Source organism: Nocardia sp. NPDC004573, from assembly GCF_053602135.1.
In genome coordinates, this window is sequence record NZ_JBSGDA010000010.1 from 57,672 (window position 1) to 112,425 (window position 54,754).

A 54,754-nucleotide genomic window follows, 5' to 3' on the forward strand; every position below is an offset into this window, starting at 1 on the left:
CTCGCTGAACGATCGCGACGGTGTCGCCACCCTGGCCACCGACGAGAACCGGGAGGTGCGGATCGCGGTCGCGCAGGGCCTGGCCGCCATCGGCGACGGCGGGTCCGAGGTGATCCGTCGCCTCGGCGACGACCAGGACCCGCTGGTCCGCGCCGCAGCGCTGACCGCGTTCGCCCAGCTCGGCGCCGAGCCCGCGGACGTCGCCGCGCTGGGTGCCGCCCTGCGCCACTCGGCCTGGCAGATCCGGCAGGGAGCGGCGCGCGGACTCGCAGGCGCGGACCCGGACCTCGCGGTGCCGATTCTGGCTGCGGCGCTACACGACCCGCATCTCGACGTCCGCAAGGCGGCGGTGCTGTCGCTGTCGGTGTGGCCGGACCTGCCCGCCGCGCACGACGCGCTGCGCGCCGCCATCGACGACACCGACGCCGACGTGCGCGCGTATGCCCGGCGGGCGCTGGCCACCCAGCCCGCGGCGTAGGGCGATGTGGTTGCCGCAGCTCGAATCGCTGATTAGATTAGCGGCTCGACCGTTGCCGACGCGCTAACCAGGGTATAGCCGGGTGGTGACGGGGCGGCCGACGACGAGTGTCGCCGTTGTCCATCAGCAGCGACGGGAGTGTGGCGTTGACCGTGCCGAACTGGCTGGATCTCGCCGTGCTCGCCGCCCTCGCGGTCGCCGCCGAACCCGCCGGCCCCGGCACCGACGCTATCGCACTAGGTTCTAGCTGGTCGAGTCGATGACCCACTGCCGGTAGCCGGGGTGCGCGTCGAGCACCGGCACCGCGAGCACCTGCGGCGTGGTGTCGGGGTGATCGGTGTTGGCCCGCTCGATGATCGCGGGCACGAGGTCGGCTCGGGTGTGCAGGATGACGAGCGTCTGCTGATCGTCGTGGATCGCACCGTCCCAGCGGTAGATGGAACGGACGCCGGGGATCAGGTTGCCGCACGCCGCCAGCCGGTTGTCCACCAGTCGGCGGGTGAACTCAGCCAGCCAGTCGGCGTCGTCGGCGGAGATACTTACGTCTACGAGATCGTGGTCGGCCATGTCAGCCAGTCTCGCCCAGTCTGGTGGCCGATGTCACCCATGACCGCCTCCAAATGGTCGCGGTCCCGGTCGATCGCGGCCCAGCCTCGAACTGCTGGACCCTGATAACTGAGTCCGACCCAGCCGCCCATCATGGACGTGCCGTGCGGGTGCAGCGCCATATACATGACACCCTTCGAGCGGACCGCGCCGTCGGTGGCGCGATACCAACCCATCAGCACGTCGGAATCCCACAGCCGCATTTCCCCGACCCAGGCGTAAGAACCTTCCTCAACCGACCGCGCTCGGTCGCCGAGTAATTCGAAGAACGCACCCTCCTGCTTCACATGAAGCTCGTGGATGTCGACACGCGGTATGCCGTCCTTCACGGTCTGCCACGCAGCGAACCAATCGCCGGACAAGTCCAGCACCGAGGATCTTCGACCGGACAGCTCAGTGAGCGAGATTTGACAGGCTTCGGAAATCTGAACGGCGTCCTCCAGGGTCAGCTTCGCCGACCCGTCTTCCAACCGCGAAATGATGCGCTGCGTCAGTCCGACTCGTGCGGCGAACTTCTCTTGCGACAACTCCCCGCGTAGCCGCCTCAGTACCTCCGGCGTCCCGCTCACGACCTCGTCCTTTCCCTCAAACTTGCCCAAATTGTAGGCACCCGTCGTATGCTCAGACAATCTCGTCTAGTTCAGACAGATCGGTCTAAGCCCAGGGGGTGCTTTGCAGCACACGAACCAACTACCACAGCGAACGCCACTCGTCGGGCCGCTTGTTCCTTGGAATGAGCTGCCCGTCGAAGTGTTGGCGGACTATCTCGCCGCTCTCCGCGCATGGGTGGCAACCCCAGAAACGTCCCGGAGCCGGGGTGCTCACTCCTCCGGCTCCGGCGACCCCCAACCCGTAATTTGGTGGCAGGAAGAGGACGCCCAACGGGGGATCAGCGTCCAAGACGTCGTGGACCGTGTGCAGGCCGAGTGGAGGGCGAGCCAGCAGGGTCTGTCCGGATGGCCTCACCGCAGCTCCACAGGGACAGCTGAGCGTCGAAGAAGCCCACCTGACCATGCAGCAGCATCGAGGCTGCCGCGCCGCCGAGTGCCCCCGCAAGGATGCGGCACGCCAAACGCTGATCCAGGCCGGACGCATGAAGCCGGACACGTCAAGGGAGTACTGAGCGTCGTCGTCGCTCAGGAGAAAAGGGGAAACCTGATGAAGAACAAGGTGTTTCGTTTCGCGACCATCCTCGGCGCTGCGGGTGCTGTCGCTCTCACGGGTGCCGGTCCAGCGGCTGCCGCACCGACACCGGTCGCGGCCAAGTCGTGTGACTTCACGACATTCTTCCGCAAGCCGACCGTGTTGCATCCGATCATCTACACCGACGTGAAGGTCTCTTGCGCTGCGCCTCCGGAGTCGCACACGCTGGAGGTGAGCCTGGAGCACTACCAGACCGGGCAGTGGGTTCGCTGGGCGATCCAAGTGGACTCGAAGATCCCTTCCCGCGAAGGACATGAGGTCCGCGTCAGCGCGGAGTGCGCGACCGGTGAGTGGCGGCACACTGTGCACGTCTATGGCAAGCTGCAAGGACGTCCGTTCGACTACACCGAAGTCGGCGACACCAAGAAGGTCTCGTCCGACGAATGCCCGAGAGGATGAGCCAGATGCCGACGTTCAACGGCAGGTACGCGGAGTACGAAGATCCCGGCCTCTGGCACCGGATGAAATTCTGGGGACCGGTCCGCATCCAGAACGCGCTGTGGCGCTTGAAGCATCGGCTCCGCCGCAAGAACCCGTAAACGCAAAATAGCCCCCTCCCGCGATGAGCGGATCCCGTCGTGCGGTCCACCGTGATCGATCTGTTGCGCGCGCTGCGGGCGGGCGAGGCCGCGCAGTATCGCGCCGCGCTCGCGGATGGGGACCATCGCGTCCGCATCGAGGCGGTTCGCGCGCTCGTCTCGCTGAACGATCGCGACGGTGTCGCCACCCTGGCCACCGACGAGAACCGGGAGGTGCGGATCGCGGTCGCGCAGGGCCTGGCCGCCATCGGCGACGGCGGGTCCGAGGTGATCCGTCGCCTCGGCGACGACCAGGACCCGCTGGTCCGCGCCGCAGCGCTGACCGCGTTCGCCCAGCTCGGCGCCGAGCCCGCGGACGTCGCCGCGCTGGGTGCCGCCCTGCGCCACTCGGCCTGGCAGATCCGGCAGGGAGCGGCGCGCGGACTCGCAGGCGCGGACCCGGACCTCGCGGTGCCGATTCTGGCTGCGGCGCTACACGACCCGCATCTCGACGTCCGCAAGGCGGCGGTGCTGTCGCTGTCGGTGTGGCCGGACCTGCCCGCCGCGCACGACGCGCTGCGCGCCGCCATCGACGACACCGACGCCGACGTGCGCGCGTATGCCCGGCGGGCGCTGGCCACCCAGCCCGCGGCGTAGGGCGATGTGGTTGCCGCAGCTCGAATCGCTGATTAGATTAGCGGCTCGACCGTTGCCGACGCGCTAACCAGGGTATAGCCGGGTGGTGACGGGGCGGCCGACGACGAGTGTCGCCGTTGTCCATCAGCAGCGACGGGAGTGTGGCGTTGACCGTGCCGAACTGGCTGGATCTCGCCGTGCTCGCCGCCCTCGCGGTCGCCGCGGTGCTGGGCTGGCGCCGCGGCGCGATCGTGGGACTGCCCGGGCTCGCGGGTGGCTTGGCGGGGGCGATCCTCGGCGCGGCGCTCTCGGCCGCGGCGCTCGGCCGGTTCGCCCCGGGCGTCGTGCGGCTTCTGCTCGCGGTGACGGTGATCGCCGGCATGGTCGCGTTCGGCGCGATCGCCGGGCACCGGGCCGGACGCGCCGCGCGCGCCGCGGTTTCCGGCCCGGTCACGCAACGCGCCGACGCCCTCTGCGGGTGTCTCGTCCACGCGCTCGCGGTCCCGCTGGTGGTGTGGCTGTTCGCCGCACCGCTGGAATCGGCCGCCTTGGTGCGTGATTCGACGACCGTGCGAACCGTCGACGGCGTCGCGCCGTTCTGGCTGTCCGGCCTGTCCGAGGTGCTCACCGGGCCGATCGTGGACGCGGGCATCGGCCGGCCGCTCGCACCGCCCGATCCGGGCATCGTCGAGGGTCCGATGCCCGCCGCACTGCGGCCGAGCGTCCTTCGGGTCCAAGACCTCGCGCCGACCTGCGGCGTGCGCCAGTCCGGTTCCGGATTCGTGATCGCACCGGAGCGCGTGCTGACCAACGCGCACGTCGTCGCCGGATCGAGCAAAGTCTCCGTCGACACCGCGACCGAGCCGCTCGCCGCGACCGTCGTGCAGTTCGATCCGACCATGGACATCGCGGTGCTCGCCGTCCCCGGTCTCGCCGCGCCCGCCCTCACCGTCGCTCCCGAACCCGCCGGTCCCGGCACCGACGCCATCGCGCTCGGCTATCCCAGGGGCGGGTCCTACACCGCGTCCGCCACCCGGGTGCGCAGCCGCGCCGCGCGCCAGGTGCGCGACATCTACCGCACCGGTCTGGGCGAACGCGAGATCTACACCTTGGACGGCGCTATCCAGCACGGCAATTCGGGCGGCCCGCTGGTCGACCGCGACGGCCGCGTGCTGGCCATCGTGTTCGGTGTCGACGAGAACAACAGCAACGTCGGGTTCGCCACGAGCCTGCCCGAGGTTCTCGACCGGCTCGACCACGCGTGGCGTTCGGACCGGCCGGTCGACACCGGCCCGTGCGCCGCCTGACCGGCATCAGGAGGCGTCGGCGACGATCACCACACCGCTCGAGGCGTCCAACAGCGGAATCGTCCGCTCCGCGGCGTCGTCGACGTGCACGCGCGGGTGCGTGGGCAGTTCGGTCTCGTAATAGGTCCCCGGGCCGTAGAACTGGCCGTACTTCACCACTACCCCGTCGAAGGCCAGCACGGCCGTTTCGTGCTCCTGGATCGCCGCGCCGCGCCCCGCGGGCGGTTCCCACGCGATGCTCTGCGCGAGGAAACGTTTCGCTCCGGCCGCCCGCGCGGCCGCGATCAGGTTGCCGGTGCCCTCGGTGCGGATACGCGCGTTCGCCTCGGCCCGCTCCGGCAGCAGCGCGGCGTCGTCCGGCAGATCGGTGAGCTGGTGCATCACCATGTCGGCGCCGAACCGCACCACGGCGGCGGTCAGCGCGTCGGCCTCGTAGACATCACACACCACCGGCTCGGCGCCTGCCGCCCGCACCTGGTCGGCCTTGGCCGCCGAGCGGGTCATCCCCGCGACCTGGTGCCCCGCCTCGACGAGCAGCGGAAGCAAGCGGACTCCGATCACGCCGGTCGCACCGGCCAGGAAGATGCGCATGGTGTCGATTGTCCAGCGCCCGCGGCGCCGGGTGTTCGCGGCCCCTTATCGCTCGCGTTCGCGCGAACGCGGCGTAGGCGACGAAGTTCGGTCGCAGCGCACCCAGGCGGTGGCCGCGTCGCCGTTCACCGTGCATTCGATGCCGCGCGCGGCCAGGAGGCGCAGGACGGCGGTGTTGTCCGTCGTCGTACTCACGAAGAGTTTCGTGTAGCCCTCGGCGGCCGCCCGATCGATCAATTCGGCGAAAACCGCGGTGCCGATGCCCTCTCCCCGGCGGGAGCGGCCGATCCAGACTCCCGCCTCGGCAGCGTCCGGCGCGTCGGGAAGCGGACACAGTCGTGCCGCGCCGACCACCTCGCCGCCCACTCGGATGCCGTAGGTCGACTCGATCGGCGGACTGGCCAGCGCGCGGTGGCGGTGGAACGCCCGGAAGCGCGCTTGCTGGTCGGTATCCCAGCCGCCCGGCCCCTCGACCGGCATCACCTCGCCCGGCTCGGCATCCGCCACCGCCGCATGGAGCAGATCGGTGAGACATCGCTCGTCGAGCGGTTGCAGGGTGACATGGGCGGGCACAGCGCCGATCCTGTCACCCGGACCGTTCCCGGCGCGACCGTATTTCCTCCTGTTCAGACCGGAGTGATGGGCAATCGCAACGCGCCCGGTGCGGCGAGGGGGACCGCCGGGTTCTTCGGTTCGATCGGCGCGAGCCTGCGGTAGGCCGTTCCGAGGGGCGGTCGCGGGTCGTCCTCGCCCTTGTTCGGCCACAACGCCATGGCGCAGCGCGGCGACGCTGCCGCCGAAGCCGGAACCGATGACGAGCACGTCGTAGTGGCTGTCCATGCGCTCGACCGCCGGAGACTTCTGCGGTTACTCGCGAGCGAACCGGTCAGGAATCGAGAAGCGCTCCTCATCGCCCCGCACTTAGCGTCACTGTCATGAACCTCACCACTGATCGAACCGCTATCGAATCCGTCGTCCTGGAGACGCCCGACCCCGCCGCCGCCGAGGCCTTCTACGCCGCCGCGTTCGACCTCGGCGACCGGGTGCGCGTCCGCGCGACCGACGCGCCGACGACCGGATTCCGTGGCTACATCCTGTCGCTGGTGGTGTCGCAGCCGAGCACCGTCGACAGCCTCGTCGGCAGTGCGCTCGACGCGGGCGCGACGACGCTGAAGCCCGCCAAGAAGAGCTTCTGGGGCTACGGCGGGGTCGTCCAGGCTCCGGACGGGGCGATCTGGAAGGTCGCGACGTCGTCGAAGAAGGACACCGGCCCGGCGACCCGGGAGGTCGACGAATTCGTGGTGCTGCTCGGGGTCGACAGCGTCAAGGCGACCAAGCAGTTCTACGTCGATCGCGGCATGGCCGTGGCGAAGAGCTTCGGCAGCAAGTACGTCGAGTTCGCCACCCCGCCTGCGTCGGTCAAGCTGGCGCTCTACGGGCGCCGTGCCGCCGCCAAGGACGCCGGCGTCGCCCCGGAAGGCACCGGGGCGCATCGGATCGCCTTCGACGGCACCCTCGGCCCCTTCACCGACCCGGACGGATTCGCCTGGGAGACCGCGGTCTGAGCCGGTCGGGCCGACCAGGACAGCACCGTTGCGAGTCGGCCATCGCACCGGCTCGCTCGACGTCGCGGGGAGGCGGTTGACAGGGAGCCACGGCCATCCATATTCTCTTCTTGTACGAAGAGACATCTTCTTTGCAGATACATCTTACGAGAAGATAATGTGGAAGGGGTTTCCCATGACGGCCATCGCCGAGACCGAACCGACCATGCCGCGCCGGAAGCGACGCCGCACCGCGGCGCGAGCGCTCGGGGTCGCCACATTGACGCTGGGCGTGGTCGCCGGCAGCGGATATCTGTGGCTGGATCGGACCTCCGGCGTCCGCGACGCAGGCGTCACCGAGTGCACGCAGGTCACCCCCGACGGCGGCAATGCCGACGACCTGCGCGCAGTGTGCGGAACCATCGCGGCGATGACCGCGGCGTGGGACCGCAACGACGCCGACGCCTTCGGCGCGACCTTCACCGAGAACGCCACCTACACCACGTTTCTCGGCACCCACTACGCGGGCCGCCGGGACGTGACCGAGGCGCACCGCGCCTTGTTCGCGGGATTCCTGAAGGGCACCGAACTCGCCGACTCCTTCCTCGGCGTGCGCTTCTTCGGCGACGACGTCGCCATAGTCACCAGCCGGGGCGACCGCTACGAGGACGACCGCCCAGCGGAGCTGTCCAAGACGCAGACCTACACGCTGGTCCGGGAAGCCGACGACCAGTGGCGGATCGCCAGTTTCCACAACACCGAGCGGCAGCCGGTCATGGAACGCGTCTCGTTTCTGTTCGCCCCGGCGACGAAGCCGGAAGCCGAACGGTGAAGGCTCTGGTGACCGGCGCCAGTGCGGGAATCGGGCGGGCCATGGCGACAACTCTCGCCGCGCACGGCTGTTCGGTGACCGCCGTGGCGCGCGGCGCCGAAGGGCTCGAGACCCTGATCGCCGAACTCGGTGACGGTCACGACTATCTCACCGCCGATCTGGGCACCGAAGACGGACTGCGGGCGGTGACGGAGCGGCTCCGCACGGGCGGATACACGCTGCTGGTCAACAATGCCGGAACCGCCGAGCACGGCGACTTCGCCGCGCTCCCGATCGAATCATCGCTGGCCACTCTGGATCTCAACTGCCGGGCGGTGCTCGTTCTGGCTCGTGCCTTCCTCGGCGCGGCCACGCCCGGGTGCGTGCTGGTGAACGTGTCCTCGACGCTCGGGCACACACCGAAACCCGGCCTCGCCGTCTACAGCGCGACGAAAGCCTTCGTCACGGCATTGTCCGAAACCCTCTGGCACGAACAACGATCACGCGGTGTCCGGGTGCTGGCCCTGTGTCCCGGCGTCACCGCCACCGCCTCGCAGACCGCCACCGACGTGCCGCCCTGGCTGATCCAGACGCCCGAGCAGGTGGCGGCACGCACGCGGAAAGCGTTGGCCGGCGACACCGGCGCCGTCGTACTCACCAGCCCGCTCGACCGGGCACTCATCGCCGCCTTGCGGCTGCTGCCGCGCCGGGCCGCCCTGGCCCTGCTCGCCGACCGAAGGAGATCGCAATGACCACCACCGACACCGCCGCCATCCGCGCCCTCCTCGAGCGCAGCAGGCAGGCCTGGAATGCCGGCGACGGCGCCGCCTACGGCGCCTGCTTCACCGCGGACGCCACCGACGTCACCTATGTCGGCACCGTCTACCGCGGCGGTGCGGAGATCGGCCGCGCGCACCAGGCCTTGTTCGACAGCTTCTTGAAGGGCACGCGGTTGACCGTCGACATCCTCGACATCCGTTACTACGGCATGGATACCGCGGTCGTCGTGACGCGCGGGGAATCATCGAAGCGAGCGCCGAAGAAACTGGGCAAACTCGCCACTTACACCGTGGTCCGTGACACCGACGGGCAGTGGCGCATCGCGGCCGTGCAGAAGACCCAGCGCAAACCGCTCATGGAAGCGGTGTCGTTCCGGTCCCAGCCCGCCACCCGCCCCGCCGCGCACTGATGGCCGCCATCGCGGTCCTCGGCGCCACCGGACGCACCGGGCGCATACTGGTCGACCGGGCACTGGCCCGAGGGCATCGCGTCACCGCGATCGTCCGCCGGGCCCCCACCGCGGCCTCCGCGCGGGGGGCGACAATCATCACGGCCGACCCCTGCGCTCCGGGCGCGCTGACCGGACTCCTGGACGACCACGATGCGGTGATCTCCGCACTCGGCGCGACCGGACGCGGCCCCACGACGGTCTACTCCACCGCCGCGGTCGTCGCCGCGCTGCGGCCGGACGCGCTGCTTCTCGTGATCTCCTCGGCGGCGCTGGACATCCCGGCGGACGCGGGCGCGAGCACCAAGCTCCTCGCCGCCGCGTTGCGCACGGTCCTGCGGGACACCTACGCCGATATGGCCCGCATGGAACACTCTCTCGCGCAGAGCGATCTGCGCTGGACAGTCGTCCGACCCACCCGATTGACCGATGCACCCACAGGCGGCAGTCCGCGCGTGTCGCTGGGTGCGCGCCGGAAGGTCGGCCCGCGCACCGCACGGGCGGACTTGGCCGACCACCTCCTCGACGCCGTCGACGACCCGCACACCTATCGGTCCGTAGTCGCCGTCTCGTCCTGATCACCGCGCCACCACGCGTGGCGACGTCACAACCCGCCGTGGTCTGCCCCAACTCGCGAGCCCCGCACGCGTCTCGGCAATAAGGTGGAGCGCGGAATCGGCGATTCGGTTCCGCTGCGGCCAGGGGGTGCGATGCGATCGATGACGGTGCCTGCCGACGACGGGATCTCGCTGCATGTCGGTGTCACCGGACGCGGACCCGATGTCGTGGTCCTGTCCGGCGGGCCGGGCAGCGTCCATTACCTCGAGGACGTCCGGCTGGCGCCGCGCGGGACGCGCGCGTGGTATCCGGAGCCCAGAGGTGTCGGACGCTCCGAGGGCGGACCACACGACCTCGCCCAGGCCGTCGCCGATATCGAAGCGGTGCGGCGAGCCGCTGGGATCGACCGTTGGGTGGCGCTCGGCCACTCCTGGGGCTCGGACCTGGCGGTGCGCTACGCGCTGGACCATCCCGGCCGGGTCGGATCCGTGGTCGGCGTGGCCGGGCACGGACTGCACAAGGACCGAACCTGGTCCCAGGCCTACCAGTCCGCACGGCATCTGGAAGCCGACTTCGAGGTCGTGTGGGAACCGGACGTGCACGTCGCCCTGAGCGCGTCGTTCGTGCAGTGGATACACGAACCGGACCTTCTGCGGCGGTTGGCCGACTCCGATGTGGCGATGACCTTCGTGGCCCCGCGATACGACATCCGCCCGTCGCGGCCACTGCGTCAGCTCGCCGCACTGGTCCCACGCGGAAGATTCGAGGAACTCCCCGGCGTCGCCCACAATCTGTGGGCGACCGATCCGCGAGGGTGGGCCGACCTCGCCACGAGACTGTGCGTGACACCGAGCCCGCCCGCGGCGGAGCTGCCCAGGCCGTAGCCCGGCAACGCTGCAATCGCGTGACCGGTGCGTCCGCATGCGGATCGATGCCCGCGTAGCGCTGGTAACCGTTCGCCGGACAGGAACCGGTCGGCGACACGCCGTAGTGCCGGTCGGTTCCGGAGGCGCGTCGCGAGCAGTTGTTCGGGCTACCATCTGGCAAGGTCGCTCACCAACGTTTCCAGCCGGCATCCCGGGAGGTCAGCATCGATCACCCCGGTACCGGGAGCTGCCCGCACCACCGGCACACCGGGTCCGGGCTTCCCATGCCTGACTGCGACAACGCTGGGACCTGCCACGGCGCAACTAGGATGTCTCTCCGATCCCGGGTGCGACGGACCCAGGGTGCAGAGTGCGAATCGCTCTCGTCGACAAGCGAATCGGAATTCCCCGGTGACCGAACACGGTAGGAGGTACGCGGGTGGGCGCGGCAGCGCGATCCGGAAAGAGGCGAATCATCGAGAAGGCAGGCGCTGCCGTGGTGGCGATTGTGCTCATGTCGTCGATCGGCGCGACCGTGGCCACCGCCGCGCCGATCCACGCACCGATATCGCGGGCCAGAGCAGGCGGATACACCGATCTCTTCGTGCCGTCCAGCATGGGACCGATCAAAGTGCAGGTGCAGTGGGCGGCGCGCGGCGGGAGCGCGGCGCTCTACGTGCTCGACGGCCTGCGCGCACCGGCCGATCACAGTCAGTGGACGACCGATACCGACGCTCTGCGCCAATTCGCGGACGACAACGTCACCCTGGTGTTCCCGGTCGGCGGGCATTCGAGCTTCTACACCGACTGGTACCGGCCGAGTAGTACGAACGGTCAAGAGACGACGTACAAATGGGAGACCTTCCTCACGCGGGAACTGCCGGCCTATCTGCAGCGCTACGGCGTATCGCGCACCAACAACGCCATCGTCGGACCCTCCATGGGAGGTAATGCCGCCCTGACACTGGCCGCCCATCACCGCGACCAGTTCAAGTTCGCCGGCTCCTTCTCCGGATTCCTGCACCCGACCTTCCCGCTCTGGAACGAGGCGATGCGCGCCGCCATGTGGGACGAGGGCAACTTCAATGTCGACGACATGTGGGGACCGGCCGGCGACCCCGCCTGGAGCCGCAACGACGCCACCGAACAAGCGGAACTGCTGCGCGGACTGCCGATGTACGTCTCGACCGGCAACGGCCTGCCCGGCCCGCTCGATCTGCCGTTCGGCCTCGGCAACACGGTGAACGCGATGAGCCTCGAGACGATGACGATCGCGTCCGCGCAGATGTTCCGTGATCGGCTCGCGGCACTGGATATCACCGCCCGCGTCGACGTCCTCGACGGAACGCACACCTGGCCCTACTGGCAGCAAGCGCTCGCGACGGCGCGTCCGATGATCCTCGACGCGCTCGGCGCACACTGATCCGTCCCGGCAGCGTTGCGCCTTCTCGGCGAAAGCGTCTGTGCCCGGCGAGGGCATGCGGGCTCGGACGAAGGCCGTGGCACCCGCACGCCGCGATCGGCAGTGCCTCGTTTCCGCGTCGGCAGACGCGGGTAGCTCCGACAGGTGGCCGGCCGATGATCCAGGCCGGCGACACGTTCCGAGCAGTGAGGAGACGGTCGGGTGTCAGGGTTGTGGGCTGCGGGCGGGTGGGGATTGCTGGCCGGATCCGCCTTGCTGATGGGGGCTTCGGTGGGGTTCTTCGCCCGGGTCCCGGCCAGGATCGTGGCCGCCGTGATGGGCTTCGGCAGCGGAGTGCTGCTCTCGGCGGTGTCGTTCGAGTTGATCGCCGACGCGCACGAACGCGCCGGATTGCCGCCCACCGCCATCGGCGCGGTGGGCGGTGCGGTGATCTACACCCTGGCCGACATCGCCCTGGCCCGCCGCGGCGCCCGGCACCGCAAGCGCTCGGGAGACCAGCAGCCCAGCGAGTCCGAACTATCCGGCTCCGGTACCGCCATCGCGCTGGGCGCGCTGCTCGACGGTGTACCGGAATCCATCGTCATCGGGACGAGCCTGCTGGGCGGCAAAGCCGTCAGCGCCGTCACGGTGGCCGCGGTATTCATCAGCAACATCCCGGAGGGCTTGTCCAGCGCGGCCGGTATGCGCCGCGCGCACCGCCACCCGCGCTATGTGTTCGGCTTGTGGGGCGGTATAGCGCTGATCAGCGGTGTGGCGGCGATGGCGGGTTACGGCCTGCTCGGTGACGCCGCGCCCGCGTTACTGGCCGCCATCACCGCCCTGGCCGCCGGCGCGATCCTGGCCATGATCACCGACACGATGATCCCGGAGGCGTTCGAGAACGCCCATCTGTGGGTGGGGTTGATCACGGTGTCCGGTTTCCTTACCGCGTTCGCCCTGTCCCAGCTCGATCACTAGTGTTGTTTCCCCCAAAGGGCTTCGGCGATGCTCGCACTCCGAGATGTGTCGCGGCTCGACTTGGAGCGCGTTCCAGCCCGCGTTCCTTCCGCTGCTTCGGCGTTCCGCCGCCCCGGTCGTGGTCGATGTCAGCAGCAGTCTCGCCTTCCTGACCCGGGTCGCCACGCCGGGCACCCGGGCGCATGCCTACCCGGGCTTCGCCTGTCCGGCGGCGAAAACCGCGGTGAACGTGCTGACCGTGCAGTACGCCAAGGCGTTTCCGACGATGCGGATCAACGCGGTGGAGCCCGGTTCCACCCGATCCGACCTGAACGGGAACAGCGGCCTGCAAAGCGCGGAGCATGACGCCGAGATCACCGTGCGGATGGCGCAAGTGGGGGCCGGACGACCCCACCGGTGGCTTCTTCGACGCCGAAGGCGTCCTGCCCTGGTGACCGCGGGGCGTCCTTTGTTCGGCGGCCGAAGGGTGGCTTCGTCTCCGACCGCTGACCGGCTCACCGCGACGCGGCGTACGCGCTGCCCGATTGCTCTGTCGCTGCCGGTGAACGGAGCGCGTGCGCTCGCGCGATGACCTCGCGCAGACCGTATCCGTTGATGATGGGTATCCCGTAACGGTGCTGGAACCTGGTGCGCAGTTCGACGCGGGCGGGGGCCACGCAGCAGAGCGCGAAACGCACCGAGGAGGTGTCTGCCCGCATCCGGCCGGGCAGCTCGGACAGCGCGGTGTACAGGCCCGGGACCCCGGAGGAGTAGGTGGGCCGGAGTCGTTCGATCCGGTCCAGGAATGATCGCGGGTCCAGAGGGCCGACCATGGTGGCGCGGCCCCCGACGGCCAGCGGCGACAACGCGCCCAGCAGGATGCCGCATATCTGCTGCATCGGCAGCGTCGACAGACTGTGGTCGGCCTCGGTGAGGGCGAACACCTTGCTGACGAATTGGCACATGGTCCCCAGGTGACGGTGGTCGAGCATCGCCCGGTCGCCGCAGCAGTAGGTGATCAGCGCCAATTCCTCCGCACCTGGCCGCGCCGGATCGACGACGTCGCGTTCTGCCGTGGCGAGCGTGACGACCGGAACCGACGGGTCGACTCCCGCGGGCCGGGTGGTGGCGATGACGACCGTGGAACCGGCGTCGGATATCCGTCGGCCCGCTTCCGCGTCGTGCACCATCGGGTCGATCACGGCGGCCGCGGCCCCCAGGCGCCAGGTCGCGAACAGCGCCACCACGAGGTCGACGGCGCCAGGCAGCATGATCGCAACCACGTCGCCGGTCGTGACGCCCACGGCACGCAGCCCGGAGGCGGCTCGCTGGACGGCGGCCAGGAATTCGGCGTTGTTCAGCTCGGTGCGATCATCGGCGAGAGCGAGTATGTGCGGGGCGGCTTCGGCGCGACGGTCCGGGAGGGTCGAAAGCGTCATGCGATCTCCTCGACAACGGGCGGGGGGATTCGATGACAACGGTATGTGGCGGGGCCGGGCTCGACACCGTCGTTCAACGCTCAATTTCTTCGCCCGCTTTGTCGCCGGAGGACAAAGTCGATCGCGCGATTCGCCGCGCTGGCGAAGGGGGGACAACTAGGATCGGCTGGTGACGAATTCTCGTCGCGACCGTGCTGTCGAGCTGGACCGTTTCGTCGGGGAAATCGCCGCCCGCATGAACGAGCAGGTGACGGAAATCAGCGCGAGCATCCATCACGGCCTCGAGAAAGAGATATCCGAATTACGCGCGGATGTCCATACCGTCGACCTGCTCGGAGCCAGTGTGCAGGGCAATGTCGACACCATGCTGCACGCGCTGCGCCACGACATTCCCGCCGCGCGTATTCACCTACCCGCGGCGGCCGGCGAATACACCAGGCGGCTGGCCCAGCACGGTGTCCCGCTCAATGCCCTGGTCCGGGCCTATCATCTCGGCCAGCGGCTGGCGACCGAACGATTCTTCGCCGAACTGCAGGCGGCAGACCTCGCGCCGGTCGATTTTCTCGTCGCCCGGGCCATCGCCACCAGGCTGTTCGAGTACCTCGACCGATTGGTCCAGCAAGTCGTCGCGGTGTACGAAGGCGAGCGCGAGCATTGGCTGGAAACGCGCAACAGCGTCCGCGCGCTGGGCGTGCGCGAGATTCTGGAGGGGAAGGGCGCCATCGATGTCGACGCCACCGCCGAGAAGATCGGTTATCCGCTGCGGTGGCATCATCTGGCGCTCATCGTCTGGTACCCGGATTCCGGCACGCCCGGCGACGCACTGGGCCGGTTGCAGCGGTTCGTCCGCGGCTCGGCCGAGCCCGCGGGAGCCGACGCGACTCCCCTGTTCGTCGCCGACGATCAACTGAGCGGCTGGGCCTGGCTGCCGTACCGCTCGGCGCGACCCGACGCGGTCGCCGGCCGCCGCGGTTTCACGGCCGCGCTGAGCGATGCGCCGCGGGTGGCGATCGGCGCGATGGCTCCCGGAGTCGCGGGATTTCGCCGGTCGCATCGCCTGGCCCGGAGCGCGCGTTCGGTCGCGCTGGCGCGCGGGGACACCGGAGATCGGGTCGTCGCGGCCGACGATCCCGGACTACCGGTGGCGGCCCTGGTCGGCGGCCACGCGGCGGAAGTCCGGGAATGGGTCGGTGCGGTGCTCGGCGACCTGGCCTCCGACACCGGCAACGATGCCCGACTGCGCGAGACGCTCCAGGTGTTCCTGCGCACCGGATCGAGTTACAAAGCGGCCGCCGAGGAACTGGACTTGCACCCCAACTCGGTCAAATACCGCGTGGGGCGCGCTATTTCGCGACGCGGCAGGCCCATCGCCGACGATCGCCTCGACGTCGAACTCGCCTTGTTGATCTGCCACTGGTACGGACCGCCGACACCGCGGCCGGAAACCGCGTGAGTTCGCCGCGACAGCGCATCCGGCCGCTGCGAGGCTGCGTGCCCATACGTCACAGCCCTGCACATCTCTCTCGGCCTGACCCACCCGACACACCGCGGATCGAGTGCCGCAGGCGCGGTCGCGCAACCGGCACAGCAGATGCGCACTGCCGCCGCTCGACGTCGCACGCACATCCGATGGCGGCCCCTCGAAACGATCAGGAATCGAGAAGTACCGGTGACCGGCCCTGGCTAGCGTCTTCACCACCGACGTCCACCCGGCGATCTCCGGGGTTGCGCACAAGCAGAGGAGGACTCATGGACTGGAACAAGCGGATTCGGCAGATTCACCGGTGGCTGGCCGTCATCTTCACCGTGACTTTGATCGTCACAATCGCCGCCTTGGCGCTACAGGGCCCGGTCTGGTTGTCCTACGCGCCACTGCCTCCCCTCGCCCTGCTTCTCTTTTCCGGTCTCGGCCTACTCGTGTCGTGGTACACCGCGACGCGGCGTGACCGAGCAGCCGTGCCCCGGCAGGAGGTGGCGACAGAGGCTCCCCGACCCGCACAGCGGGTCCGGCGGCTGCACCGTTGGTCGGGCATCGTTTTCCTCCTGACCGTCCTCGCCACATTCGTCGCCTTGGCACCCGAGGATCCGATCGTCTGGGTGTCCTACCTGCCGCTTGTGCCGCTCGCCGTGCTGCTGTTCTCCGGCCTGTACATGGTGGCACTGCCGTTCGCGGCCAAGCGCCGCGCCGCGGCGACCCACCCACAGCCGGGATTGCGCACCACGTCCTAGCCGCCGTGCGGGCGGCGCCGAGACCTGGCCGTCACGGGGCGGGTTCGCCGGTACGGCAGCGGGCGATATGGTCGGAGCATGCGATCCCGGCCGCTGACTTTGATCCAGGACGACCTCGTCGACTACGACAAGGCCATGGAGCGCATGGGCGAGCTGGTCGACGAACGCCACAGCGACGCGCGGCCGGACACGCTTTGGCTGCTGAGCCATCCGCCGGTCTACACCGTCGGGCGCAGGACGCCGCTGGAGCACCTGCCCGATCCAGCTCACCACATTCCGGTGGTGGAAACCACTCGCGGGGGCCAGCTCACCTATCACGGCCCGGGCCAGCTGGTCGGCTATCTCATCGTGCGGCTCGATTCCGGCGAAGGGGTGGTCGACTACATCCGGGAGGTCGAGCTCCGCCTGATCGAAGCGCTCGGCCGGCTCGACGTTCCCGCGGAACGCCGCGACACCCCACCGGGCTCGGAACTGCTCACCGGGGTGTGGACCACCCGCACCGCCCGCAAGATCGTCTCCATCGGGATGCGCCAGAGCCGCGGGATCACCAGTCACGGCTTCGCGCTCAACGTGAACGGCGACCTCGAACCGTGGCACTGGGCTGTCGCTTGCGGGCTTCCCGACGTCGACATGACCTCCGTGGCCCGCGAGACCGGGACAGCCACCATGGAACAGGTGCGCCCGATCGTGGCCGCCGCGTTCGAGGCCGGCTGATCGTCCGGCGCGCCGGGCGATCACGTAAGCCGAGTCCGCCTTGCACCTCGTCGACGTGCGCGCGCAGGGCGGCGGCGAGCAGTTCCTCCTTGTCGGCGAAGTGGATGTAGAGGACCCCGGTGGCGACCCCGGCCGGGATCGAGAACGAGGTGGGGCCGTGGCCGTCCTGCGACCCGGCGCACGGGAAATGCGCGGCGAGCGAACCTAATACGGTGCCGAGATCGGTTCCGGCCAGTGCGGTCATGGCTACGAGCGCGAGGCGGCCACCGGGTCGCAGCGCGCGGACGAGATTGGCGAAGGCGGCGACCGGGTCGGCGAAGAACATGATCCCGGAGCGGCTCATCGCCACGTCGAACGCGGCCGCGGGGAACGGGTGCACCTGCGCGTCGCCTTGCCGGAACGACACATTCGCGATGCCCTCGGCCCGCGCGCGGTCGCGGGCGCACCGTGCCCGACATTATGCGTTACCAGACGTATCCCAAACGCGGGAGCTCGTGGTGCTGGCACAGCACAGAATCCGCGCGTCGATTCGCGCCGGCCACCCGGTGTGGGAAGAATGCTCGCCATCGCGAAAGCAATTGTCCGCCTGGGGATAACGTGCCATACGGAGCGGACGGGGATGACTGGAGAAACATCGGTGGTACTGCTGTGGGTGGCGATCGTCGGCATCGTCGTGGTTCTGCTCGGCGGTGCGGCCGCGGCCATGGTGTGGGATCCGGATTCCCGCCGCAGAGCCCGGGCAACCCGGAAGGGCGTCGCCCTGCCGTTGGCGAGAATGCCGTCACCCGACGACAGGTGGCCGCGCAGGCCGTAAGGGGTCGCCTGCCGATCCCCGGGCATGCCCGTGCGCCGTGTCCGTCGGGATGATCGGTCCGCAGCGGAGGCAGGCGATGTTGCCGGACAGTTGCCAACTCTGTCGCATGTCGGGCTTCCGAGGGCCTGCGCACGGGGTACGGTGCGGATTACGAGCACTGCGCCGGGCTTCGCGGGCGCCTGCGTGCGGCACCGGCACCGACAACCCCGAACGAGACGGAGGTGCGGCAGTGACAGAAGCCACGACCGGGCCGTGGCCTGCGCTGCAGGTGGACGACTGGACGCCCACGCGGGAGACGCTGCACATGTGGACGCAGATCGTCGGCAAGATCCGGCTCTCCCACGCTCCGCTGGTCAACCACTGGTGGCAGGTCACCTTCTACGTCAGCCCGAGGGGACTGACCACCTCGTCCATCCCGCATCCGACCGGTTGCTTCGACATCGAATTCGACTTCCTCGATCATCAGCTGCACATCCGGTCCAGCGACGGCCGAAGCCGGCGGGTCGCGCTCGAACCCAAGCCGGTCGCGGCCTTCTACGCCGAAACCGTCGCGGCTTTGGGCGAACTCGGCGTTCCGGTGCGCATCCAGGCCAGGCCCAACGAGGTCGAACCCGCCATCCCGTTCGCCGAGGACTACGAGCATCGTTCCTATGACGCGGCTGCCGCCACCTTGTTCTGGCGGCAACTGCTCGCCGCCGATCGGGTCATGCACGAGTTCCGTTCGCGTTTCATCGGCAAAGTCAGCCCGGTGCACTTCTTCTGGGGAGCGATGGATTTGGCGTGCACCAGATTCTCCGGGCGGGCAGCTCCTCGGCACCCGGGTGGCGCGCCCAACTGCGGCGACTGGGTCATGGTCGAGGGCTACTCGCACGAACTGAGCAGTTGCGGCTTCTGGCCCGGCGGCGGGGCCGAAGGCGCCTTCTACGCCTACGCGTACCCGGAGCCCGAGGGATTCGACGAGTACCCGGTCGGTCCGCCGGATGCCTTCTACAGCCGGGAGAACGGCCAATTCCTCCTGCCCTACGAGGCGGTTCGCACGTCCCCGGCGCCCGAGCGCGCGCTGCTCGAGTTCCTCGACACGACGTATGCGGCCGCCGCCGGACTCGGCCACTGGGACCGCGCCGCGCTGGAGGCGGACCCGGATCGCTGGCAGCACGAACGCGGATCGCGCGGCACAGAGCAGGCGCGACGGTGACCGGCTCGGCCGGGTGAATCGATGCGGCTCTCGACGGTCGCACGTGATCGTTCCAGCAGCGGGACGCCCTCTCCGCATGCGTAGCCCGCGGGCCGGATGTGCTCGTCATGGTTTGCGGTGCACTCTGCGCGGTTACCTGAACAACGGCACGTTGTACAGGGCAAGATCGAACACGTAGCAGCATGCACCTCATCGAGGCTGGTAGACCTCATCGTTCCCGACAATGGGAAGCTAGTAGCGCCAACGACTCATTGATCAATGTATCGTTATATGACGGCACGTTAATCGACGGGATGAATCTAATGCACAACACGAGGAAGCGCGTGACAGTGCGTCGAGTGGTGGCCTCGGCGCTGATCGGTGGGTCGGTCTTCACGGCGGCGGCGGTCGCTTGGCCCGAACCTTCTGTCACCACCACAGCGGACCGGTACTCGCACAACCCCGCCGACAAGCGCGGCTCCGGTGTGGGAGAGCGCTCCAGGAGCAGTAACCACGGCGGATACCGTGGACGCAACGAGCGTCCGTGCCAGTACACCCCGGAGGGTTACTGCACCGGAGGGCGCTGAGCTCGGCCCGATCGCCCTCCTCGCGGCGAACCGGATCGCTCGGGCGGCCCGAACGGGCCGCCCTTCCGCGTGGCATCAGGCCGCGGCGGGACCATAGTCCAAGTGGACGACGCCGTTGGCGTAGACCTCCTGTTCTTTGAGCGCGAGCTTGGTCGCCTCGACACCGTCGCTCCACAGGCGCTTACCCTTGCCGAGCGCGATCGGGTACACGAACAGATGCAGGTCATCGACCAAACCTTCCGCGAGCAGCGCCCGCACCAGCGTGCCGCTGCCGCTGACGTAGATGACGCCGTCGACCTCGTCCTTCAGCTTGCGGATGACATCCGCGTCGTAAGCGCCCAGACGGGTGCTGTTGGCCCATTCCACCCGCGGCTCCCCCGCACCCACCACGTATTTCATCGTGTCGTTGAAGAACGGCGCGCCCGGGTCGTCCTCGGCGGTGCGGGTCGACCAGGCCGGGGCGAACATCTCGAAGGTGGTGCGGCCCAGCAGGATCGCTTTCGACGCCGAGGTGATCGCACCCAGGGTCTCCCCCATCTTCGGGTCGAACCCGTACTCGAAGGTCCAGGACGGATCCTCGTACACCCCGTCGAGGGCGATGAACTCGTGTACTGCGATGGTGCCCATCGGTTTTCCTTTCACGTGCGGCGGTCGCCGGATGCGGCCGGTCTCGCTGTCGAGAACGACTCTGCCGCCACCGCCTTACGGTTTGTTTACGGTCGGTCCGTCACCGGCGCACCGACTCGGTTCGCGGTTGCTTTCTACCGCACGAACGGCGTGCCGGCCCGTGCCGCGCGCAAGGCGCACGCCCACCACAAGAGCTGGTCGATCGCGGCGTCGACGATCTCGTCCAGTTCCGCGTCGCGCCGTGGCCAGCTGCCGTCGCTCGCGAAGCGCTGCCAAGCCTTGGTGATGGTCACGGTACGCCGGATGAGCACGGCGTTCAGTTCGCCGAAGACAGGCCGTAGCTGGGCGGCGGCGTGACCGCCGTCCGCGTCGCCGCCGTATCCCACCACCGTGACCGGCTTGGCGGCCCACTCCGCGTCGAACCAGTCGACGGCGTTCTTCACCGCGGCCGGGAAGCTCCGGTTGTACTCCGGAGTGACCACGACGAACGCGTCCGCGACCGCCAGCCGCGCGCCGAGAGCGCGGACCGCGGCCGGGAGCGGCTCGTCGTGATCGGTCAGCCGATCGGGCAGCCCCGTCGTCGCGAGATCGATCCGGTCCACGTCCACTTGCCTGCGGCGGTTCAGCCGCCCGGCGAACCAGTCCGCCACCGTGGGACCGAACCGGCCGGTGCGGGTGCTGCCCACGATCAGCGCCACCCGGACCTGGCCCGCACCCGTCATCACAGGTCCTCGGCGGCGGCGAGCGTCTTCTCGACGGTGCCTGTGGCGTAGCCGATCCGGGGCGGGGCGGGGATGGGTTTCATGTCGAGCTCTCTTTCCGCGAGTCCGATGTCCGGCGTTCCCACTGTGGGCACAGCACCTTCCGATTTGTTTGCGGTCGGCCTCCGGCGCCGCTGGCATAGGCTGCCCGCATGCGTTTCGGGGTGCTCGGTCCGTTGACGGTCTGGACGGATGTGGGCGACGTAGTGCCGATTCCGGGGACCAAAGTGCGGGCGCTGCTGGCCGACCTGCTGGTCACGCCCGGCCAACCGGTGTCCGGCGACCGGCTGATCGACGACATCTGGACCGACGACCCGCCCGGCAATCCGGCGGGCACGCTGGCGGCCAAGGCCTCGCAGCTGCGCAGGGCACTGGCAGACGCCGAACCCGGCGGACGGGACCTGGTGGTCTCCCCGCCACCGGGATATCGGCTGGCCACCGTCGAGATCGACGCGCAGGAGTTCCGCGCGCTGGTGGCCGCCGCGCGCGCGGCGGCCGACCCGGCCGAGCGGGCCGGCGCGCTCACGGCGGCACTCGCCCTCTGGCGCGGGCCCGCGTTCGCCGATTTCCGGGACGCGCCGTTCGCCCAGCCCGCCATCGCCCAGCTCGAGGAGCAGCGCCTGGTGGCGGTGGAGGAGCTGGCGGAAACGCGGCTGATGCTGGGCGAATACCGGGAAGTCGCCGGCGAGCTCACCGCATTCGTGACTGCGCACCCGCTGCGCGAGCGGTTGCGCGCCGCCCATCTGCGCGCGCTCTACGGCGCGGGAAGGCAGGCCGAGGCGCTGGACGGCTACGAGGAGCTGCGCAGGCACCTCGCCGACGAACTCGGCATCGACCCGAGCCCGGAACTGATCGAGTTGCACCGCGCGATCCTGGCGCAGGACCTGCCCCGCGCCGCCCGGTCACCGGAAAGCGTCGTCGCCCGGCGGCGCAGCTCGAACCTTCCCGCGCCGCGCACCGAGCTGATCGGCCGCGACGCCGACCTCGCGCAGTTGTGCGACGCCGTCGGCAACGCCCGGCTCGTCACGCTGACCGGGCCCGGTGGGGTGGGCAAGACGCGCTTGGCGCTCGCCGCCGCCGCGGCGGTGACCGGACGCTTCGGCAACGGAACCTGGCTGGTGGAACTGGCCTCGCTGCAACCGACCAGAACCGACGGCGCGACGTTTCTGGCCGACGCCGTGGCCGGTGTGCTCGGCATCCGCGCCGTGGACGGCGTCGACCCGACCGGGTCGCTGTGCGAGGCGCTGGCCGAGCAGGAGCTGCTGCTGGTGCTGGACAACTGCGAGCACGTGGTGGACCGCGCCGCCGACCTGGCCGAGGTGCTGCTCGGCGCGGCCCCCCGATTGCGCATCCTGGCCACCAGCCGGGAGCCGCTGCGGCTGCCCGGCGAGGACGTCGTCGCACTGCAACCACTGGAGGTGCCCGCCCGGGACGCGGCGCCGGACGAGATCGCCCGAGCGGGAGCGGTGCGCCTGTTCGTCACGCGAGCGCGCGCGGGTGACCGCGATTTCGCCCTCGACGCCGACACCGCCGCGCCGGTCGCGACGCTGTGCCGCAGACTCGACGGTATTCCGCTCGCTTTGGAACTCGCCGCCACCCGCGTGCGCGCGCTGGGTGTGCACGAGATCGTCGCCCGGCTCGACGACCGGTTCAAGCTGCTGGCCACCGGGCATCGCGGCGTGCCGCCGCGGCAGCAGACCCTGGCGGCGATGATCGACTGGAGCTGGGGCCTGCTGGACTCGACCGAGCAAGCGGTGCTGCGCAGGCTGGCGGTACACACGGGCGGTTGCACCTTGGCGGCCGCGGAGGCGGTGTGCTCCGTGGGCGACGATCCGGCCGTGGACGCGTCGATGGTCACCGACGTCGTCGGCAGGCTGGCCGACCGGTCGCTGGTGCACCCGGCCGGACGTCGTTACCGCTTGCTGGAATCGGTGGCCGCGTTCAGTCTCGACCGGCTGGCCGAGGCCGGTGAGCTCGAGGCGGCGCACCTGGCCCACCATCGGTACCACCTGCGGCTGGCCGAGCGCGCCGAACCCGAGCTGTACGGCGCCGACCAGCGCCGCTGGCTGCGGCGCCTGGACGACGACTCGGCGAATCTGCGTGCGGCGCTGGACGGTTTCCTGCGCGCGGGCGACGCGGACCGGGCGCTGCGGCTGGTGAACGCGCTCGCCTGGTACTGGCAGCTGCGCGGGCGGCTCACCGAGGCGCGGCGCTGGCTGGACGCGGCGCTGGCGCTCGGCGGCGCGCCGCGTCATCGGGCTCGGGCAATGGCGTGGAACATCGGATTCGCCTTCCAGCAAGGTCAATTCGGAGACGGCCACGCCAAGCGTGCCGCGGTGTTCGCCCTGTACGACACGGTCGACGATCCGGCCGGGCGGGCGCGCGCCGAACTGTTCCTCGGGTTCTCCGCACTGGAATCCGGTGACGTGCTCGAGCTGGAAGCGCTACTGCGCAAGGCGCTTTTGGTCTGCGCGGAACTCGGTGACCGTTGGGGCGTGGCGTCCGCGCACGTGGCGCTGGCCAAGGCGGCGCACAATCGCGTCGACCTGCCGGAATTGGAACGGCACGCGCGCACGGCCGCACGGCTGTTCGCCGAGCTCGACGACCGCTGGGGCCGCTTGCAGGCCGCGGAGTGGCTCGGCGGGCTGGCCGAGCTCACCGGTGAACTGGCTGCCGCCACCGACATCCACGCCGAAGCACTCGGCCTCGCGCAGGAACTGGAACTGTGGGGGCAAGCGTGCACGCACCTGTGCTGGCTGAGCTGGATCGCCATGCAGCACACCGAGTTCGGCAGGGCGCGGAAGCTCGGTGAACAAGCGCAGCGCATCGCGGCCGAGCACGGGTACGAGCCCGGACGGTTGTTCGCCTCGATCGTGCTCGCGTTCGTCGCGCGGCGCGACGGCCGAGCCGACGCGGCGGAGCGGATCCTGCGCGAGCTGCTGGCACTCCCCCTCGCCGAGGGCGAGGAGACTCCGCTGTTCCTGCCGATGCTGCAGGTCGAGCTGGGCTACATCCTGGAGCAGCGCGGCGAACTCGACGCCGCGTTCGAGTTGTTCCTGACCGCGTTCGACGGCGCGCAACGCATCGGCGCACCCCGCGACACAGCTTTCGCCCTGGCCGCGCTCGCCGCGCCACTGGCCCAACTACATCTGCCGGAGGCCGCAGCATTCCTGCTCGGCGCCGCCGCCGCGGTGCGCGAGGCCAACGGCATCGCTGTGCTCCCCGCCGAACGCCCCGACATCGACCGGCCGGCGAACCTCGCGATCACGGCGCTCGGCGAGGGCGCTTTCGCCGAGCGCCACACCGCGGGAACACGGTCGGCTCCGCTCGAGGCGCGCGACCTGGCGGCCGAGGTCATGCTGAGCATCGCCGCCACCTGACGCACACGCAACGCACCGCGGCCCGGCGAGCAGTCGTCGGTGGCCGAACAACACCGGCCCGACGGTGGCCGTCGAGCCGGTGGGTCACGAATCGGACCGCGGGTCAGCCGATGATCGCGTTCATGATCGTGCCCGCACTCGTCGCCACCGCGCCACCGGCCATCGCGCTGGCGACCATCTTCGGCGACTGGAGAGTCCCGCCGTTCCATTTCTCCCACGCGAACCTGCCGCCGCCGTAGGTGATCGCCGTTATTCCGGACAACTGGACCAACCAGGTGAAGTAACGGCCCATCTGCATCAGTTTGTCCGCGAGCGGCGGCTCTTCGGCGGTCGGATTTTCGAACTGCGCGATCACGGTGTCGTGCAGCGCGGCGAGAATCATGCTCACGTTCGTGCTCCTTTTCGCATGCCGAGGTGATGCCGGAGACAGATTCGAGCGAAAGAACCGCGCCACCGAAGAAGTCCGGCGCGCGACGGGCACTGCGACGCCCACGGCCGCCGATTCGGCGGTCCCGTGTCGCGTCCTGCTTTCCTGCCGGGAAAGTCGAGACAAGATCAATTAGACCGCACGGCGCGAGTGTATTCCCCGCGACACACCGCGCCGTGCATGATCGAACTCACAGCCGGCTGCCCTGCCGGAGCAGGCTGCGACGACTACGATTTCCCTAGGTGCGGGACCGACATGTCGGTGCAGTGCGGCGCCGAACCTTCCGCTGAGATCACCGTGACCGCGGGGAGGGCACAATGCACACCGCTTTCTTGATTCCACTGCTCATCACGCTGTTGATCGTCACGGCGACGGCCGTCGTGGCCGGTTACGCCACCGCTGTCGCCGCTTATTGGTGTGAGCTGCGCTCCACCGAAAAACACGGCGGCCGGCCGAATATCTCACCGCGCTGACATTTCCTCGAACACGCCGAACGGGCCGGCGATCCTGCGACACCCCGGCCCGCCGTTCGTCCGATCAGACCGTTACGCCGGATTTCGCGATCACCGTCTCGCCGAGCCACGGCAGTACCGCGTCCCGCACCCGCACCGTCCGTGACAGCAGGCCGTTGACTGCCAGCAGATCGGCCGCGTGCTGCTGTTCGTCGAGGAATTCCTCGGACACGGGTTCGACGCCGAAGGGCCTGCCGCGCAGCGCGGCCTCCCACGCGTCCAGGCTCGCGGTCCCGCCGCGGGCTGTCACGTCGTCGACGAAGTACCGGGCGGCCGCGCGCGGGTTGTCCTTGATCCACGCGTCCGACTGCTGCAAAGCGGTGATGATCGCCGTGAGCGCCGCGGGGTCGCCTTCGGCGAAGTCCCGGCGGGTGAACCACAGCGAGGGGTGGCTGAACAGCGACTCGGTGTCCACGAGCGTCCGCAGGTCGGCGGCCGCTTCGATCGCGGCCAGACCCGGGTACGCGCCGACCCAGGCGTCCAGATCGCCGCGCAGCAGCGCCGCGCCGCCGTCGTGCACGTCGGTGTCCACCGGCTCGATGTCCTTCCACGCCAGGCCCGCGCGGTGCAGCGCGAGCAGGGCGAGGGTGGTCTGCCAGGAACCGTGCGCGATGCCGACCCGCCTGCCCTTCAGATCCAGCACCGTCTCGATACCGGAATCGGCCCTGGTGACCAAGCGGCCGTTCTCCACCCGGGGCCCGGAGATGCCGACGTAGACGATGTCGCGCCCGTTGGCGAGCGCGGTCAGCGGCGGTGTGAAGCCCGTGCCGATGAAGTCGTAGCCGCCCTCGAAGAGATGATCGGAATGCAGCGACGGCAGTCCCGACCGCGGGTCGACCGGCGCCGGGCGCGGTAGGTCGCGCAGGTCCACCCACTCCACGTCGGGCAGCAGGTTCTCCAGGATGCCGCGATGACGCAGGACGAAAAGGGAATTGTTGTGCGGGAAGTAGCCGACACGAATGGTCATGATCGCTCCTCGATTCGGATGTGCGACGCCGGTCAGATCAGGCCGCGGCGGCGGGCCTCGTCGGCGAGGCCGGTGCGGCTCCACTGCACCGCGAGATTGGACGGGTCGAATTCCACCGAGCCGCCGAGCGTTTCGGCGATCGCCTGATACTGCGCGCCCTCCTCGAGCAGCACGACGAACTTCGCCAGTTCCAGCAGCCCCGCACGCCCGATGACGTTCGCACCGCCGTTGGCCTCGAAGACCGCGACCAGGTCCGGATCCTCGACCAGCCGGGACAGGATGAAATCGCCCGCGCCGACGCTGCGGTCGATGTGCGGCGGGACGGCCCTGGACAGAGTGAGCCGCTGCGCGGCCGCGTGGCGGATCGGGAGCGTGCGATGGGTCTGCGCCCACCCGCCCAGCCACGGAGTATGGATATGCACGAGGGAAGTGATCTCCGGATGCGCGCGGAACACCTTCGCGTAACCGGTGACGAATCCGGCGGAGCCCGTCCCGGACAGCACCTCGCCGTCGAAAGTGGCGACCACCGGCGCGATGGTGCGGTCCTCGGCCCACGGCCCCGGTTCGTTCAGGGCGACGGCGATCTCCGCCGGGCACGCGTTCGACGAAGTTGACGGTGCCGTTGCCGGAGACGGTGCCGGTCTCCCGGAACACTCGGAAGGCTTTCTCGGCGTCGCGGGTCGCGGCGGCCGCGAACGCGGTGACGGACTCCGGCAACCGGGTCTCGGTGGTGGTCATGATCTCTCCTGAATCAGCGTGCGGGGGAAAGGGATGCGGCGGGAGCGGAGGCGGTGAGCCGGGATCGGCCCAGCAGCGGGAGCACTTCTTCGCCGACGCGGTACGCCTCCTCCAGATGCGGGTTGCCCGCGAGGATGAAGGCGTCGACACCGAGGTCGATCAGTTCGTCGAGCCGCTGCGCGACCTGCTCGTAGCTGCCGACCAGGCCGAATGCCGGCCCGCCGCGGATCAGGCTGAAGCCGCACCAGACGTTGGGCTGGACTTCCAGGTCGCGGTAGCCGGTGATGGTCTGCGGCACCCACCCCTGGATGCGGGCGGCGCCGACCGAGTCGCCCTTGGCCGCCCGCTCGGCGGCGCCGCGGTCGACGAAGGCCCAGCCCTTCTCGATCTCCGCCCAGGCCGCCTCCTCGGTATGCCGGGCCAGTACATCGATGCGGACGGCGAACTTCGGTGTGCGGCCCGTGGTCTCGGCGTGGGCGCGCACGCCGTCGAACTTGGCGCGCAGGTCGGCGAACGGCTCCAGCCAGGACAGGTAGTAGTCGGCGTGCCTGCCTGCCGCGCGCACCGCGGCGGCCGAGGACCCGGAGAAGTACACCTCGGGAAACGGCTGTCCGGCGATGCCCGGGGCGAGCGCGGCGCCTCGGGTCCGGAAGAACCGGCCCTCGTGGTCGTACGGGTCGCCGTCCCACACGCCGCGCAGCACGTCGAGGAACTCGCTGGTGCGGGCGTAGCGATCGTCGTGCGCGACCTTGTCGCCCCACCACAGCTGGGCGGGCCCGCCGCCGCCGCTGATGATGTTGTAGACCAGCCTGCCGCCGGTCGCCCGCTGCAGGCTCGCCGACATCCGCGCCGCCTGCACCGGGTGCAGGAAGCCGGGCTGGAACGCGACCATGAAACGGTAAGTGGTGGTCTCCCTGGCCAGCGCCGCCGCGACCGCCCACGGGTCGTCGGTCACCGGGAACGAGGGCAGCAGGCCGCCGAGGAAACCGGCCGATTCGGAGGCCCTCGCCACCGCCGCCATGTGGTCGATGTAGCCGTAGCCGTCGAGGGCGCCGCCACGGATGGCGGGGGCGATATTGCCCGGCCCGTAACCGTTGGCGTGGCCGCGGTTGTATCGGCGTGGCGTGCGCAGCGACGCGTGGTCGCCCTCCATGCCGATGCGCCAGTAGATATCGATGGTCATGCGGTTGCCTCCTGCGCGGTCAGGGTGCGGCCGACCGGGTCGGCGAGGAAGAAGAACGCCGAATCCAGCCGGTACCGCATGGGCGGCGCGCTGGCGGAGTGGGGGCAGATCGCCTACCGCCAGCACCGGATCTACCTCGCCGAGCCTTGTCTGGAGCAGCTCGCGGGCACCACCGGGGCCAGCTGCTCGGTCGCCACCCGCCATGGCATCCACGCCGTATTGCTCGGCACCAGCCGGTGGCGGGAGACCGACGGGCACGCCCTGCAGGGCGTGCGACTGCCGTTGCACGCCAGCGCGCTCGGCAAGGCGCTGCTCGCCTGGTCCGAGGTCACCGACGAGCAACTGCGCGAGCTCCCGTACGACGAGGGCACCGAGCGCTCGGTGTCCGGGCCCGGCGAGCTGCGCGCCGAGTTGGCGATCACGCGCGAGCGCGGATACGCCTACAACGACGAGGAACTCGATCCCGGTTTCCGCACCATCGGCCTGCCCATCCTGCATCCGGCAGGTCGCTGCCGGTTCGCGCTCGGCCTGCGCGGTCCCACGACGCTGATGATCTCCGAACGCGTGCCGTTCTTCGTCGAACTCGCCAAGGTCACCGCGCAGGAGATCGCGGCCAGGTTCGCCGCTGCGGAGTAGCCGTCCGGAAAAGGGACGATCCGGTCGAAAGACCCCAGGCGCGAACGAGCCACCCTATTCTTGACGCGTAATGCACAGGGCGGGGTCCTCATTCGGGGACGACAGTAGCCCACGCCGGTGACGGCCGGCGCCGCCGGGGAAGGGAGGTTGCATGCCGAACGGTCAAGCGCGGGCGCGCGCCGGGGTCTCCAGCAAGCTCGACACGAGTCTCGCGCACGAGGCGCGGGTCTACGACTACTGGCTCGGCGGCAAGGACAATTACCCTGCCGATCGCGCGCTCGGCGATACCGTCGCCATGCACATCCCCGCCATCCGCGACATGGCGCGCGCCAATCGCGCGTTCCTCGGCCGGGCGGTGCGGCATCTCGCCCGCGACGCGGGCATCGCCCAATTCCTCGACATCGGCACCGGCCTCCCCACCGCGGGCAACACGCACGAGGTGGCCCAGCGGATCGATCCGGCCGCGCGCGTGCTCTACGTCGACAACGACCCGCTCGTGCTCGCCCATGCCCGAGCCCTGATGGCGAGCACCCCGCCGGGTAGGATCGACTTCCTCGACGCCGACCTGCGGGATCCGCACGCCATCCTGGACGCGCCCGTACTGGCCGAGACCTTCGACCCGGACCGGCCCATCGCGATTCTGCTGGTCGCGGTCATGATGTTCTTCGACGACAACGAGGACCCGCTCGGCGTCGTCGGCCGGCTGCTGGACGCGGCGCCGTCCGGCAGTTATCTGGTGCTCACCCATTTCACGGAAGATTTCGACGCGCGGGCCACGGCGCGCGCGGTGGCCGCCGCCCGGCAGGCCGGGATCGCGTTCCGAGCCCGCAGCCGCGCGGAGACCGAATCCTTCTTCACCGGAACCGAACTCGTCGAGCCGGGTGTCGTTCCGGTCGACGCTTGGCGTCCGGACACGGACGCCGCCCCGGCCAAGGAGCGTTCCGCCTGGTACTGGGCCGGCGTCGGGCGCAAGCCCTGAGCGGCGTTTGAGCCGACGCCGTTCGGCAATCACGTCGGGGGAACCGGCGGCCGCGGACGGCGAGGTGGTGGACATATGGTCGAAGACGTCGAGAAGCGCTGGCGCGATCCGCGCGGATTCCGCCGCGCGGCGACCTACGTCGCCTCCGTGCTCGCCACCGCGGGGCTGGTCTTCCTGTTGAGCGTGCTGTGGGCCGCGCAGCGCGAGTGCGTGGACGCGGACAGATTGCTGTGCGACAGCGCCGCACAGCTCGCGGTGGTGCTCGGCCCTGCCGTGGTCCTGCTGATCGGCGGCATCGGCGCCTTCATCGAGACCTACGTGCAGTGGCGCCGCGGCCGGACCTGGCCCATCTGGCAGGGCGCAGGCTGGTTCCTGTTCATCCTGATGGTCGTCTACCTGGGGATCGGCGGCGGCGCCGCCGCCGGTTGATCAGTCCGCGACCCGCACGACCACCTTGCCGAAATTGCGGCCCTCCAGCATGCCGATGAACGCCTCGGGCGCGGCGGCCAAGCCGGAGACGACGTCCTCGAGATAGCGCACGCGGCCATCGGCGACCCACTCCCCCATCTCGCGCAGGAAGTCCGGGTACAGCTCGCGGACGAATTCGGTCTGGATGAATCCGCGCACCGTGAGGCTCTTGGTCAGGATGCGTCCGTAGAAGGCGGGCAGCCGGTCGGGGCCGCCCGGGGCGCCGGTCGCGCTGTAATTCGCGATCAGCCCGCAGACCGGCACGCGCGCGTGGGTGTTCAGCAGCGGAAAGACCGCGTCGGCCACCGCGCCGCCGACGTTCTCGAAGTAGACGTCGATGCCGTCGGGAACCGCCGCCGCCAGCTGGTCGGCGAAATCGGGGGCGCGGTGGTCGAGCGCGACGTCGAAGCCGAGTTCGTTCAGGTAGGCGACCTTGCGCGGGCCGCCGGCGATGCCCACCGTGCGCGTGCCGCCGATCTTCGCGATCTGGCCGACGGCCGAGCCGACCGGCCCGGTGGCCGCGGCGACCACGAGCGTCTCGCCCGGCTGCGGTCGGCCGATCTTGCGCAGGCCCGCGTAGGCGGTGAAACCCGGCATGCCGAGCACCCCCAGCGCGGTGGAGACCGGAGCATTGCCCGTATCGAGCTTGCGGACCGAGCGCGCCGGGGTGACGTCATGGGTCTGCCACCCCGAATAGGCAAGCACCACATCGCCTTTCGCGACCGACGGGTCGCGGGATTCGAGCACTTCGGCGACGGTGCCGCCGACCATCACCCCGCCGATCTCCACCGGATCGGCGTAGGACTCGGCCGAGCTCATCCGGCCGCGCATGTACGGGTCCAGCGACAGATAGCGGGTGCGCAACACCACGTCGCCCTCGGCGGGAGCGGGGAGTTCCGCGGTCTCGACCCGGAAATTGCCGGGGGTGGGGACGCCCACCGGCCGGGAAGCAAGCACGATTCGCGTCGACTCGACCATGCGCCCACCCTAGCCGCGGGTACGGACGCCGGACGCCCGCACCCGCTCGTGTCCGGCGATCACCAGGACGGCGATTTCGGCCCCAGGAACAGGCCGCCGTTCACCTCCAGCGTCTGACCGGTGACCCAGCGTCCGTCTTCGGAGGCGAAGAAGGCCACCGCGTCGGCGATGTCCGAGCCGCGGCCGACACGCTCGAGCGCGGTCATGCCCGCCACACCGGAGATCGCACCGTCGTTGGTGTGCAGCCAGGAATTCATCTCGGTGTCGGTGATGCCGGGCGAGACCGTGTTCACCGTGATCCCGCGCGGCCCCAGAGTCTTGGCCAGCGATCGGCCGAGCACGTTGAGCGCGCCCTTGGTCATGCCGTAGACGACCTCCGGCGTGGCGAACCAAGTGACGCCGGAGGAGATGTTGACGATGCGTCCACCGTCGCGCAGCAACGGCAGCGCCCGCTGGACGATGAACAACGGCGCCCGCACGTTCACCGCGAACAACCGGTCGAAGTGCTCGGGCGTGGCCTGCTCGACCGTGGCGTCGTAGACGATGATCGCGGCGTTGTTGACCAGGATGTCCAACGGCCGGTCACCGAGTCCGGCGGTGAGTTCGCCGAACAGTTGGTCGATGTCCCCGTCGCGGCCCAGTTCGGCACGCACCGGGAACGCCCGGCCGCCCGCGCGCCGGATCGCCGACACCGTGTCTTCCGCCGCCTCCACGTTCGTGCCGTAATGCACGGCGACTTCTGCGCCGTCGGCGGCCAAACGCTCGGCGATGGCCCGGCCTATCCCCCGCGAGGCGCCGGTCACCAGGGCGGTCTTTCCGTTCAAGTCGGTCATTCTGCACTCCCGCATTGTTGTTATGTAACGTTCCCTAACATCGCTGGAGCGCGCTACGGTATTCCCGTGGGACCGAAACGCCGCGCCGCCGCGGACACCAAGGAGCACATCCTCGCCGTTGCGCGGGAGTTGTTCTACCAGGATGGAATTCGCGCGACCGGCGTGGACCGCGTCGCAACCGAGGCGAACGTCGCACCGCCCACCCTCTACCGCATCTTCGGCTCCAAGGACGAGCTGGTCGCCGCGTATCTCGAGCGAGAGGACCACCGGTACCGGGAGTGGTTCCGCGCGGCGGCGACCGGGGACGGGTCGCGCGAGCGCATCCTCGCGCTGTTCGACGCGCTGGCCGAGCAGGTGCGCCCCGAATCCTGCCGCGGCTGCCCCTTCCTCATCGCGCTCGGGGAATTGCCCGACCACGACGTGCTCGGTCACCGAAACGCTGTCGCGATGAAGCACTGGGTGCGGGCGCAACTCGGCGCGCTGGCCGGCGAACTAGCGGCCACCGCGCCGATGGACGATCCGCAGGCGCTCGCCGACCAGCTGATGCTGGTGATGGAAGGCGTCTACGCTACGACACAGGCGTTCGGACCGACCGGTCCGGCGACTCGGGCCCGTGCGCTGGTCGAGGCGCTGCTTCCCCGCGAGCCGGCCTGATCTCGCGACACGCTCGCGGCCGACCGCCGGTGGAACTGCACGCCGCGGTCGCGAGGGATCCGACGCCTACCATCGGTCGTGTCCTGCCGGGTGACGGAAACCGCTCTCCGAGAACACCTTTGCGACGAGCGTATGGAACATCGACTCGAGCGAACGAGACATTGGCGCGGCGGCCGCGGATTCGTAGCGTCGAAACCATGACCTTGGACATCGGCATCATCCTGCCCACTTCGACGCCCGACCCCGCGCAGCCCATCCTGGGTGACGTACGCGCCGCCGCCCGCCTCGCCGAGCAGAGCGGACTGGACTCGGTGTGGTCCACCGACCATCTCGTCGCCAGCGCGCCGATCCTGGACAGCACCGTGGTGCTGGCCACCGCCGCCGCCGCGACCGACCGGATCCGCATCGGCTACGGCGTGCTGCTGCTGGCGTTGCGGCCGGTCGCCTGGGCCGCGAAGCAGATCGCCACGCTGCAGCATGTCTCCGGCGACCGGCTGATCCTCGGTGTCGGCACGGGCAACCCCGCGCACGGGGATGTCGGTTGGCGCGCGGCCGGTGCGTCCTTCGCCGAGCGCGGCCGTCGCACGGACGAGGCGCTGCGTGTCCTGCCCGACCTGGTCACCGGGCGGCCCACCACCCTCGCGGACGGCACCGAGGTCGCGCTGGCACCCGGTGCGACCATGCCGCCGGTGCTGGTCGCGGGCGACGGCGAGCGGGCGCGGCGCCGTGCCGCCGCCTTCGCCGACGGCTGGGTCGCCATCGGACTCGAACCGCACCGGATCGGTGCGGCAGCGGCGGAATTGGCTTCGCTCGCCCAGGAATACGGCCGTCCGCCGCTCTCCGTGACGGTCGTGGCGCCCGCGCTGGCCACCGATCCCGGCCAGGCGGCCGAGCGAATGGCCGCCTACGCCGAGGCCGGCGCGGCACGCGTCGTCCTCGCCCCGTCCGGGCCGCAGTGGGAGGCCGGCTACGAGTTCGCCGCGAAGATCAAGGCGCAGCTCTGAGTGCTCATCCGCCGCACAACAGTCCCACTCCGAGGCCGAGCAGCACCGCCGCGATCAGCGAATCCAGCACCCGCCAAGCCCGCGGACGGGTGAACAACGGACCGAGCAGGCGCGCACCGAAGCCGAGAGCGGTGAACCAGAGCACGCTGGCCAGCATCGCCCCCGCGCCGAGAAACCAGCGATCCGGGCTCGCATAGGTGCTGGCGAAGGACCCCAGCAACACCACGGTGTCCAGGTAGACGTGCGGATTGAGCCAGGTCAGTGCCAGGGTGGTCGCCACCGTCGCGCCGAGTGCCGCGGTGGCCCGCCCCGCTTCGGTGCGCAGCGCCGCGGCGCCGAACGCCCGCCGGACCGCCAGCGCCGCATAGCCGATCAGAAACGCCGCGCCCGCGTAGCGCGCCACCACGAGCACCGCGGGAGCCGACTCGACGACCATGCCGAAGCCGGCGACCCCGGCCGCGATCAGCACGATGTCGGATACCGCGCACACCGCCACCACCGCGTGCACATGCCTGCCACTGATCCCTTGACGCAGCACGAACGCGTTCTGCGCGCCGATCGCCACGATCAGCGACAAACCGAAGCCCAAACCGGAGGCGGCGGCCAGCGCCGCGGAGGAAACGCTCACGTCCAGCGACGCTAAGGGCGCGGATCGTACCCAGGCAAGCTAAAGATTCTTAAGTATCATTAGCATTCCTTGATATGGATCTGCAACTCGATCAGCTGCGTGCACTCGACGCCGTGATCACCGAGGGGACTTTCGACGCCGCGGCGCGGCGCTTGAGCGTGACGGCGTCGGCGGTCAGCCAGCGCATCAAGGCGCTGGAGGACGCCGCGGGCCGGATCCTCGTGCAACGCACGAAACCGGTGCGCGCCACCGAATCCGGGCTGGCGGTGCTCCGGCTGGCCAGGCAGATCCAGTTGCTGTCGGGGGACACCGCGCGCGAGCTCGGCGGCGAGCCCGCCGACGGTCCGATCCGGGTGCCGATCGCGGTCAACGCCGACTCGCTGGAGACCTGGGTGCTACCCGCTCTCGGCCGCGCGCCGCGCGGCGTGTGCTTCGAGATCCATCGCGAGGACGAGGAGCACACCACGCGCCTGCTGCGCGACGGCACCGTGATGGCGGCGATCACCTCGACCGCGCAACCGGTGCAGGGCTGCAAGGTCGAGCGGCTCGGCGCGATCCGGTACCGGCCGATGGCCAGCCCGGAGTTCGCCGCCACCTGGTTCGCCGACGGCCCCACCGCGAAAGCGTATGCCGCCGCTCCGGTCGTGCTGTTCGATCGCAAGGACGACCTACAAGATCGCCTGTTGCGCAGACGCAGTCGCAAACCGCTGGATCCGCCACGCCACTTCGTGCCGTCCTCCACGGGATTCGCCGAGGCGGTCCGGCTGGGGCTCGGCTGGGGCATGCTGCCCGACCTGCAGACCCGCGAGGACCAGGCCACCGGCCGCTTGGTTTCGATCGATCCCCGCGCTGTCATCGATGTCCCGCTGTACTGGCAGCAGTGGCGGCTGGACTCCCCCGCCCTCGGCGCCGTCGCCGCCACCATCGCGGCCGAAGCGGCGGACGTGCTGCGCTGAACACACGAGTTGCGCTGCTCGGCAACGTGTTCCGTTTCGTGACACCGCCGGGCCAGTGGTGCGAGCACCCTGACCCGGCGGCGCCGTATCCGAGAAGGTGCGACCGTGGGCACGGTAGCACCGCCTGTTTGTTCGGAGCCTCGAGCGAGTTGGATGGGTTCTCGACAGCAAATCCGTCCGGCACGATCACATCCGACGCAGCGGTGTGCTGCCGCGGGACGCGGTAACGCGGCGACGGTTCGGCCCATACCGCGCGGCAAACCCGGGCGCCGACGGACAGCGCATCGCACGACATCAGGACATCCGAGTACCTCGTATCCCTCCATATCGGGACGCGGGGAGGTAATTTGATCTTCGCAGGCCGACCACAGCTTCAGCTCCATCCCGCACCCACCCGAGATGCACAGGAGTTCACTTTGGCACGGCACCGTCGCCCGAACCGCTCGCGCACCCGCGGCGCATTCGCCATCGCGGCCGCACTCGGCACCCTGCTCACCGGCATCGGACCCGATGCGGCCGCGCGCCCGATCGGTCCGTACGACGTCGGCGGGCAGATCGAAGCCGAGTACGACCAGGCCGGTGGGCCGGGGTTCTTCGGCGACCCGGTCACGCCCGAGTCCCCCGCCGCTCGCGGTGGCCGCTACCAAGCGTTCGAGCGCGGCTCCTCCATCTATTGGCACCCCGACACCGGCGCCCACCAAGTCGGCGGCGCGATCCGCGACAAATGGGGCGACCTCGGTTACGAGGGCGGCGCACTCGGCTACCCCGTGGCGCGGGAAGGCGCGACGCCGTCGAAACCGGGCAGCTACAGCGTCTTCCAGAACGGTTCGATCTACTGGTCCGTCGGCACCGCCGCGCATCAGATCGGTGGCGTGATCCGCGACAAGTGGGGTTCCTACGGCTGGGAGAGCAGTCCGCTGGGGTTCCCCATCACCGACGAATCCGCGGGCCGCGCCGGTAACGGCCGTTACAACCTGTTCGGCGGCGGAGCCATCTACTGGTCGTCGCGCACCGGCGCCCACGTCGTCTGGGGCTCCATCCGGGAGTCCTGGGAAGCCGCGGCGGGCGAAGCCGGACGCTACGGCTATCCCACCAGCGACGAATACGACTTCGAGAACGGCAAAGCCCAGGACTTCGAGGGCGGCCGCATCACCTGGTCCCCGTAGCAGGACCACCGATCGCCGCCGCCGCGCGGTGCCCGAATCGACCGACCGGCTTGCCGAGGAGTTGAGAGCATGCTCGCTGGACGACTTTTCCCACGCGCTGCCGGCGGGCAGCGCTTCCGCCTGGAGGACGTACCGGTGCCCACCCCCGGGCCGGGCCAAGTGCTGATCGCGGTCGCCGCCGCCGGTGTCTGCCTGTCGGATGTCCACCTCATCGAGGGCGTGCTGTCGCCGATGTACCTGACCGGCGACGCGGTCACCCTCGGCCACGAGGTCGCGGGCACGGTGCACACCGTGGGGCCCGAGGTCCGCGACCTACAGCCCGGTGATCGAGTGTTGTTGCAGGCAGGCGAGATCCGCGACGGCAGAACCTACACCCGGGGCGTGGACTACGACGGCGGGTGGGCGGAATACGCGCTGGCCGCCGCCGAGACCGTGGTGCCCATTCCCGACGACCTGCCGTTCGAGCAAGCCTGTTTCATCCCCGACGCGGTCTCGACGCCCTGGGCCGCCATCACCCGGACCGGCCAGGTCCGGGCCGCGGAGGCGGCGGGCGTCTGGGGCGTGGGCGGACTCGGCGCGCACGGGGTCCAGTTACTCCGGCTGATCGGCGCCGCGCCGATCATCGCGGTCGATCCGCTGCCCGCCGCTCGGCAGCGTGCGCTGGACTTCGGGGCGGACCTCGCGCTCGACCCGTCCGACGCGGAGCTGCCGAAGAAGGTGTACGCCGCCACCGGAGGCGCCGGACTCGACGCCGCGTTCGACTTCGCGGGCGCGGCGCCCGTCCGCGAACAGGCCGTCGGATGTCTCGCCGACGAAGGACGGCTGGTGCTGGTCGGACTCACCGACAAACCGATCACCATCACGAACGGCACCATCTTCAGCTTCCGGCAACAACAACTGCGTGGGCATTACGGCTCCGAACCCGATCACGTGCTCGAACTGGTGCGCCTGCGCCGCGCGCATCGGATCGATTTCGCCAAGTCGGTGAGTGCGGTGCTTCCGCTGGCCGAAGCGGAGTCAGCGGTCCACGCGCTGGAGAACAAGGAAGGCAATCCGATCCGGATCGTGCTGACACCGTGAACTTTCGGCAATCCGGACATTCGCGCCGTGGGTGACGGCTCCGCCGGCGACCCCAACTCGCGTTGGGGCCGCCGCGGCCGAACCAGCCAGTGCCCGAGTCGATCCTCAGACCCCGACCTCGACAGGGATACTGCCACATCACGGCGGCCCCGTCGCATCGGTGATCGTCCATCGGTACATACATGCGCGTGTGCATGTGCATGGGCGTCGCCCGGAGCGAAAACCTCGAAAATCGAGGTGAACGAGCGTCGCTAGGTAACGAGTGCGCATCAGCCATTGGTCTGCGATATGGAACTGTTATCCACTGGGCCTCGCGTTCTGCCGAGTTGTCCGTGTTGCCAACGACTTTCACGACTCGCAACGCGGATTCGATTCGCAGGCTTCGAGCCGGACCTCGATCGAGTCGACCGCCCGGTTCCCGCCCGCTGGGCGAGGAGTCCGCCCCGACAGCAGGCGACATCGCCGATACGGTGGCGTGCGACCCGTTCGGCAAACTCCGCGCACGGACGTGACCGGCACGCCGGTACGGGCGCCACCTTTGCCGCCGGAGGTGTCCTATTCGTCCGGGTGCATCTCGGCGAGTAGCTCGTTGAGGAAATCCACGCTGTCGGCCGGCGACAGCGCCTCCACGCTGAGCCGGTTCATGACCGACATGTACAGCTCGACATCGCGCTGCTTGTCGAAGTACAGCGAGCTGGCGAGCTGCTCGGTGTAGACGATGTCGGCCAGCTCGGGTTCCGGGAAACGAAGGATGCTGAACGGGCCGCCCGCGGCGGAGTGCCCGCCCGCCGCATACGGCAGGACTTGGATCCTGATGCTCGGCCGGTCGGCCATCGTCGCCAGATGCTCGATCTGCTCGCGCAGGACCACCATCCCGCCGACCGGTCTGCGCAGCGCGTTCTCATCGATGACCGCCCATAACGTAGGAGCGGCGGCGCGGTAGAGGATCCGCTGGCGGCGCATCCGGATGGCGACGCGGCGTTCGGTCTCGTCGGTGTTGCCCAGCTGGATCACCGCGCGCGCGTAATCGGCGGTCTGCAGCAGGCCCGGGACGAACTGCGCCTCGTAGGTGCGGATCGTGGTGGCCGCCTGCTCGAGACCGATGTAGGTCTCGAACCACGCCGGAAGCAGATCGCTGTAGTGCTGCCACCAACCCGGGTCGTTGGCCCGGCGAGCCAATTCGAAGTACGTTTCCCGTTCAGCGGGGTCGACAACGCTGTAGAGATTCAGCAGGTCGTGCAGATCGCGTTCCTTGAAGCCGGTCCGGCCCAGTTCCAGGCGGCTGATCTTGGCGTGCGATCCCCGAATGGCGTCGCCCGCGGCCTCCCTGGTGATCCCGCAGCCCTCGCGCAGCTGACGCAACCGGCTGCCGAGCGCGATCCGCAAGACGGTCGGACCGCGTTCGGCCGCAGGGAATTCCGCGTTGTCGCCACTGTCCTCGTCGTTGGTCATGCCTGCCTCCGGCCGATCGGGGGTTAGACCGCGGGGCCCACTGCCTCCACCATCACAGCTGTCTGAACGTCGGCTGAAGATCCTACTCGGCCGCACCCCGGCACCGGCCCTGACGCGGACGCGTGCCGCGAATCGAGTGCGCAATTATGGATTCGCAAGAGCGCCAACGCAATATCTCGACCGCATTCCCGAGCGCGACGGGACGGCTGTGCGTAGAGTCGCCCCCGACGGTGGCCACGCGGAGGAGGAGCGCCATGACGTCGGCAGAGGCATCGACCCGACTAGCGGGTGTCGATCCGGACGTACCCAGCATCGCACGGGTGTACGACTACGCCCTCGGAGGGACGGACTGGTTCGAGTCCGACCGGCAGGTGTACCAGCACCTGAAGAAGGCGGTGCCGCATCAGGACGACGTCGGCGCCGCCAACCGGCGCTGGCTCGAGCGCGCAGTCCGGTACGTCACCCGATCGGCGGGCGTCGACCAGGTCCTCGACCTGGGCAGCGGCCTGCCCACGCGGAAGAACACCCACGAGATCGCCCAGGAACTCGGCGCCGAGGTCGCGGTGGTGTACGTGGACAACGACCCGGTCTGCGTCACCCGAGGACGGGAACTGCTCGAAGCCAACGAGCGCACCCACTTCCTCGACCTGGACCTCACCCGGCCCGCCGAGGTGCTGGACGACCCCGCCGTCAACCAGTACCTCGATCTGACCCGGCCGGTGTTGCTGATGCAGTGCGGCACCTTGCATCACCTCGACGACGACCAGGACCCGGCGGGCATCATGCGGCGGTACATCGATCGCCTCGCACCGGGGTCCTACGTGATGATCAGCCACTTCTACGATCCGGCCGACGAGAACGAGCACCTGCACGCACTGGCCAGACTGGCCGAGCGGGCACTGCACGACGAGGGCCTCGGCACCGGGCGGTGGCGCACCCGCGCGGAGATCCAGTCGTTCTTCGCCGGGCTGGAGATGGTTCCACCGGGATTGGTCGAGCTGCACGAATGGTGGCCCGGCGGCCCCGCGCTGCGCACGCCGTGGCCCGACGAACGTCTCATCCTCGGCGGCGTCGGCCGCAAGAGATAAACCCCTCTCACCACGGAGCCCGACATGACCTCGAACGACGTGCAGATCACCGATCAGGACATCCAGGACAAGCTGACCGGCGTCCTCGGCTTCACCGGCATCGACCTCGCGACGTCGAAAGAGGGCGTCAACTGGTGCTCGACCGCGTTCTTCACCGAATTGGACGGCGATCCGTTCCGCTTGACGCTCGTGCTCGAGTCGGGCGGGCGGACGCTGGAGGGCCTGCGCGCCAATCCGAACGTCGGGGTGAAGGTGGTGCCCGACGGAATCCTCCACCCCTTCGCACAGGGCCTGGGCACGGCCGTGGTTCGCACCGGATCCGGCGAGCGGGAGGAGACCTTCGAAGCATTGTTACGAAAGGAGCCACAGATCGAACCGTTCTTGTCCACACCGATCGAGGCCGTGGTGGTGCACATCGACTGGTGGCGGGTGACGCATGTGCAGGGCGGATGGCTGCCCGGACGGGTGCTGCACCGGCCCGGCGCGTCCTGAGTCGTCACCCTGCTCAATGCTCGCCCCCGGCCGCTGCGCCCGCGCTCGATCCACGAAAACAGCACTGGCCGAATGCATCCGCACGGATTGCTCGCCGATTCGGCGGTCTCTAGGCTGGTGAGCCAGGCGACGGAAACTAGAGAGAGGTCTCCATGTCCGATCCCGCTCCCCAGACCGGTGTCCGCGCGCCGGTAGGCGTGGACACGACACGCGCGAGCATCGCCCGCGTCTACGACGCCACCCTCGGCGGCAAGGACAATTACGAAGTCGACCGCTACGTGCGCGACAAGGTCGCCGAAGTCGCGCCGCGGCAGAGCGATGTGGCCCGGATGAATCGCCGCTGGCTGCACCGCGTGGTGCGCTACCTGGCCGGTACCGCGGGCATCGACCAGTTCCTCGACATCGGCGCCGGACTGCCGACCGTCGGCAACACCCACGAGATCGCGCAACAGCAGAATCCCCAGGCGCGCGTGGTGTACGTGGACAACGACCCGGTCTGCAACATCCACGGCCGCGTCCTGCTCGAGCGCAACGCGTACACCCATTTCGTACCCGCGGACCTGACCGACCCCGACACCTTGCTGGCGCACTCGGAGGTCACCCCGCACCTCGATCTCACCCGCCCGCTGGCGCTGATCCTGTGCGGCATCCTGCATCACGTCGACGACGACCTCGATCCGGCCGGGATCATGCGCCGGTACATCGATGCGCTCCCGGCCGGCTCCTACGTCGCGATCACGCATTTCTACGATCCCGCCGACGGCGGCGAGGCACACGAGATGGCCATCGAGCTGCAACGGCGTTTCACCGAGATGGGCCTGGGTTCGGGCTGGTACCGCACTCGCGAGCAAATCGCCTCGTACTTCGGCGATCTGGAACTGATCGAGCCGGGGCTGGTCGAACTCGACGACTGGTGGCCGATGGGACCCGCGCTCCGCCCGCGGCTGACCGAGGAGCGCCTACTGCTCGGCGGCGTCGGCTACAAGTCCGGATCGTCGAACGGAGTCGTGACAACCCTGCGCCGCCGGGCGACCGAGCCCGGCCTATCGGAATCCGCCGTGCGCGACACGGCCGAAAGGTGACTCCCACGATGACCTACGACGACCTGAACGGCCCCGATCTGCGCGCCGACCGGTGGCGCTTCCTGGAAGTCCCGCTCGGCCCGGACCAGACCTGGCGCTACGCCGACCCGGCCGCCCGCACCGAGGTCGGCGAGGGCGCCGTGTCGGTCCGGATCGACGCCTTCACCCGGTCCCACGCCGAGGTCCAGATCCTGGACAACCCGAAGCACCTGCTGGTGTCGACCGAGACGTTCGATCTCACCGGCGGGCCACGGACTTTCGCGGTGGACATGGCGGCGGAGAGCGTCGGCGCCACCGGCGAGGACTACCGCGACGGCTTCGCCGCGTTCAACGTCCTCGATATGAGCAGCGCGCAGGTCTTCGACCTGATCGCGACGAGCAAGCACGCGTACGCGATCCACGAACGGTTGTTCGTGCCCGGTGTCGTCCCCGCGGAGGAGGCGTTCACCCACGTGGTGCACGCGCCGCTGGCCGGTGTGAGCATCAAGCCGGGCGAGTTCCACCGCTACAGCGTCACCCTCGACCGCGCCGCGGGTACCGCGGGCTGGTACGTCGACGGCGCACCGGTGTACACCACCACTGCTCCACAACTGCCGGAGACGGTGCAGATCGGTTTCGGCATCATCACCCTGCATCCGATCGAGGACGGGCGCAGCACGTCGCTGCGCGGACAGGGCCTGCACGCGGCGTGGCGCGACTTCACCGTGGCGTGACCGATCACGGCGAAAGCCGTCGAAAACACCGATGCCCAGCCGCATTCGGCTGGGCATCCGGTTCGTTCGCCGCCCGCGTGCGGCCGCTTCGCGCCGGTCAGACGCTCTCCTTGCGCGGCCACTCGACGTTGCGCGAGCGCGCGTACTCGTCGGGCGCAGCGTCATCACCGTCCATGCCGTATTCGTAGTCGTACTCGTCCGACTCGGTACGACGGCGCGGGTCCCACACCATCGCCACGGCCGACATGGCCAGCAATGCGATGACAATGGCCGCGATGACTACATAGAGCAACGACTTCCACCCTCCTGAAGAAAAAACGAACAGCACACAGCCGTGCCGGATACTCAACGCGCACAGCTTCTTTGACGCCGCAGGCATCGTACGGCGCAGCACCCGGAACCGGACATTCCGGCGCGGGTTACCGACGGGTCGGCATCGGATCCGGCCTCGGCGGCAGTGCCGACGGATTCGACGGAAACTCCCCCGCGAACCCTCAGCGTCGCATAGGCTCAGCACCGTCCCGGTGGCTCCGGGGCTTCCATCGCGGCATCGGCATGCCCAAGCCGACCGCGATCGCTGGTGGTAGCGGTGGGGTTCACCCGATTCGATGAACCTCGCCGTCCCCCACTTCCGGTGAAATCATTGGGACATTCGCGCGGAATCACCCGCATCTGGCATCCTTCGAGCTACCGTCTTCGGTCATGGACGACATCGAACTGCAGCCACCGACCGTCGCCTCCGCCAAGCAGACCGGACTGGTCCTGGACATCGCCGCGCTGGACATTCACAACCCGCTCGCCCGGCCCGGCGAGATCAGCTACCCGTACGTTCGCTGCACCGACCATCGGGTCCTGCGGCTACCCGAGCCGTTGCACCGATGGGCCACCGAAACCATCGCGCTCAATCACAGCAAGCACGCCGCCGGCGCTCTGCCCCTGTTCCCCGGGCAGGTCGAATTCGGCATCCTCGACGGCACCATGTACGCCGAAGTGCTCTGATCCGGATCCGCGACGAAAGCCCGGTCGACCCGGCCGGGCTCACCCGCGTTACGGTGCCTCGCCCCCGGGCGGATGCGGGACCGCCGCAGGGCGGTTCGTCGCAGGCATCGCCGATCAGCGGCGGAGTCGCGGTACCGGACCGGCGGCGCCTGCCGCGGAACAGGCACGGCCGCCGCCTGATCGTGGGTCGGCATATGCCTGCCCGCACGGCTATCACGGCACGAAGCGCCTGGTGAGTGCGTAGACCCGGTACGCCTGTGGCGCGGGTCGCGGGCACACGACACACTGGACCCGTGAATCGCATGTCAACCCGACGACGCCGCCGCGGATCGGACGGCCTGCCGTGACCGACCTCGCCCGCGGTGAGAACCGCCCCGCGCCCGGGGATCGGCTGACGGTGACCGTCACCTGCTCGGCTCCCGTCGACGTATCGGCGCTGTTGCTGAACGCGGCGGGGCGGGTGCGCTCCGACGCCGACTTCGTCTTCTTCAATCAACCGGTCGCCCCCGGCGTCACCTACCGGCACGGCCGAGGCGCGGGCGACGTGGTGGACATTCAGACCACGGCGCTGCCGGGCGATGTGGATCGTGTCGTCGTCACCGCGAGCCTGGACGGCAACGGCCCGCCCACTTTCGCGGCCGCGGGTTCGCTGCGCGCGACCATCGCCGCCTCCTCCGGCACGCTGGCCTTCCCGATGACGGGCCTGAGCACCGAGACCGCCGTGGTGTGCGTGGAGATCTACCGTCGCGGCGGCGGATGGAAGGTGCGTGCGGTCGGCCAGGGGTACGACAACGGGCTGGCGGGCATCGCAACGGCTTTCGGCGTGAACATCGACGACGAGCCGTCCCCGCCGCCCGCTCCGGCTCCCCCACCGGCACATCAACCGCCCCGGGCGTATCCATCGGCTCCGCCCCCGACGCATCAACCGCCTGCGGCGCATCCATCCGCTCCCCCACCCGCACATCAACCGCCCCCGGCGTATCCATCGGCTCCGCCCCCGGCGTACCACCCCGCGCCCCCGCCTACCTACCCGACGCCACCGGCCTATTCCGCGCCGCCCGCCGCGGTGCCGCCACCACCGATGCCCTCACCTCAGCAAGGAGCACTGCCGATGCAGAGCGATCTGTTCGCCCCCAGCCACGCCGAAGTCACCGGCGCTGGCATCCAGAAGCAGGGCGGCAAGATGATCAAGGTGGCCGTCAACGGCGAGGTCATGGCCCGCGCCGGATCGATGGTCGCCTACCAGGGAGATCTGCATTTCCAGGCGCTCGGGGCGGGCGGGATCGGCCGGGCGATCCAGCAGCGGCTGACCGGCGAGGGCGTGCCGCTGATGAAGGTGTCCGGGCACGGCGACCTGTTCGTCGCGAACGGCGCCGCCGACGTGCACACCATCGACCTGGACGGCACCGACGGCCTCACCATCAACGGCGCCAATGTGCTCGCCTTCGATTCCACCTTGCGTTACGACATCCGGATGGTGCAGGGAGCCGCCGGTTTCGCCAGCAACGCCGGATTGTTCAACTGCGTCTTCACCGGTCGCGGCCGCATCGCCATCACCACGCACGGCACGCCGGTGGTACTCAACGTCGACCAGCCCACCTATGCCGACCCACAGGCGGCGGTCGCGTGGTCGTCGAGCCTGCAGACCGGCATCAAACGCAACGATTCGTTCGGACTCGGCAGGCTGATGGGCCGCAGCACCGGTGAGGGCATGACGCTGTCGTTCTCCGGCCGCGGTTTCGTCATCGTGCAGCCGTCCGAGCTGCCGCCCGGCGGATTCGTCGGAGGCACCGGCGGCGGGCAGGAAGCCGGCCAGAGCGGTGGCGTACTGGGCGGCCTGTTCGGGTGACGGCGACCGGCGCGGTCACGCCTGCAGTGAGACGAGTTCCACGACGGTGATGTCCGACGGTGCGCCCACCCGCACCGGCGGACCCCATGCCCCGGCTCCCCGCGAGACGTACAACTGGGTGTCGCCGTACCGCTCCAACCCGGCGACGGTCGGATTCGCCAGCCCCGCAAGGTAATTGCCGGGCCAGAGCTGGCCGCCGTGGGTGTGTCCGGACAACTGCAGATCGACGCCGTGTGCCACCGCGTCGTCGATCAGCACGGGCTGGTGCGCCAGCAGTACGGCGGCGCGGGCGCGGTCGCGGTCACCGAGCGCCTTGCCGAAGTCCGGGCCCTGCCCGGTTCGTTCGCCCTGCACGTCGTTGACGCCCGCGAGGTCGAATCCGGGTAGTTCGGTGCGTGCGTTCGCGAGCAGGTGCATGCCCAGTTCCTGGACGTGCTCCACCCACTGCTCGGCCCCGGAGAAGTACTCGTGGTTGCCGGTCACGAAGAACGCGCCGTGGCGGGCGCGCAGCGCGGCCAGCGGCTCGACGGCCGAGCGGAGATGCTCCACGCTGCCGTCCACCAGGTCACCGACGACCGCGATGAGATCGGGCCGGGTGTCGTTGACGGTCCGCACCACGCGCTCCGCGAAACCGCGCCCCAGGATCGGGCCGAGATGCACGTCGCTGACCACCGCGATGCGGAATCCGTCGGCACCGCGCGGCAGCTTCGCCAGCGGCACCGCGACGCGCATGACACTCGGTCCGTTCAGGACTCCGTACGCGCCGACGCCGACGGTCGTCGCCGCGGCGGCGACAGCGGCGCCGCCCATCACCCGCGAGACGAAGACGCGGCGCGGTAGCCGTGCGGGCGAGGACTCGGCCGGAGCGGCCGTATCCGGCGAGGCCCGAGGCGCCAACTCGGTCCCCGCCGCGAAACCGCCGCCCGCCGACGACTCCGGCCCGGACCCACCACCGACGAGAGACTCGTGCACATCATCGCTTTCGGCGGGAGACTCCGACCCGCTTCCGATGGGAGACGCCGGCACGAATCCGGGTCCCCCGGGCGCCTCCGACGCGGAACAGACTCCTACGGGAGGCTCCGGCGCGGAGCCGCCTCGCGAAGAAGACTCCCGCACAGCCACGAGCGCCGACTCGGAAGTGATATCCGCAGGAGAGTCCGGCTCCCGTACCGCTCGGCCCTCATCGAACCGGCGCAGCGCCAGGAGCCGAATCGGCTCGCCGATCGCCAGTGCCAACAGCAGGTACACGAACAACGCGCCCCACAGATAGCCGGGCCAGGCGATGATCCGGACAATCACGAACGGCGCGGACGCCAGCTCCGCCACCGTCGTCCCCAACAGCAGCAACGGACCCGCCAGCATGACGGCGGTGCCGACCCGTCGCGCGCGTGTTCCCGCCGCGGTCGTGTCCCGCACGAGCCGCCGCCAGACATACCAGTGGGCGCCGACCACCGTGAGCACGACGACTCCCACGAGGACGAGCACGGCGACACCGATCAGAACACTTTTCACGACCACGGCGGCACTCTCTGTGTGCATTCGGCTTGCGCGGCATCAACTTACGGCACGGCGCAGGCCGGGTACGGGATACGGACTTCCCGGGACCGGTTATGCCGTCCGTTCCAGCACGCCACGCAGAAACGCGGCTTGACCCGCGTGCTGCAGATCGTCGGAGATCACGCTGACCAGCCGCACACCCAGCGTCACCGGTGGGTCCCATCGGGTGTCCACGACGCGATCGAGGTCGTCGTCCCGCAGCGTCCGGACGAAGCGCAGCGTCTGGTCGTGCACCGCGTCGTAGTATCCCGCGAGCAACTCGGCCGACGCCTGGACGACCGCCACATCGGCGGGGCGGTCGCCGTAGCCGGTCGCCCCTTTGTCGAGAGGCAGGCCGAAGCGGTCGTACCAGCCCTGCGCGGTCCAGACCTGCTCGACACCGGCCACATCCGCGATGTGATCGTCCTGTACGCGGGTCAGATGCCAGATCAGCCAGGCGATCGAGTTGGCGCCCGGATCGACCCGGTGGGCGAGGGCGTCCTCCCCCAGTCCGTCGACGGCTTCGTGCACCACCTCCTTGATCCGCTCGTAGGCGTCGGTCAGCACATCGGCACTGGTAGCCATCGGTCGACTCCTTTTCGAATGGTCCGCTGCCCAGACGCTACCGAGCACGCCTGCCCGGTACGAGCGGCGACGTGCCGACCGGAGAAAATCTCGCACGATCGCACCACATTGAGTGTGCCGTTGTTCAACGGTACGATATGCATTGGTGAGATTGGTCGATGGCCATCGAATCGGTCACCGACCGGACGAAGACGTACCGAAGTGAGGAAGTACCGATGATGCACGACGCCGAGACCGGACGCGCCCGACAGGCGGTCGTCCGCCTGGCGATGATCGCCGCGCTCGCACTGACACCCGTCGCCGCGGTCGCCGCACCCGCGATGGCCGCACCCGCGGTGGCCCAGCAGCCGGCCGTCACCCAGACGAGCCAGGCCGAAGAGATCCACGGCGGGTGGCACCGTCACGGCGGGTGGGGCCGCCACGGTTACGGCGGCTGGGGCGGTTACGGCGGCTGGGGCGGCTGGGGCGGTTACGGCGGCTGGGGTAGCCCGTTCGGCTACTGGGGCGGCCCGTTCGGCGCCTGGCCTGGCATCGCCTGGCTGCTGCCCGGCACCGGAAGCGCGTTCTGACCAGAAGGGCTCTCACACAGTCCGCCAGGTGATCTCCGGCTCCACGCGATCGTTCCGGCACGCGATCGCAGTAGCGCCCGCACGCGCGGCGATCCCGGAATCACCTGGCTACTGGCAGGTTTCGGCATCGAGGCAGGAGCCGGACCGATCCCCGTCACGAGTGCCCGCACCCGCACAGCGGTCGCCGACTACCCTCCTGCGCAGAGCGACCGCCCCAGCAGGGGAGCCGAGCGCCCTCCCGCCGAATCGAGCTATGACGCGCTCAGCGTCCGCACAGCGCTCGCCTATCGAATCCGCGTCGATTCATACTGCCGGGCTGGGTTTTGGATAATTCCGCGCGCACTGCCGGACGAATTCCGGCGGTGGTAACACAATTCAGCACACATTCTGCAATCCGTTCGAATTGGACAACGAAACAATCGCTGGCACTGTGGAATTCAGGCGCGTCCGCGGCGAGTCGATGTCCCCTATTTGCCGTGAAATTCGCAGAACGATTGCTTCGAGAAAGCGCTGCGGCCAGAATGGGTGGGGCCGACAACCGGCATCTTGGGGATCCGTCGGCACTCGTGGCCGACACGACTAAGTGGGGAAATACGATGAGAGTCAACAGATTCGCCGCAACCGCCCTGCTCGCGGTCGGTGCCACCGGAATAGCGACGGGCGTCGCGCACGCCCAGCCCGCGGCGCCCGCGCAGGTCGGTGTGCACGGCGTCGAGCAGGGACTCGGCTTCACCTCGGCTCCGGCCGCCGACGGCTCCGGGGTGGTCACCACCCTGGACGCGGGCAGCTTCGCGTTGACGACCGATGCGAGGGCAGTCGAGCTGCGCAACGAAGCGGGACAGGTCGTCGCGACCATGCCCCTGGCGTTCCAGGCCTCCGGCGCGGCGCACGGGCTGGCGCCGGCCATCTCCGATTCCGGCCGCACCCTCACGGTGACGCCGGTGGGCTCGCCCGCGACGACCGAGCGCCTGAACCAGTTCGTCGGGGAGGACGAGACGCTCGCGCGTAAGCAGTACAACGCCGGCATCGGTGCCCTCATCGGCGCGGGCATCGGCGCAGTGATCGGCTTCTTCCTGGGCGGAGTCGGCGCGCTGGTCACTATTCCGATCGGCGCGGGAATCGGGGCGCTGATCGGGTTCTCCACGCCGTAAACGGCCGGTCCGGTGTGCGGCCGCCGTGAGACGACCGCACACCGATCACCGGTCGCATCGCCGGGATTCCCGGGCAGGCGCACGCTTCCCCGCGCCGCGCCGCCGGGGAGCGCGGCGTTCCGACCGTCGAGCGCCGATTCGTCCAGACCCGTAGCTGGCAGTCCGAAACGGAATGCCCGGCCGGGCGCTGGGGCATGATGGGAGGGCACGAAGACGATCGGAGCGAAGACACAGGATCAGCGAGATGGCACAGCGCAGTTCCCTCTCGCAGCGACGCGCTGCACTGGAACAAGAGTGGTCCCGATGGATACCTGCCGGGATACCGCAGGGTGATTCCGCGCTGCGCAGCGAGGTCGCGCAGTCGTGGCTGCGGTCGCTGAACACCGTCGATCCGGCCTGTGAGCAGGCGCCCCTCGCCGAAGCCGACGTGGCCGCACGCTGGGCCGAATCTCCCTTGCGTAGCCCGGTTTCCGAGCTGACCGATCAATTGCGCGACATCACCGAAGGCGCGGGCTACGTCGCGGCGATCACCGATGAGACCGGCACCATCCTGTGGTCGCACGGCGGTCCGGTCATGCGCCGCCGCGCCGAACAGGTGAACTTCGCGCCGGGCGGCCGCTGGGACGAGGCCCACATGGGCACCAACGCGCTGTCGCTGGCGTTGCGCACCGATCGGCCGCACACCGTGTTCTCCGCCGAACACTTGGTCGCGGCCCTGCACGGGTGGGTCTGTTACTGCGCCCCGATTCGCGCCGCGAACGGTCGCCAACTGGGCGTGCTCGACCTGTCCACCACCTGGGACCGCGCGCACCCGCTGGCCATGTCCACCGCTCGCACGCTGGTCACCGCCATCGAAACCAAGCTGCAGCACCGCATGACCGCGCCGGGAGTCCGGCTGACCTGCCTCGGCGCGGCCCGTCTCCTCCGCGATGGCGCGCCCGTGCGGCTGCGCCCCAGACAACTCGAGATCCTGACGCTGCTGGCACTCGAGCCCGAGGGATTCACCCACGAACGCCTGCATTTCGCGGTGTACGGCGACCGGCCGGTCGGCGCAAGCACGCTCAAATCGGAGATGTCCTATCTGCGGCGCGCCACCGGCGGCGACATCACCAGCCGGGTCTATCAGCTGGTGAGCCCACTGTCCTGTGACGCCGTGGACGTGCTGGCGGCGCTCGAAGCGGGCGACACCGCCACGGCCGTCGAGCTGTATCGCGGGCCGCTGCTGCCGGGCTCGGATACGCCGGGCATCGTGCAATGGCGCGAGTATCTGGAGGTCGGCGTGCGCACCGCCGTGCTGTCCAGCGGGAACGTCGAGCACGCGCTGCGCTACGGCGAGCGAGCGCCGTATGACGTCGAGGTGCACGAACACGCGCTGGGCCTGCTCCCCGCGGGCGACGGTCGGCGTGCGCTCGCGGCCGCCCGGCGGCACGCCGCGCTGCGCGACTGAGTGCGCGCCTCAACGTTTCGTCAACCCTCGCCGGGCATAGTGACCCGCATCACGGCCGTGGCGCCGTGTGCATCACGTCCGCAACCAGCGAGGAGTCATCCGCCATGAGCTACGCAAAGCCGGGAACCGAGGGCAGCGTCGTCGAATTCGCCCCGCGCTACGACAACTTCATCGGCGGGGAGTGGACCGCCCCGGTGGAAGGTCGCTATTTCGAGAATCCCTCCCCGGTGGACGGTCAGACCTTCTGCGAGGTGGCGCGGTCCTCGGCGGCCGACATCGAACTGGCATTGGACGCCGCGCACCGCGCGGCTGACGCGTGGGGCGCCACATCGACCACCGAGCGCGCCAACATCCTCAACAAGATCGCCGACCGGATCGAGGACAACCTCGAGGCACTGGCGGTGGCCGAGACCTGGGAGAACGGCAAGCCGGTCCGGGAGACGCTGGCCGCCGACCTGCCGCTGGCGGTCGATCACTTCCGCTATTTCGCCGGGGCGGTACGCGCCCAGGAAGGCGGCATCAGCGAGATCGACGCCGACACCATCGCCTACCACTTCCACGAACCGCTCGGCGTCGTCGGGCAGATCATCCCGTGGAACTTCCCGATCCTGATGGCCACCTGGAAGCTCGCGCCCGCGCTGGCCGCGGGTAACGCGGTGGTGCTCAAGCCCGCCGAGCAGACCCCGGCCTCGATCTTGAAGGTCGTCGAACTGATCGCCGATCTGCTGCCGCCCGGAGTACTCAACGTGGTCAACGGCTTCGGCGTCGAGGCGGGCAAGCCGCTGGCGGCCAGCCCGCGCGTGGCCAAGGTCGCCTTCACCGGCGAGACCACCACCGGCAGGCTGATCATGCAGTACGCCAGCGAGAACATCATCCCGGTCACCCTCGAACTGGGCGGCAAGAGCCCGAACATCTTCCTGCCCGACGTCATGGCCGCCGACGACGCCTTCCTCGACAAAGCGGTGGAGGGCTTCGTGATGTTCGCGCTCAACCAGGGCGAGGTGTGCACCTGTCCGTCCCGGGCGCTGATCCACTCCTCGATCTACGACGAGTTCATCGCCCGGTGCGTCGAACGGACCAAGGCCATCCGCAGCGGCAACCCGCTCGACGAGGCCACCATGATCGGCGCGCAGGCCAGCAACGACCAGTTCGAGAAAATCCTGTCCTACATCGATATCGGCCGCCAGGAAGGCGCCGAGGTACTCACCGGCGGCGGCGCGCGCAAGGTCGACGAGTTCCCCGGCGGTTTCTACGTCGAGCCGACGATTTTCTCCGGCCGCAACGACATGCGCATATTCCAGGAGGAGATCTTCGGACCGGTGGTGTCGGTGACCACGTTCGACTCGGTCGACGAGGCGCTGAAGATCGCCAACGACACCCTCTACGGACTCGGTGCGGGCGTGTGGACTCGAGACATCAACGCCGCCTATCGCCTGGGCCGCCAGATCAAGGCGGGCCGGGTGTGGACCAACTGCTACCACGCCTACCCCGCGCACGCGGCCTTCGGCGGCTACAAGAAGTCCGGCATCGGACGCGAGAACCACCGCATGATGCTCGACCACTACCAGCAGACCAAGAACCTGCTCGTCAGCTACTCGCCGGACAAGCTCGGATTCTTCTGATGCCGGATCCGGTCCAGCGCGTCGAGTTCACCGGGCCCGCGGAGGAACTGCTGCGCCTGCTGATCGAACAGCACGGTCCGGTCATGTTCCACCAGTCCGGCGGTTGCTGCGACGGCAGTTCACCGATGTGCTACCCGCGCGGCGAATTCCGGGTGGGCGCCTCGGACGTGCTGCTGGGACATCCCGCGGCGGACACGCCGTTCTGGATGAGCGCCGACCAGTACGAGTACTGGCGCCATACGCACCTCACCGTCGACGTGGTGCCCGGCCGGGGCAGTGGGTTCTCTCTGGAAGCGCCCGAAGGTGTTCGGTTTTTGATCCGGTCGCGGCTGCTCACCGACGAGGAACTCGCCCTCCTCGAAGCCGAACCGCCACCCACCGGGGCGGATCTGTCCCCCTGACCCGGAGCATGGGCTGCTCACCGGAGCGCCGGTGAGCAGCCCTTTCCCGAGTCGGTGGGCAAAAAAATTCCATGCGGGAATAGCTGGGCAGCGGATACGGTCGTTCGAGGTGGTTAGACAGGCGAACGAGAGGGGCCGCGGTGGCGACCGAGACTGTGCCGGTGTCCGTCGGGTTCCGCTCCGAACGCGGCGCCATCCTGGGCTCGCTGATGCTGGCCACCGCGCTGGTCGCGCTCGATTCGACGGTCATCGCCACGGCAGTGCTCACCATCACCGACAACCTCGGTGGCTTCGCGCAGTTCCCCTGGTTGTTCTCCATCTATCTGCTGGCGCAGGCGGTGACGGTGCCGATCTACGGCAAGCTCGCCGACACCGTGGGGCGCAAACCCGTGATCCTGTTCGGAATCGCGATGTTCGCGCTGGGTTCGCTGCTGTGCGGCGTGGCGACCAGCATGCTCGGACTGATCGTCTTCCGCGCTGTGCAGGGCATCGGCGCGGGAGCGATCCAGCCGATGACGATGACGATCGCGGGCGACTTGTACACGCTGTCCGAACGCGCCAGGGTTCAGGGCTATCTGGCCAGCGTGTGGGCCATGTCGAGCGTGGCGGGCCCGCTGCTGGGCGGCCTGTTCGCCGAGTACGTCAGCTGGCGCTGGATCTTCCTGATCAATCTGCCGCTCTCCGCGCTGGCCGGATGGATGCTGGTGCGCCATTTCGCCGAGAGCGCGCCCCGGCGCAGGCAGCGCGTCGACTACCTGGGCGCGGCCCTGCTGACGATGGGTGCGGGGGCGTTGATCCTCGGGCTGCTCGAAGGCGGCCAGGCGTGGGCCTGGTCCTCGCCGGTGAGCATCGGCATCTTCGCGGGCGGCGTCGCGCTGCTCGCGCTGTTCGGTCTGGTGGAACGCCGGGTGCCGAATCCGATCCTGCCGCTGTGGGTGTTCGGCCGACGGGTGGTGATCGCCAGCAGCCTGGTGTCGGTCCTGATCGGCGCTGTCGTGCTGGGCGCGACCTCCTACGTGCCGACCTTCGCCCAGGGCGTGCTCGGCACCGGCGCGCTCGTCGCGGGCCTGACGGTCGGCGCGCTGACACTGGGCTGGCCGCTCGCGGCGTCCCAAGCCGGAAAGGTTTACCTGCGGTTCGGGTTTCGCGCGACAGCCCTGCTGGGTAGCGGTCTGGCGGCGGTCGGCGCCGCGAGCACCCTGTTGATCACCCAGCACTCGGCGCTGTGGCAGGTCGCCGCGTCCTGCTTCGTGATCGGCACCGGCATGGGCCTGGTCGCGACCCCGACGCTGATCGCCGCGCAGACCAGCGCCGAGTGGTCCGAGCGGGGTGTGGTCACCTCGGCCAACATGTTCGCGCGCTCGATCGGCAGCGCGGTGGGCGTCGCGGTGTTCGGCGCGATCGTGAACGCACGGGTCGGGCACACCGATCACCCGCTGCCAACCACGCTGGCTTCGGCGGTGCATCTGGTCTTCGTCGCCATCGCGGCGATGGCCGTGGTCATGGTCGTGGCGGCGGCGATGATGCCGCGGCGGGCGGCGACCGACTGACCCTCGCTCCGGACGGGGCGCGCGGCGGGGCACGGACCAGCCACACCGGGGGCCTTCTTGTGCGTGTTCAGCCACCGAGCGAGGTTGCCCCGGCGGGCACAGCGACCACCGTCGCGGCTCGCCGCACCGCGCAGCCCTCCGCCCGAGCACCTGGCGCCCGGCGCGGCGCGGCGCGCTGAGGCCAGAGGGGCGATCCGGACGACACGACCCGATGTAGCGGGTTTTCGGAAGCGTCCGGAACCGGACGTGCCGCAAGCTTGGCTTCCCAACCGAACCAGAAATTGGAGGTCCCAGTGGCACAGGCCGTATGCGGGATCGTCGGCGTGTTCTTCCTGGGTATGGGTGTGTACGCCCTCGCCGCACCCACAGCGCTGATCCGGCCGTTCGGCATCCGGCTCGGCGAAGCGAGCGCGCGATACGAAGTGCGCGCCGTCTACGGCGGATTCGGACTGGCGATGGCGGCCGTGCTCGCGGTCGCCGCCCTCGACCTCGAATCGCTGCGCGGCGGGATCATGGTCGCCGTCGGCGCGGCGCTGGCGGGTATGGCGTTCGGACGGGTCGCGTCGGCGGCGCTCGACG

Annotated in this window: 60 protein-coding genes and 3 pseudogenes (2 of these 63 only partly in view); 42 read left to right on the forward strand and 21 right to left on the reverse strand. The window is 69.5% G+C overall.

Annotated elements, in window-relative coordinates; genetic code table 11:
• Positions 1-478 carry the 3' end of a fumarate reductase/succinate dehydrogenase flavoprotein subunit gene (locus tag ACWEKR_RS17860; protein WP_452355377.1) on the forward strand. The gene continues 2,231 nt to the left of window position 1, outside the view, so 478 of the gene's 2,709 nt are visible here — the last part of the coding sequence; its start codon lies off the left edge, out of view; it ends in the stop codon at positions 476-478.
• Between the two features lie 243 nt (positions 479-721).
• On the opposite strand, the gene cutA is transcribed toward ACWEKR_RS17860, so the two are convergent.
• Positions 722-1,045 (reverse strand): divalent-cation tolerance protein CutA, encoded by a 324-nt coding sequence (gene cutA, locus ACWEKR_RS17865; protein ID WP_452355378.1) that lies wholly within the window; start codon positions 1,043-1,045, stop codon positions 722-724.
• On the reverse strand, positions 1,024-1,653 hold the full coding sequence (locus ACWEKR_RS17870) for a helix-turn-helix domain-containing protein (RefSeq protein ID WP_452355379.1): 630 nt from the start codon (positions 1,651-1,653) through the stop codon (positions 1,024-1,026). The genes cutA and ACWEKR_RS17870 overlap by 22 nt, the downstream gene beginning before the upstream one ends.
• A gap of 589 nt (positions 1,654-2,242) precedes the next feature.
• On the opposite strand from ACWEKR_RS17870, the gene ACWEKR_RS17875 reads away from it, so the two are divergent.
• The 4 genes and pseudogenes from ACWEKR_RS17875 (at position 2,243) to ACWEKR_RS17890 (ending at position 4,748) form a co-directional block, all read left to right on the forward strand.
• Positions 2,243-2,686: a hypothetical protein gene (locus tag ACWEKR_RS17875; RefSeq protein ID WP_452355380.1), complete on the forward strand. Its 444-nt coding sequence runs from the start codon at positions 2,243-2,245 to the stop codon at positions 2,684-2,686.
• A 5-nt stretch (positions 2,687-2,691) separates the two neighbouring features.
• Positions 2,692-2,826 (forward strand): hypothetical protein, encoded by a 135-nt coding sequence (locus tag ACWEKR_RS17880; RefSeq protein WP_452355381.1) that lies wholly within the window; start codon positions 2,692-2,694, stop codon positions 2,824-2,826.
• 30 nt (positions 2,827-2,856) lie between these two features.
• Positions 2,857-3,462: pseudogene (locus ACWEKR_RS17885) on the forward strand (HEAT repeat domain-containing protein); the annotation flags it as partial.
• A gap of 116 nt (positions 3,463-3,578) precedes the next feature.
• Positions 3,579-4,748 (forward strand): MarP family serine protease, encoded by a 1,170-nt coding sequence (locus ACWEKR_RS17890; protein ID WP_452355382.1) that lies wholly within the window; start codon positions 3,579-3,581, stop codon positions 4,746-4,748.
• Positions 4,749-4,754: 6 nt separating this feature from the next.
• Here the strand turns inward: ACWEKR_RS17890 and ACWEKR_RS17895 are convergent, their stop codons facing one another.
• From ACWEKR_RS17895 to ACWEKR_RS17905, 3 genes are read right to left on the reverse strand one after another with little or no spacing between them, the layout of a single operon-like run.
• Positions 4,755-5,339 (reverse strand): NAD-dependent epimerase/dehydratase family protein, encoded by a 585-nt coding sequence (locus tag ACWEKR_RS17895; protein ID WP_452355383.1) that lies wholly within the window; start codon positions 5,337-5,339, stop codon positions 4,755-4,757.
• A gap of 45 nt (positions 5,340-5,384) precedes the next feature.
• On the reverse strand, positions 5,385-5,912 hold the full coding sequence (locus ACWEKR_RS17900; protein WP_452355384.1) for a GNAT family N-acetyltransferase: 528 nt from the start codon (positions 5,910-5,912) through the stop codon (positions 5,385-5,387).
• Between the two features lie 53 nt (positions 5,913-5,965).
• Positions 5,966-6,112, reverse strand: a complete 147-nt coding sequence (locus tag ACWEKR_RS17905; RefSeq protein WP_452355555.1) for a hypothetical protein — start codon at positions 6,110-6,112, stop codon at positions 5,966-5,968.
• Positions 6,113-6,274: 162 nt separating this feature from the next.
• Between ACWEKR_RS17905 and ACWEKR_RS17910 the strand changes: the two genes are divergently transcribed.
• The 8 genes from ACWEKR_RS17910 to ACWEKR_RS17945 all read left to right on the forward strand — a co-directional run bounded on the left by ACWEKR_RS17910 (position 6,275) and on the right by ACWEKR_RS17945 (position 12,726).
• Positions 6,275-6,904: a glyoxalase gene (locus ACWEKR_RS17910; RefSeq protein WP_452355385.1), complete on the forward strand. Its 630-nt coding sequence runs from the start codon at positions 6,275-6,277 to the stop codon at positions 6,902-6,904.
• Between the two features lie 175 nt (positions 6,905-7,079).
• Positions 7,080-7,715: an SgcJ/EcaC family oxidoreductase gene (locus ACWEKR_RS17915; RefSeq protein WP_452355386.1), complete on the forward strand. Its 636-nt coding sequence runs from the start codon at positions 7,080-7,082 to the stop codon at positions 7,713-7,715.
• A gap of 8 nt (positions 7,716-7,723) precedes the next feature.
• On the forward strand, positions 7,724-8,446 hold the full coding sequence (locus tag ACWEKR_RS17920; protein ID WP_452355387.1) for an SDR family NAD(P)-dependent oxidoreductase: 723 nt from the start codon (positions 7,724-7,726) through the stop codon (positions 8,444-8,446).
• On the forward strand, positions 8,443-8,883 hold the full coding sequence (locus tag ACWEKR_RS17925; protein WP_452355388.1) for an SgcJ/EcaC family oxidoreductase: 441 nt from the start codon (positions 8,443-8,445) through the stop codon (positions 8,881-8,883). The genes ACWEKR_RS17920 and ACWEKR_RS17925 overlap by 4 nt, the downstream gene beginning before the upstream one ends.
• Positions 8,883-9,500: an NAD(P)-dependent oxidoreductase gene (locus ACWEKR_RS17930; protein WP_452355389.1), complete on the forward strand. Its 618-nt coding sequence runs from the start codon at positions 8,883-8,885 to the stop codon at positions 9,498-9,500. Before ACWEKR_RS17925 ends, ACWEKR_RS17930 begins: the two co-directional genes overlap by 1 nt.
• 141 nt (positions 9,501-9,641) lie before the next feature.
• Positions 9,642-10,364, forward strand: coding sequence for an alpha/beta fold hydrolase (locus ACWEKR_RS17935; RefSeq protein ID WP_452355390.1), 723 nt, complete (start codon positions 9,642-9,644; stop codon positions 10,362-10,364).
• Between the two features lie 496 nt (positions 10,365-10,860).
• On the forward strand, positions 10,861-11,769 hold the full coding sequence (locus ACWEKR_RS17940; protein WP_452355549.1) for an alpha/beta hydrolase: 909 nt from the start codon (positions 10,861-10,863) through the stop codon (positions 11,767-11,769).
• A 201-nt stretch (positions 11,770-11,970) separates the two neighbouring features.
• The gene (locus tag ACWEKR_RS17945) at positions 11,971-12,726 is read left to right on the forward strand and encodes a ZIP family metal transporter (protein ID WP_452355391.1); all 756 of its coding nucleotides are present in this window, start codon (positions 11,971-11,973) and stop codon (positions 12,724-12,726) included.
• A gap of 494 nt (positions 12,727-13,220) precedes the next feature.
• Here ACWEKR_RS17945 and ACWEKR_RS17950 read toward each other — a convergent pair whose 3' ends face one another.
• Positions 13,221-14,144, reverse strand: coding sequence for a class I adenylate-forming enzyme family protein (locus ACWEKR_RS17950; RefSeq protein ID WP_452355392.1), 924 nt, complete (start codon positions 14,142-14,144; stop codon positions 13,221-13,223).
• 169 nt (positions 14,145-14,313) lie between these two features.
• Between ACWEKR_RS17950 and ACWEKR_RS17955 the strand changes: the two genes are divergently transcribed.
• From ACWEKR_RS17955 to lipB, 3 genes are all read left to right on the forward strand, one after another.
• Positions 14,314-15,597, forward strand: coding sequence for a PucR family transcriptional regulator (locus ACWEKR_RS17955; protein WP_452355393.1), 1,284 nt, complete (start codon positions 14,314-14,316; stop codon positions 15,595-15,597).
• 296 nt (positions 15,598-15,893) lie between these two features.
• Complete coding sequence (locus ACWEKR_RS17960) at positions 15,894-16,373, forward strand: hypothetical protein (protein WP_452355394.1); 480 nt, start codon at positions 15,894-15,896, stop codon at positions 16,371-16,373.
• A gap of 78 nt (positions 16,374-16,451) precedes the next feature.
• Positions 16,452-17,087 carry a lipoyl(octanoyl) transferase LipB gene (gene lipB / locus ACWEKR_RS17965; RefSeq protein WP_452355395.1) on the forward strand — a complete coding sequence of 212 codons (636 nt, stop codon included), beginning with the start codon at positions 16,452-16,454 and terminating at the stop codon, positions 17,085-17,087.
• 253 nt (positions 17,088-17,340) lie between these two features.
• Here the strand turns inward: lipB and ACWEKR_RS17970 are convergent.
• A pseudogene (locus tag ACWEKR_RS17970) lies at positions 17,341-17,520 on the reverse strand (class I SAM-dependent methyltransferase); the annotation flags it as partial.
• Positions 17,521-17,706: 186 nt separating this feature from the next.
• On the opposite strand from ACWEKR_RS17970, the gene ACWEKR_RS17975 reads away from it, so the two are divergent.
• The 3 genes from ACWEKR_RS17975 (at position 17,707) to ACWEKR_RS17985 (ending at position 19,662) form a co-directional block, all read left to right on the forward strand.
• Positions 17,707-17,901 carry a hypothetical protein gene (locus ACWEKR_RS17975; RefSeq protein WP_452355396.1) on the forward strand — a complete coding sequence of 65 codons (195 nt, stop codon included), beginning with the start codon at positions 17,707-17,709 and terminating at the stop codon, positions 17,899-17,901.
• Positions 17,902-18,130: 229 nt separating this feature from the next.
• On the forward strand, positions 18,131-19,096 hold the full coding sequence (locus ACWEKR_RS17980; RefSeq protein WP_452355397.1) for a DUF5996 family protein: 966 nt from the start codon (positions 18,131-18,133) through the stop codon (positions 19,094-19,096).
• A gap of 323 nt (positions 19,097-19,419) precedes the next feature.
• Entirely contained in the window at positions 19,420-19,662 is a 243-nt protein-coding gene (locus ACWEKR_RS17985) for a hypothetical protein (protein ID WP_159839988.1), read from the forward strand.
• Positions 19,663-19,737: 75 nt separating this feature from the next.
• Here ACWEKR_RS17985 and ACWEKR_RS17990 read toward each other — a convergent pair whose 3' ends face one another.
• The 3 genes from ACWEKR_RS17990 to ACWEKR_RS18000 all read right to left on the reverse strand — a co-directional run bounded on the left by ACWEKR_RS17990 (position 19,738) and on the right by ACWEKR_RS18000 (position 21,145).
• Positions 19,738-20,289 carry a dihydrofolate reductase family protein gene (locus ACWEKR_RS17990; RefSeq protein WP_452355398.1) on the reverse strand — a complete coding sequence of 184 codons (552 nt, stop codon included), beginning with the start codon at positions 20,287-20,289 and terminating at the stop codon, positions 19,738-19,740.
• A 134-nt stretch (positions 20,290-20,423) separates the two neighbouring features.
• Positions 20,424-21,011: an NADPH-dependent FMN reductase gene (locus tag ACWEKR_RS17995; protein WP_452355399.1), complete on the reverse strand. Its 588-nt coding sequence runs from the start codon at positions 21,009-21,011 to the stop codon at positions 20,424-20,426.
• Positions 21,011-21,145 carry a hypothetical protein gene (locus ACWEKR_RS18000; RefSeq protein ID WP_267470420.1) on the reverse strand — a complete coding sequence of 45 codons (135 nt, stop codon included), beginning with the start codon at positions 21,143-21,145 and terminating at the stop codon, positions 21,011-21,013. The genes ACWEKR_RS17995 and ACWEKR_RS18000 overlap by 1 nt, the downstream gene beginning before the upstream one ends.
• A gap of 57 nt (positions 21,146-21,202) precedes the next feature.
• Between ACWEKR_RS18000 and ACWEKR_RS18005 the strand changes: the two genes are divergently transcribed.
• Positions 21,203-24,430, forward strand: coding sequence for an AfsR/SARP family transcriptional regulator (locus ACWEKR_RS18005; protein WP_452355400.1), 3,228 nt, complete (start codon positions 21,203-21,205; stop codon positions 24,428-24,430).
• Positions 24,431-24,533: 103 nt separating this feature from the next.
• Here ACWEKR_RS18005 and ACWEKR_RS18010 read toward each other — a convergent pair whose 3' ends face one another.
• The gene (locus tag ACWEKR_RS18010; RefSeq protein WP_043736702.1) at positions 24,534-24,812 is read right to left on the reverse strand and encodes a hypothetical protein; all 279 of its coding nucleotides are present in this window, start codon (positions 24,810-24,812) and stop codon (positions 24,534-24,536) included.
• Positions 24,813-25,174: 362 nt separating this feature from the next.
• Between ACWEKR_RS18010 and ACWEKR_RS18015 the strand changes: the two genes are divergently transcribed.
• Entirely contained in the window at positions 25,175-25,330 is a 156-nt protein-coding gene (locus tag ACWEKR_RS18015; RefSeq protein WP_195092017.1) for a hypothetical protein, read from the forward strand.
• 64 nt (positions 25,331-25,394) lie between these two features.
• Here the strand turns inward: ACWEKR_RS18015 and ACWEKR_RS18020 are convergent, their stop codons facing one another.
• The 3 genes and pseudogenes from ACWEKR_RS18020 to ACWEKR_RS18030 all read right to left on the reverse strand — a co-directional run bounded on the left by ACWEKR_RS18020 (position 25,395) and on the right by ACWEKR_RS18030 (position 28,257).
• A complete protein-coding gene (locus ACWEKR_RS18020; protein ID WP_452355401.1) occupies positions 25,395-26,336 on the reverse strand; it encodes an ABC transporter substrate-binding protein in 942 nt (313 codons plus the stop codon).
• 32 nt (positions 26,337-26,368) lie between these two features.
• Positions 26,369-27,074: pseudogene (locus ACWEKR_RS18025) on the reverse strand (class II aldolase/adducin family protein).
• A gap of 13 nt (positions 27,075-27,087) precedes the next feature.
• A complete protein-coding gene (locus ACWEKR_RS18030; protein WP_452355402.1) occupies positions 27,088-28,257 on the reverse strand; it encodes an LLM class flavin-dependent oxidoreductase in 1,170 nt (389 codons plus the stop codon).
• Between the two features lie 78 nt (positions 28,258-28,335).
• Here ACWEKR_RS18030 and ACWEKR_RS18035 point away from each other — a divergent pair, with 78 nt between their 5' ends.
• The 3 genes from ACWEKR_RS18035 to ACWEKR_RS18045 all read left to right on the forward strand — a co-directional run bounded on the left by ACWEKR_RS18035 (position 28,336) and on the right by ACWEKR_RS18045 (position 30,301).
• Positions 28,336-28,893 carry an IclR family transcriptional regulator gene (locus ACWEKR_RS18035; protein WP_452355550.1) on the forward strand — a complete coding sequence of 186 codons (558 nt, stop codon included), beginning with the start codon at positions 28,336-28,338 and terminating at the stop codon, positions 28,891-28,893.
• A gap of 151 nt (positions 28,894-29,044) precedes the next feature.
• Complete coding sequence (locus tag ACWEKR_RS18040; protein ID WP_452355403.1) at positions 29,045-29,872, forward strand: SAM-dependent methyltransferase; 828 nt, start codon at positions 29,045-29,047, stop codon at positions 29,870-29,872.
• A 75-nt stretch (positions 29,873-29,947) separates the two neighbouring features.
• Entirely contained in the window at positions 29,948-30,301 is a 354-nt protein-coding gene (locus ACWEKR_RS18045) for a hypothetical protein (RefSeq protein WP_452355404.1), read from the forward strand.
• Here ACWEKR_RS18045 and ACWEKR_RS18050 read toward each other — a convergent pair whose 3' ends face one another.
• Together ACWEKR_RS18050 and ACWEKR_RS18055 are read right to left on the reverse strand one after the other, a co-directional pair.
• Complete coding sequence (locus tag ACWEKR_RS18050; RefSeq protein WP_452355405.1) at positions 30,302-31,318, reverse strand: NADP-dependent oxidoreductase; 1,017 nt, start codon at positions 31,316-31,318, stop codon at positions 30,302-30,304.
• A 59-nt stretch (positions 31,319-31,377) separates the two neighbouring features.
• On the reverse strand, positions 31,378-32,151 hold the full coding sequence (locus ACWEKR_RS18055) for an SDR family NAD(P)-dependent oxidoreductase (protein WP_452355406.1): 774 nt from the start codon (positions 32,149-32,151) through the stop codon (positions 31,378-31,380).
• Between the two features lie 66 nt (positions 32,152-32,217).
• On the opposite strand from ACWEKR_RS18055, the gene ACWEKR_RS18060 reads away from it, so the two are divergent.
• Complete coding sequence (locus ACWEKR_RS18060) at positions 32,218-32,805, forward strand: TetR/AcrR family transcriptional regulator (protein WP_452355407.1); 588 nt, start codon at positions 32,218-32,220, stop codon at positions 32,803-32,805.
• A gap of 197 nt (positions 32,806-33,002) precedes the next feature.
• On the forward strand, positions 33,003-33,809 hold the full coding sequence (locus ACWEKR_RS18065) for an LLM class flavin-dependent oxidoreductase (RefSeq protein WP_452355408.1): 807 nt from the start codon (positions 33,003-33,005) through the stop codon (positions 33,807-33,809).
• A gap of 4 nt (positions 33,810-33,813) precedes the next feature.
• Here the strand turns inward: ACWEKR_RS18065 and ACWEKR_RS18070 are convergent, their stop codons facing one another.
• A complete protein-coding gene (locus ACWEKR_RS18070; RefSeq protein WP_452355409.1) occupies positions 33,814-34,437 on the reverse strand; it encodes a LysE/ArgO family amino acid transporter in 624 nt (207 codons plus the stop codon).
• A gap of 74 nt (positions 34,438-34,511) precedes the next feature.
• Here ACWEKR_RS18070 and ACWEKR_RS18075 point away from each other — a divergent pair, with 74 nt between their 5' ends.
• From ACWEKR_RS18075 to ACWEKR_RS18085, 3 genes are all read left to right on the forward strand, one after another.
• On the forward strand, positions 34,512-35,393 hold the full coding sequence (locus ACWEKR_RS18075) for a LysR family transcriptional regulator ArgP (RefSeq protein WP_452355410.1): 882 nt from the start codon (positions 34,512-34,514) through the stop codon (positions 35,391-35,393).
• 416 nt (positions 35,394-35,809) lie between these two features.
• On the forward strand, positions 35,810-36,559 hold the full coding sequence (locus ACWEKR_RS18080) for an LGFP repeat-containing protein (protein WP_324198435.1): 750 nt from the start codon (positions 35,810-35,812) through the stop codon (positions 36,557-36,559).
• A 69-nt stretch (positions 36,560-36,628) separates the two neighbouring features.
• A complete protein-coding gene (locus tag ACWEKR_RS18085) occupies positions 36,629-37,639 on the forward strand; it encodes a zinc-binding dehydrogenase (protein ID WP_452355411.1) in 1,011 nt (336 codons plus the stop codon).
• 555 nt (positions 37,640-38,194) lie between these two features.
• Here ACWEKR_RS18085 and ACWEKR_RS18090 read toward each other — a convergent pair.
• A complete protein-coding gene (locus ACWEKR_RS18090; RefSeq protein ID WP_452355412.1) occupies positions 38,195-39,091 on the reverse strand; it encodes a helix-turn-helix domain-containing protein in 897 nt (298 codons plus the stop codon).
• A 254-nt stretch (positions 39,092-39,345) separates the two neighbouring features.
• On the opposite strand from ACWEKR_RS18090, the gene ACWEKR_RS18095 reads away from it, so the two are divergent.
• The 4 genes from ACWEKR_RS18095 (at position 39,346) to ACWEKR_RS18110 (ending at position 42,466) form a co-directional block, all read left to right on the forward strand.
• A complete protein-coding gene (locus ACWEKR_RS18095) occupies positions 39,346-40,179 on the forward strand; it encodes an SAM-dependent methyltransferase (RefSeq protein ID WP_452355413.1) in 834 nt (277 codons plus the stop codon).
• A 24-nt stretch (positions 40,180-40,203) separates the two neighbouring features.
• Positions 40,204-40,671 carry a hypothetical protein gene (locus tag ACWEKR_RS18100; RefSeq protein ID WP_452355414.1) on the forward strand — a complete coding sequence of 156 codons (468 nt, stop codon included), beginning with the start codon at positions 40,204-40,206 and terminating at the stop codon, positions 40,669-40,671.
• A gap of 152 nt (positions 40,672-40,823) precedes the next feature.
• Positions 40,824-41,753, forward strand: a complete 930-nt coding sequence (locus tag ACWEKR_RS18105; protein WP_195091979.1) for an SAM-dependent methyltransferase — start codon at positions 40,824-40,826, stop codon at positions 41,751-41,753.
• Between the two features lie 8 nt (positions 41,754-41,761).
• Positions 41,762-42,466 (forward strand): DUF6081 family protein, encoded by a 705-nt coding sequence (locus tag ACWEKR_RS18110; RefSeq protein ID WP_452355415.1) that lies wholly within the window; start codon positions 41,762-41,764, stop codon positions 42,464-42,466.
• Between the two features lie 97 nt (positions 42,467-42,563).
• Here ACWEKR_RS18110 and ACWEKR_RS18115 read toward each other — a convergent pair whose 3' ends face one another.
• Positions 42,564-42,845, reverse strand: a complete 282-nt coding sequence (locus ACWEKR_RS18115) for a hypothetical protein (RefSeq protein WP_452355416.1) — start codon at positions 42,843-42,845, stop codon at positions 42,564-42,566.
• Positions 42,846-43,168: 323 nt separating this feature from the next.
• Here ACWEKR_RS18115 and ACWEKR_RS18120 point away from each other — a divergent pair, with 323 nt between their 5' ends.
• Entirely contained in the window at positions 43,169-43,465 is a 297-nt protein-coding gene (locus tag ACWEKR_RS18120; RefSeq protein ID WP_452355417.1) for a hypothetical protein, read from the forward strand.
• Positions 43,466-43,808: 343 nt separating this feature from the next.
• A complete protein-coding gene (locus tag ACWEKR_RS18125) occupies positions 43,809-45,314 on the forward strand; it encodes an AIM24 family protein (protein WP_452355418.1) in 1,506 nt (501 codons plus the stop codon).
• A gap of 15 nt (positions 45,315-45,329) precedes the next feature.
• On the opposite strand, the gene ACWEKR_RS18130 is transcribed toward ACWEKR_RS18125, so the two are convergent.
• Together ACWEKR_RS18130 and ACWEKR_RS18135 are read right to left on the reverse strand one after the other, a co-directional pair.
• The gene (locus ACWEKR_RS18130; RefSeq protein ID WP_452355419.1) at positions 45,330-46,832 is read right to left on the reverse strand and encodes a metallophosphoesterase; all 1,503 of its coding nucleotides are present in this window, start codon (positions 46,830-46,832) and stop codon (positions 45,330-45,332) included.
• 90 nt (positions 46,833-46,922) lie between these two features.
• Positions 46,923-47,435: a mycothiol transferase gene (locus ACWEKR_RS18135; RefSeq protein WP_452355420.1), complete on the reverse strand. Its 513-nt coding sequence runs from the start codon at positions 47,433-47,435 to the stop codon at positions 46,923-46,925.
• Between the two features lie 158 nt (positions 47,436-47,593).
• On the opposite strand from ACWEKR_RS18135, the gene ACWEKR_RS18140 reads away from it, so the two are divergent.
• From ACWEKR_RS18140 to ACWEKR_RS18170, 7 genes are all read left to right on the forward strand, one after another.
• Positions 47,594-48,004: a hypothetical protein gene (locus ACWEKR_RS18140; RefSeq protein ID WP_452355421.1), complete on the forward strand. Its 411-nt coding sequence runs from the start codon at positions 47,594-47,596 to the stop codon at positions 48,002-48,004.
• A gap of 596 nt (positions 48,005-48,600) precedes the next feature.
• Positions 48,601-49,155 (forward strand): hypothetical protein, encoded by a 555-nt coding sequence (locus ACWEKR_RS18145; RefSeq protein WP_452355422.1) that lies wholly within the window; start codon positions 48,601-48,603, stop codon positions 49,153-49,155.
• Between the two features lie 244 nt (positions 49,156-49,399).
• Complete coding sequence (locus ACWEKR_RS18150) at positions 49,400-50,602, forward strand: transcriptional regulator (protein ID WP_452355423.1); 1,203 nt, start codon at positions 49,400-49,402, stop codon at positions 50,600-50,602.
• 104 nt (positions 50,603-50,706) lie between these two features.
• Positions 50,707-52,224, forward strand: a complete 1,518-nt coding sequence (gene adh / locus ACWEKR_RS18155) for an aldehyde dehydrogenase (RefSeq protein WP_452355424.1) — start codon at positions 50,707-50,709, stop codon at positions 52,222-52,224.
• Positions 52,224-52,625 carry a DUF779 domain-containing protein gene (locus ACWEKR_RS18160; RefSeq protein ID WP_159839953.1) on the forward strand — a complete coding sequence of 134 codons (402 nt, stop codon included), beginning with the start codon at positions 52,224-52,226 and terminating at the stop codon, positions 52,623-52,625. The genes adh and ACWEKR_RS18160 overlap by 1 nt, the downstream gene beginning before the upstream one ends.
• A gap of 140 nt (positions 52,626-52,765) precedes the next feature.
• Entirely contained in the window at positions 52,766-54,175 is a 1,410-nt protein-coding gene (locus ACWEKR_RS18165; RefSeq protein ID WP_452355425.1) for an MDR family MFS transporter, read from the forward strand.
• Between the two features lie 293 nt (positions 54,176-54,468).
• A protein-coding gene (locus ACWEKR_RS18170; RefSeq protein ID WP_452355426.1) for a DUF4345 family protein crosses the window boundary here: on the forward strand, positions 54,469-54,754 show its 5' portion. Its footprint extends 80 nt past the window's final position; 286 of the gene's 366 nt are visible here — the first part of the coding sequence; it begins with the start codon at positions 54,469-54,471; its stop codon lies beyond the right edge, outside the window.

Bases quoted from the DNA above. Each gene is read 5' to 3' on its own strand.
- cutA (WP_452355378.1), bottom strand. From the start codon at position 1,045: ATGGCCGACCACGATCTCGTAGACGTAAGTATCTCCGCCGACGACGCC.
- ACWEKR_RS17875 (WP_452355380.1), top strand. From the start codon at position 2,243: ATGAAGAACAAGGTGTTTCGTTTCGCGACCATCCTCGGCGCTGCGGGT.
- ACWEKR_RS17880 (WP_452355381.1), top strand. From the start codon at position 2,692: ATGCCGACGTTCAACGGCAGGTACGCGGAGTACGAAGATCCCGGCCTC.
- ACWEKR_RS17895 (WP_452355383.1), bottom strand. From the start codon at position 5,339: ATGCGCATCTTCCTGGCCGGTGCGACCGGCGTGATCGGAGTCCGCTTG.
- ACWEKR_RS17905 (WP_452355555.1), bottom strand. From the start codon at position 6,112: ATGGCGTTGTGGCCGAACAAGGGCGAGGACGACCCGCGACCGCCCCTC.
- ACWEKR_RS17910 (WP_452355385.1), top strand. From the start codon at position 6,275: ATGAACCTCACCACTGATCGAACCGCTATCGAATCCGTCGTCCTGGAG.
- ACWEKR_RS17915 (WP_452355386.1), top strand. From the start codon at position 7,080: ATGACGGCCATCGCCGAGACCGAACCGACCATGCCGCGCCGGAAGCGA.
- ACWEKR_RS17925 (WP_452355388.1), top strand. From the start codon at position 8,443: ATGACCACCACCGACACCGCCGCCATCCGCGCCCTCCTCGAGCGCAGC.
- ACWEKR_RS17930 (WP_452355389.1), top strand. From the start codon at position 8,883: ATGGCCGCCATCGCGGTCCTCGGCGCCACCGGACGCACCGGGCGCATA.
- ACWEKR_RS17935 (WP_452355390.1), top strand. From the start codon at position 9,642: ATGACGGTGCCTGCCGACGACGGGATCTCGCTGCATGTCGGTGTCACC.
- ACWEKR_RS17940 (WP_452355549.1), top strand. From the start codon at position 10,861: ATGTCGTCGATCGGCGCGACCGTGGCCACCGCCGCGCCGATCCACGCA.
- ACWEKR_RS17950 (WP_452355392.1), bottom strand. From the start codon at position 14,144: ATGACGCTTTCGACCCTCCCGGACCGTCGCGCCGAAGCCGCCCCGCAC.
- ACWEKR_RS17960 (WP_452355394.1), top strand. From the start codon at position 15,894: ATGGACTGGAACAAGCGGATTCGGCAGATTCACCGGTGGCTGGCCGTC.
- lipB (WP_452355395.1), top strand. From the start codon at position 16,452: ATGCGATCCCGGCCGCTGACTTTGATCCAGGACGACCTCGTCGACTAC.
- ACWEKR_RS17975 (WP_452355396.1), top strand. From the start codon at position 17,707: ATGACTGGAGAAACATCGGTGGTACTGCTGTGGGTGGCGATCGTCGGC.
- ACWEKR_RS17990 (WP_452355398.1), bottom strand. From the start codon at position 20,289: ATGGGCACCATCGCAGTACACGAGTTCATCGCCCTCGACGGGGTGTAC.
- ACWEKR_RS17995 (WP_452355399.1), bottom strand. From the start codon at position 21,011: ATGACGGGTGCGGGCCAGGTCCGGGTGGCGCTGATCGTGGGCAGCACC.
- ACWEKR_RS18005 (WP_452355400.1), top strand. From the start codon at position 21,203: ATGCGTTTCGGGGTGCTCGGTCCGTTGACGGTCTGGACGGATGTGGGC.
- ACWEKR_RS18010 (WP_043736702.1), bottom strand. From the start codon at position 24,812: ATGATTCTCGCCGCGCTGCACGACACCGTGATCGCGCAGTTCGAAAAT.
- ACWEKR_RS18015 (WP_195092017.1), top strand. From the start codon at position 25,175: ATGCACACCGCTTTCTTGATTCCACTGCTCATCACGCTGTTGATCGTC.
- ACWEKR_RS18020 (WP_452355401.1), bottom strand. From the start codon at position 26,336: ATGACCATTCGTGTCGGCTACTTCCCGCACAACAATTCCCTTTTCGTC.
- ACWEKR_RS18030 (WP_452355402.1), bottom strand. From the start codon at position 28,257: ATGACCATCGATATCTACTGGCGCATCGGCATGGAGGGCGACCACGCG.
- ACWEKR_RS18035 (WP_452355550.1), top strand. From the start codon at position 28,336: ATGGGCGGCGCGCTGGCGGAGTGGGGGCAGATCGCCTACCGCCAGCAC.
- ACWEKR_RS18040 (WP_452355403.1), top strand. From the start codon at position 29,045: ATGCCGAACGGTCAAGCGCGGGCGCGCGCCGGGGTCTCCAGCAAGCTC.
- ACWEKR_RS18045 (WP_452355404.1), top strand. From the start codon at position 29,948: ATGGTCGAAGACGTCGAGAAGCGCTGGCGCGATCCGCGCGGATTCCGC.
- ACWEKR_RS18050 (WP_452355405.1), bottom strand. From the start codon at position 31,318: ATGGTCGAGTCGACGCGAATCGTGCTTGCTTCCCGGCCGGTGGGCGTC.
- ACWEKR_RS18055 (WP_452355406.1), bottom strand. From the start codon at position 32,151: ATGACCGACTTGAACGGAAAGACCGCCCTGGTGACCGGCGCCTCGCGG.
- ACWEKR_RS18065 (WP_452355408.1), top strand. From the start codon at position 33,003: ATGACCTTGGACATCGGCATCATCCTGCCCACTTCGACGCCCGACCCC.
- ACWEKR_RS18075 (WP_452355410.1), top strand. From the start codon at position 34,512: ATGGATCTGCAACTCGATCAGCTGCGTGCACTCGACGCCGTGATCACC.
- ACWEKR_RS18085 (WP_452355411.1), top strand. From the start codon at position 36,629: ATGCTCGCTGGACGACTTTTCCCACGCGCTGCCGGCGGGCAGCGCTTC.
- ACWEKR_RS18090 (WP_452355412.1), bottom strand. From the start codon at position 39,091: ATGACCAACGACGAGGACAGTGGCGACAACGCGGAATTCCCTGCGGCC.
- ACWEKR_RS18095 (WP_452355413.1), top strand. From the start codon at position 39,346: ATGACGTCGGCAGAGGCATCGACCCGACTAGCGGGTGTCGATCCGGAC.
- ACWEKR_RS18100 (WP_452355414.1), top strand. From the start codon at position 40,204: ATGACCTCGAACGACGTGCAGATCACCGATCAGGACATCCAGGACAAG.
- ACWEKR_RS18105 (WP_195091979.1), top strand. From the start codon at position 40,824: ATGTCCGATCCCGCTCCCCAGACCGGTGTCCGCGCGCCGGTAGGCGTG.
- ACWEKR_RS18110 (WP_452355415.1), top strand. From the start codon at position 41,762: ATGACCTACGACGACCTGAACGGCCCCGATCTGCGCGCCGACCGGTGG.
- ACWEKR_RS18115 (WP_452355416.1), bottom strand. From the start codon at position 42,845: ATGCCTGCGGCGTCAAAGAAGCTGTGCGCGTTGAGTATCCGGCACGGC.
- ACWEKR_RS18120 (WP_452355417.1), top strand. From the start codon at position 43,169: ATGGACGACATCGAACTGCAGCCACCGACCGTCGCCTCCGCCAAGCAG.
- ACWEKR_RS18135 (WP_452355420.1), bottom strand. From the start codon at position 47,435: ATGGCTACCAGTGCCGATGTGCTGACCGACGCCTACGAGCGGATCAAG.
- ACWEKR_RS18140 (WP_452355421.1), top strand. From the start codon at position 47,594: ATGGCCATCGAATCGGTCACCGACCGGACGAAGACGTACCGAAGTGAG.
- ACWEKR_RS18145 (WP_452355422.1), top strand. From the start codon at position 48,601: ATGAGAGTCAACAGATTCGCCGCAACCGCCCTGCTCGCGGTCGGTGCC.
- ACWEKR_RS18150 (WP_452355423.1), top strand. From the start codon at position 49,400: ATGGCACAGCGCAGTTCCCTCTCGCAGCGACGCGCTGCACTGGAACAA.
- adh (WP_452355424.1), top strand. From the start codon at position 50,707: ATGAGCTACGCAAAGCCGGGAACCGAGGGCAGCGTCGTCGAATTCGCC.
- ACWEKR_RS18160 (WP_159839953.1), top strand. From the start codon at position 52,224: ATGCCGGATCCGGTCCAGCGCGTCGAGTTCACCGGGCCCGCGGAGGAA.